The organism is Micromonospora tarensis (assembly GCF_016803395.1).
GTDB lineage: Bacteria > Actinomycetota > Actinomycetes > Mycobacteriales > Micromonosporaceae > Micromonospora > Micromonospora tarensis.
This window is the reverse complement of sequence record NZ_JAEVHL010000031.1, coordinates 1-40595: the sequence shown is the minus strand read 5'-3', so window position 1 is coordinate 40595 and position 40595 is coordinate 1. Positions and strand designations below refer to the sequence as shown.

39 protein-coding genes and 7 pseudogenes are annotated in these 40595 nt (G+C 71.8%); 21 read left to right on the top strand and 25 right to left on the bottom strand.

What is annotated here, in order from left to right; genetic code table 11:
* On the bottom strand, positions 1-1335 hold a 1335-nt coding region (locus tag JM949_RS09895), incomplete at its 3' end, for a M16 family metallopeptidase (RefSeq protein WP_203148110.1).
* On the bottom strand, positions 1332-2621 hold the full coding sequence (locus JM949_RS09890) for a M16 family metallopeptidase (RefSeq protein WP_203148109.1): 1290 nt from the start codon (positions 2619-2621) through the stop codon (positions 1332-1334). The genes JM949_RS09895 and JM949_RS09890, both read right to left, overlap by 4 nt.
* Before the next feature lie 101 nt (positions 2622-2722).
* Between JM949_RS09890 and JM949_RS09885 the strand changes: the two genes are divergently transcribed.
* Entirely contained in the window at positions 2723-3472 is a 750-nt protein-coding gene (locus tag JM949_RS09885) for a phosphodiesterase (RefSeq protein ID WP_203148108.1), read from the top strand.
* On the opposite strand, the gene JM949_RS09880 is transcribed toward JM949_RS09885, so the two are convergent.
* Positions 3439-3654: a hypothetical protein gene (locus JM949_RS09880; RefSeq protein WP_203148107.1), complete on the bottom strand. Its 216-nt coding sequence runs from the start codon at positions 3652-3654 to the stop codon at positions 3439-3441. The genes JM949_RS09885 and JM949_RS09880 overlap by 34 nt on opposite strands.
* 282 nt (positions 3655-3936) lie before the next feature.
* Here JM949_RS09880 and JM949_RS09875 point away from each other — a divergent pair, with 282 nt between their 5' ends.
* The 3 genes from JM949_RS09875 (at position 3937) to JM949_RS09865 (ending at position 5769) form a co-directional block, all read left to right on the top strand.
* A complete protein-coding gene (locus tag JM949_RS09875) occupies positions 3937-5022 on the top strand; it encodes a 3-deoxy-7-phosphoheptulonate synthase (protein WP_203148106.1) in 1086 nt (361 codons plus the stop codon).
* Between the two features lie 299 nt (positions 5023-5321).
* Entirely contained in the window at positions 5322-5555 is a 234-nt protein-coding gene (locus JM949_RS09870; protein ID WP_238432882.1) for a hypothetical protein, read from the top strand.
* A gap of 22 nt (positions 5556-5577) precedes the next feature.
* A complete protein-coding gene (locus JM949_RS09865) occupies positions 5578-5769 on the top strand; it encodes a hypothetical protein (protein ID WP_203148104.1) in 192 nt (63 codons plus the stop codon).
* Positions 5770-5824: 55 nt separating this feature from the next.
* On the opposite strand, the gene JM949_RS09860 is transcribed toward JM949_RS09865, so the two are convergent.
* Genes JM949_RS09860 through JM949_RS09850 form a run of 3 tightly spaced genes read right to left on the bottom strand, consistent with a single transcriptional unit; the run spans position 5825 to position 7083 of the window.
* Positions 5825-6364: a DUF1360 domain-containing protein gene (locus JM949_RS09860; RefSeq protein WP_203148103.1), complete on the bottom strand. Its 540-nt coding sequence runs from the start codon at positions 6362-6364 to the stop codon at positions 5825-5827.
* 48 nt (positions 6365-6412) lie between these two features.
* The gene (locus tag JM949_RS09855; RefSeq protein ID WP_203148102.1) at positions 6413-6745 is read right to left on the bottom strand and encodes a hypothetical protein; all 333 of its coding nucleotides are present in this window, start codon (positions 6743-6745) and stop codon (positions 6413-6415) included.
* Positions 6745-7083 (bottom strand): DUF6158 family protein, encoded by a 339-nt coding sequence (locus JM949_RS09850; protein WP_203148113.1) that lies wholly within the window; start codon positions 7081-7083, stop codon positions 6745-6747. Before JM949_RS09850 ends, JM949_RS09855 begins: the two co-directional genes overlap by 1 nt.
* A gap of 130 nt (positions 7084-7213) precedes the next feature.
* Between JM949_RS09850 and JM949_RS09845 the strand changes: the two genes are divergently transcribed.
* Positions 7214-7636 (top strand): hypothetical protein, encoded by a 423-nt coding sequence (locus tag JM949_RS09845; RefSeq protein WP_203148101.1) that lies wholly within the window; start codon positions 7214-7216, stop codon positions 7634-7636.
* Positions 7637-7661: 25 nt separating this feature from the next.
* The gene (locus tag JM949_RS09840) at positions 7662-7991 is read left to right on the top strand and encodes a DUF3817 domain-containing protein (RefSeq protein WP_203148100.1); all 330 of its coding nucleotides are present in this window, start codon (positions 7662-7664) and stop codon (positions 7989-7991) included.
* Positions 7992-8036: 45 nt separating this feature from the next.
* Here JM949_RS09840 and JM949_RS09835 read toward each other — a convergent pair whose 3' ends face one another.
* Positions 8037-8558 carry a DUF6232 family protein gene (locus JM949_RS09835; protein WP_203148099.1) on the bottom strand — a complete coding sequence of 174 codons (522 nt, stop codon included), beginning with the start codon at positions 8556-8558 and terminating at the stop codon, positions 8037-8039.
* A gap of 499 nt (positions 8559-9057) precedes the next feature.
* On the opposite strand from JM949_RS09835, the gene JM949_RS09830 reads away from it, so the two are divergent.
* Positions 9058-10035 carry a C40 family peptidase gene (locus JM949_RS09830; RefSeq protein WP_203148098.1) on the top strand — a complete coding sequence of 326 codons (978 nt, stop codon included), beginning with the start codon at positions 9058-9060 and terminating at the stop codon, positions 10033-10035.
* 70 nt (positions 10036-10105) lie between these two features.
* Here the strand turns inward: JM949_RS09830 and JM949_RS09825 are convergent, their stop codons facing one another.
* The 4 genes and pseudogenes from JM949_RS09825 to JM949_RS09810 form a co-directional block, all read right to left on the bottom strand.
* Positions 10106-11095 (bottom strand): sigma-70 family RNA polymerase sigma factor, encoded by a 990-nt coding sequence (locus JM949_RS09825; protein ID WP_203148097.1) that lies wholly within the window; start codon positions 11093-11095, stop codon positions 10106-10108.
* Positions 11096-11471: 376 nt separating this feature from the next.
* Positions 11472-12412: pseudogene (locus JM949_RS09820) on the bottom strand (N-acetylmuramic acid 6-phosphate etherase).
* A complete protein-coding gene (locus JM949_RS09815; protein WP_030333314.1) occupies positions 12409-13323 on the bottom strand; it encodes a MurR/RpiR family transcriptional regulator in 915 nt (304 codons plus the stop codon). Before JM949_RS09815 ends, JM949_RS09820 begins: the two are co-directional and overlap by 4 nt.
* A gap of 74 nt (positions 13324-13397) precedes the next feature.
* On the bottom strand, positions 13398-14411 hold the full coding sequence (locus JM949_RS09810) for an NAD-dependent epimerase/dehydratase family protein (RefSeq protein ID WP_203148096.1): 1014 nt from the start codon (positions 14409-14411) through the stop codon (positions 13398-13400).
* 157 nt (positions 14412-14568) lie between these two features.
* Between JM949_RS09810 and JM949_RS09805 the strand changes: the two are divergent.
* A pseudogene (locus JM949_RS09805) lies at positions 14569-15260 on the top strand (SDR family NAD(P)-dependent oxidoreductase).
* A gap of 2 nt (positions 15261-15262) precedes the next feature.
* On the opposite strand, the gene JM949_RS09800 reads toward JM949_RS09805, so the two are convergent.
* On the bottom strand, positions 15263-15952 hold the full coding sequence (locus tag JM949_RS09800) for a dTMP kinase (protein WP_309232089.1): 690 nt from the start codon (positions 15950-15952) through the stop codon (positions 15263-15265).
* A gap of 182 nt (positions 15953-16134) precedes the next feature.
* On the opposite strand from JM949_RS09800, the gene JM949_RS09795 reads away from it, so the two are divergent.
* The 5 genes and pseudogenes from JM949_RS09795 to JM949_RS09775 all read left to right on the top strand — a co-directional run bounded on the left by JM949_RS09795 (position 16135) and on the right by JM949_RS09775 (position 18208).
* Positions 16135-16719, top strand: coding sequence for a nucleotidyltransferase (locus JM949_RS09795; protein ID WP_203148095.1), 585 nt, complete (start codon positions 16135-16137; stop codon positions 16717-16719).
* Positions 16716-16991, top strand: coding sequence for a hypothetical protein (locus JM949_RS09790; RefSeq protein ID WP_203148094.1), 276 nt, complete (start codon positions 16716-16718; stop codon positions 16989-16991). The genes JM949_RS09795 and JM949_RS09790 overlap by 4 nt, the downstream gene beginning before the upstream one ends.
* A gap of 10 nt (positions 16992-17001) precedes the next feature.
* A pseudogene (locus JM949_RS09785) lies at positions 17002-17777 on the top strand (metallophosphoesterase family protein).
* Entirely contained in the window at positions 17768-17911 is a 144-nt protein-coding gene (locus JM949_RS09780) for a GPGG-motif small membrane protein (protein WP_007464364.1), read from the top strand. The pseudogene JM949_RS09785 and the gene JM949_RS09780 overlap by 10 nt, the downstream one beginning before the upstream one ends.
* Positions 17912-18055: 144 nt before the next feature.
* The gene (locus JM949_RS09775; protein WP_238432873.1) at positions 18056-18208 is read left to right on the top strand and encodes a hypothetical protein; all 153 of its coding nucleotides are present in this window, start codon (positions 18056-18058) and stop codon (positions 18206-18208) included.
* Between the two features lie 84 nt (positions 18209-18292).
* Here the strand turns inward: JM949_RS09775 and JM949_RS09770 are convergent, their stop codons facing one another.
* A complete protein-coding gene (locus tag JM949_RS09770; RefSeq protein ID WP_203148093.1) occupies positions 18293-19066 on the bottom strand; it encodes a M23 family metallopeptidase in 774 nt (257 codons plus the stop codon).
* A 251-nt stretch (positions 19067-19317) separates the two neighbouring features.
* On the opposite strand from JM949_RS09770, the gene JM949_RS09765 reads away from it, so the two are divergent.
* From JM949_RS09765 to JM949_RS09745, 5 genes and pseudogenes are all read left to right on the top strand, one after another.
* A complete protein-coding gene (locus JM949_RS09765; protein WP_203148092.1) occupies positions 19318-20664 on the top strand; it encodes an ABC transporter substrate-binding protein in 1347 nt (448 codons plus the stop codon).
* 70 nt (positions 20665-20734) lie between these two features.
* On the top strand, positions 20735-21781 hold the full coding sequence (locus JM949_RS09760; RefSeq protein WP_203148091.1) for a carbohydrate ABC transporter permease: 1047 nt from the start codon (positions 20735-20737) through the stop codon (positions 21779-21781).
* 1 nt (position 21782) lies between these two features.
* Complete coding sequence (locus JM949_RS09755) at positions 21783-22751, top strand: carbohydrate ABC transporter permease (RefSeq protein ID WP_203148090.1); 969 nt, start codon at positions 21783-21785, stop codon at positions 22749-22751.
* A 71-nt stretch (positions 22752-22822) separates the two neighbouring features.
* Positions 22823-23868 (top strand): annotated as a pseudogene (locus tag JM949_RS09750) (LacI family DNA-binding transcriptional regulator).
* Between the two features lie 33 nt (positions 23869-23901).
* Positions 23902-25575, top strand: a complete 1674-nt coding sequence (locus tag JM949_RS09745) for a glycoside hydrolase family 13 protein (protein WP_203148111.1) — start codon at positions 23902-23904, stop codon at positions 25573-25575.
* Between the two features lie 273 nt (positions 25576-25848).
* Here the strand turns inward: JM949_RS09745 and JM949_RS09740 are convergent, their stop codons facing one another.
* The 3 genes and pseudogenes from JM949_RS09740 to xylA all read right to left on the bottom strand — a co-directional run bounded on the left by JM949_RS09740 (position 25849) and on the right by xylA (position 30000).
* Entirely contained in the window at positions 25849-27282 is a 1434-nt protein-coding gene (locus JM949_RS09740; protein ID WP_203148089.1) for an MFS transporter, read from the bottom strand.
* A gap of 93 nt (positions 27283-27375) precedes the next feature.
* Entirely contained in the window at positions 27376-28803 is a 1428-nt protein-coding gene (gene xylB / locus JM949_RS09735; protein ID WP_203148088.1) for a xylulokinase, read from the bottom strand.
* Positions 28804-28813: 10 nt separating this feature from the next.
* A pseudogene (xylA, locus tag JM949_RS09730) lies at positions 28814-30000 on the bottom strand (xylose isomerase).
* A 78-nt stretch (positions 30001-30078) separates the two neighbouring features.
* Here xylA and JM949_RS09725 point away from each other — a divergent pair.
* A complete protein-coding gene (locus tag JM949_RS09725) occupies positions 30079-31317 on the top strand; it encodes an ROK family transcriptional regulator (protein ID WP_203148087.1) in 1239 nt (412 codons plus the stop codon).
* A 103-nt stretch (positions 31318-31420) separates the two neighbouring features.
* Here the strand turns inward: JM949_RS09725 and JM949_RS36750 are convergent, their stop codons facing one another.
* The gene (locus tag JM949_RS36750) at positions 31421-31834 is read right to left on the bottom strand and encodes a hypothetical protein (RefSeq protein WP_238432871.1); all 414 of its coding nucleotides are present in this window, start codon (positions 31832-31834) and stop codon (positions 31421-31423) included.
* Between JM949_RS36750 and JM949_RS36745 the strand changes: the two genes are divergently transcribed.
* Positions 31827-32243: a PP2C family protein-serine/threonine phosphatase gene (locus tag JM949_RS36745; protein WP_238432870.1), complete on the top strand. Its 417-nt coding sequence runs from the start codon at positions 31827-31829 to the stop codon at positions 32241-32243. The genes JM949_RS36750 and JM949_RS36745 overlap by 8 nt on opposite strands.
* 317 nt (positions 32244-32560) lie before the next feature.
* On the opposite strand, the gene JM949_RS09715 is transcribed toward JM949_RS36745, so the two are convergent.
* Entirely contained in the window at positions 32561-32935 is a 375-nt protein-coding gene (locus JM949_RS09715) for a MarR family winged helix-turn-helix transcriptional regulator (protein ID WP_238432869.1), read from the bottom strand.
* A gap of 58 nt (positions 32936-32993) precedes the next feature.
* Between JM949_RS09715 and JM949_RS09710 the strand changes: the two genes are divergently transcribed.
* Entirely contained in the window at positions 32994-34124 is a 1131-nt protein-coding gene (locus tag JM949_RS09710; RefSeq protein WP_203148086.1) for a PP2C family protein-serine/threonine phosphatase, read from the top strand.
* 7 nt (positions 34125-34131) lie between these two features.
* Here the strand turns inward: JM949_RS09710 and JM949_RS09705 are convergent.
* From JM949_RS09705 to JM949_RS09675, 7 genes and pseudogenes are all read right to left on the bottom strand, one after another.
* Positions 34132-35612: pseudogene (locus tag JM949_RS09705) on the bottom strand (sugar transferase).
* A 212-nt stretch (positions 35613-35824) separates the two neighbouring features.
* Entirely contained in the window at positions 35825-37582 is a 1758-nt protein-coding gene (locus tag JM949_RS09700) for a substrate-binding domain-containing protein (protein ID WP_203148085.1), read from the bottom strand.
* 157 nt (positions 37583-37739) lie between these two features.
* Positions 37740-38777 carry a lactonase family protein gene (locus JM949_RS09695; RefSeq protein WP_203148084.1) on the bottom strand — a complete coding sequence of 346 codons (1038 nt, stop codon included), beginning with the start codon at positions 38775-38777 and terminating at the stop codon, positions 37740-37742.
* Positions 38778-38864: 87 nt separating this feature from the next.
* On the bottom strand, positions 38865-39467 hold the full coding sequence (locus JM949_RS09690) for a GTP-binding protein (RefSeq protein ID WP_203148083.1): 603 nt from the start codon (positions 39465-39467) through the stop codon (positions 38865-38867).
* A complete protein-coding gene (locus JM949_RS09685; RefSeq protein ID WP_203148082.1) occupies positions 39448-39837 on the bottom strand; it encodes a DUF742 domain-containing protein in 390 nt (129 codons plus the stop codon). The genes JM949_RS09690 and JM949_RS09685 overlap by 20 nt, the downstream gene beginning before the upstream one ends.
* Positions 39827-40249, bottom strand: coding sequence for a roadblock/LC7 domain-containing protein (locus tag JM949_RS09680; RefSeq protein WP_203148081.1), 423 nt, complete (start codon positions 40247-40249; stop codon positions 39827-39829). Before JM949_RS09680 ends, JM949_RS09685 begins: the two co-directional genes overlap by 11 nt.
* Positions 40249-40595, bottom strand: a pseudogene (locus JM949_RS09675) (nitrate- and nitrite sensing domain-containing protein); the annotation flags it as partial. The gene JM949_RS09680 and the pseudogene JM949_RS09675, both read right to left, overlap by 1 nt.

Sequence of the window (40595 nt, the reverse complement as noted above, 5' to 3'; positions counted from 1 at the left end):
GGGGAGGAGGGTTCCCAGGGCGGTGGCGGTCAGGGCGTCGCGGATGGTGGCGGCGTCGCCCTCGACGACCAGGGTCAAGGAATCCGGGTGCAGGTGGGTGGCCGCCGCCGCGGAGACCTGGTCCACGTCGGCGGCGAGCAGCGACTCCCGCAGGCGTGCGTGGTAGTCGTCCGGCAGGTCGTGCACCACGAGCGTGGTCAGCGCGGAGGCGATCGCCCGAGGGCTCTGCAACTCCACCGAGAGCTGCCCGGCGCGCCAGGAACGGGCCACCTCCAGCTCATCCTCGGTCACCCCGGTTGTCTGGGTACGGGTGATCTCACTCACCGCCTCGACCAGGGCCGGCGCGGTGACCGCCGTCTGCACGCCGGAGCTGACCGCGAACCGCCCGAACCGCCGGGACGACGCGAACTCCCCCCGAATGCCGTAGGTGTAGCCGTGCACCTCGCGGAGCAGGTGGTTGAGCCGGGAGGTGAACGCGCCACCGAGCACCGTGCCGGCGAGGGTCATCGGCACGTGGTCGGGGTGCGCCCGATGCGGCGACGGGTGCCCCAGCCGCAGCGTGGACTGCACCGACCCGGGCCGGTCCACCAGGATGATCCGCCGTCCGGTGTGCGGCGGCACCTCGATCGGGCCACCCCGCTCGACCGGGCCCCCACCGGTGCCGGCGAACGCCGCGGCGGCGAGCGCGTCCAGGTCGATCCGGTCCAGGTCACCGGCGACGACCAGGGTGCCGGGGCGGAGGAACCACTCGGAGTGGAAGACCGTCACGTCCTCCACGTCCAACCCGGCGACCGACTCCGGGTCGCCGTACATCGGTCGTCCCCAGCGGTTCTCCGCGCCGAACAGGTCGGCGCGCAGCGCGGCGTCGGCGCGCGGACCCGGGTTGGCCCAGTCCATCCGCAGCGCGGTCGCCTCGTCGTCGCGGACCCGACGGACGTCGGCAGGATCAAGCCTGGGCGTGCGGACCGCCTCGGCGAGCAGCTCCACCGCCGCGCTGAGCCGGTCCACCGGGACCACCACACTGGCCTGGAACGAGTCCCAGTCCAGGCCGGTCGACAACGCGGTGCCGAGCCCCTCGACGGCGAGCGCGTACGCGGCGGCGTCCCGCTGCGCCGTCCCCTCCTCCAACGCCTTGGCCAGCACGCCGGACAGGCCCTCCTTGCCGAGCGGCTCCTGGCCGGCGCCGACGTCGAGCAGGAGCAACGCCACGGCGAGGTTCTGCCCGGGCAGATGCGCGGCGACGACCTGACCACCGGCCACGGTGCGGCGGACCACCGGCGGGAACCGGTACGGGCGGGCGGCACCCGGGCCGGGACGGTCGGCGATCAGCGTCATGAGGTCTCCTCGGGCAGGTAGGTCAGGATCACCCGGTCGGTGGCGAGCACGTCGGCGGCGGCCTCGGCGATCTGCTCGGCGGTGACCGCGAGCAGGGCCGGCAACTGGTCGGCGACCCGGGCCGGGTCACCGAACTGGGTGGCGTACCTGCCGAGCAGGTCGGCCCGTCCGTCGACGGTGGACAGTTGACGCCACCAGCCGGTGCTGAGCAACGCCTTGGCCCGGTCCAGCTCGGCGGCGGTGACCGGCACGGTGGCCAGCTCGTCGACGACCTCGGCCAGCCCTTCGGCCAGCCGCTCAGCGCTCACCCCGGGGCGGGCGGTGATGGTGGCGATCAGCGGTGCCGGGGCGTGCGCGAGGTCCACCCCGTACGCCCCGACCAGGTCCGGCTGGGCGATCCGCTCACCGTCGGCGAGGCGCTGGTAGAGCCGGCTGCCCCGGCCGCTGCCGAGGATGGTGGCGAGCACGGTGATCACGTTGTACCCCGGGCTGCCGAACGGGTGGGTGCGGTGGGCGATGTACACCCGGGGCGCCGGCACGTCGGCGCTCACCGCCTCGATGGCCGTCTGCCCGCTCGGCGACACGCTGCGGCCGTCCGGCGCCGGCGGGATGTCGTCGCGGGCGGGCAGCGCGCCGAAGTACTTGTCGGCGAGCGCGAACACGTCCGAGGCGGTGGCGTCACCGACCACGGTGAGCACCGCGTTGTTGGGCGCGTAGTAGGTCTGGTGGAACGCCTGGAAGGTGGCGAGGTCGGCGGCGTTCAGGTCGGCCATCGAGCCGATCGTCGCGTGGTGGTAGGGGTGACCCGGCGGGTAGAGCAGCGGCAACAGGCGCAGCCAGGCGTCGCCGTACGGCACGTTCTCGTAGCGCTGCCGGCGTTCGTTCTTGACCACCTCCCGCTGGTTGTCCAGCGTCTCCTGGGTGAGGGCGGGGACCAGGCCGCCCATCCGGTCGGCCTCCAGCCAGAGCGCCAGCTCCAGGTGCTCGGCCGGCACCGTCTCGAAATAGTTGGTCCGATCCGGGTTCGTGGTCGCGTTGAGCGAACCGCCGGAGCCCTGGATCAGCTTCATGTGCTCGGTCTTCGCCACGTTCACCGAACCTTCGAACATCAGGTGCTCGAAGAGGTGGGCGAAGCCGGTCTGCCCGGCTGGCTCGTGCCGGGAGCCGACGTCGTACCAGAGGTTGACGGCCACGGCGGGCGCGGTGCGGTCCTCGCTCACCACCACGCGCAGGCCGTTGTCCAGTCGGGACGTCTCGATGGGCCAGGGGTAACCGCTGTCGGGCATGCCCCGACGCTATCCGATCTCCCGGGCGGAAAGGTGACGTGTGGTCGGCCGGCGAGCCGACCCGCCGGCATCGGAAGCGCCGCTCGGGGTATCGCAGTGCGATGACCATCACCCCGCCACCGTCCCGATCCGCCGGTCGGGCCGCCGCCGCCGTCGAACGCGCCAGCACCGCACTCGGCCGGCTGCGCCGTGGCCGCCTGCTGCATCCGGCCGGTCGCTCGTTCGCCGGCGAGACCATGATCTGGGGTACGCCGGGACCGCCCACCGGGGTCGCGCTGCTGGACGACCCGGGCCGCTACCGGAGCACCGTCCGGCTCTCCAAGGGGACGCCCACGCCGGGCAGCTGGCCGGACGTGCTGGGCCTCGCGCTGCGCCTGCAACCCGACGGCGGTCGCCCGTTCGACCTGCTGGTCAGCTCCAGCGGCGCGGCCCCGGTGCTGCGGAACCTGCCGCTGCCCCGGCGCCGCTTCACCGGCACGTACAGCACGATCGTGTGCTACCGGGTCGGCCGCCGCCGGCTCTGGCTGGCCGCGCTGGCCGACCCCGACGCGGTCGACCTCGGTCGCAGCCTGGACACGGTGGCCGCCGCGACCCGGGCGGACACGCCACGACTGGTGCTCGCTGTCGCGTCCGCCGTCGGGCCGTGGCGGCCGGTCGGGCAGGTCAGCCTCGGTGCCCAGCTCAGCGCCGAGGTGGACGCCGCGCTCGCGTTCGACCCGGTGCGCAACCTGCCGACCGAGTTACGGATGGCGGGTCCGGTGGCCGGGCTTCGCGACCTGACCTACCGGGGCTCGCGCCGGGCCCGCGGGGCGACCGCTCAGTCCGGCGGCTCGACCGCGACCACGGTCTGATCGGAGGTACGACGTTCCAGCACGGTGTCCGGGGCCGCGTTCTGGTCCGCCGTCCGCATGTCCGACTCGGCGAGGATGGCCGCGGCCTGCGCCTGTGGGTCGTCACTGCCCACCGCCGCCTCCTCGGGCAGCAGGTGGGCGCGGGACTCCACCCGGTCCTGATCGCTCTGCTCAATCGTCATGGCCGCACTGATACCCCGACCGCGCCTCCGGCACGCGATGTTCACCCCGCATCTTGGGACGACTGGCCGGGCTTTCGCCCCGGTCGGGTAGGCTGGCCCGGTGACGCGTTCCTATCGATGGTTTAGGCAGCCGGCTCGCACGCCGGTGACTTCACCATGAACTGACGTCACCACGAATCGAGCCGGCTGGGCAGGAGCTGTCGTTCCTGCCCTTTTGCGTACGAGCAGCCGGCTCGTCCCGGGCACCGGCCCCGGGCACGGTCGGCGGAAGGATCACCCACCGTGACGACCCCGGAGACCGATCGGGTCAGCGATCAGCGGATCGACCGTGTCGTGCCGCTGACCACGCCCGCCCTGCTGCACCACGAGTTGCCCCTCGACGCCCCGCTCGCGTCGGCCGTACTGACCGGCCGCCGCGCGGTGGGTCGGGTGCTGGACCGCGAGGACGACCGGCTGCTGGTGGTGGTCGGCCCCTGCTCGGTGCATGATCCGGCCGCCGCGCTCGACTACGCGCAGCGGCTGCGCACGGCGGCCGACCGGCTCGCCGACGACCTGCTGATCGTCATGCGGGTCTACTTCGAGAAGCCCCGGTCCACGGTCGGCTGGAAGGGCCTGATCAACGACCCGGGCCTGGACGGCAGTGGGGACGTCAACACCGGCCTGCGGCTGGCCCGGGCGCTGCTGCTGGACGTGCTGCGCCTCGGCCTGCCGGTGGGTTGCGAGTTCCTCGACCCGATCACTCCGCAGTACATCGCGGACACGGTGGCCTGGGGCGCGATCGGTGCCCGCACCGTGGAGAGCCAGGTGCACCGCCAGCTCGCCTCCGGCCTGTCGATGCCGATCGGCATGAAGAACCGCCCGGACGGCAGCATCGGCACGGCGGTGGACGCGATCCGCGCGGCCGGGGTGCCGCACGTCTTCCCCGGCATCGACTTCTCCGGCACCCCGGCGATCATGCACACCCGCGGGAACACGGACGGGCACCTGGTGCTGCGCGGTGGGGGCGGCCGGCCCAACTACGACGCGGAGTCGGTCGCCGGTGCGCTCGACCTGCTGCGCGCGGCCGGGTTGCCGGAGCGGCTGGTCATCGACGCCAGCCACGCCAACAGCGGCAAGGACCACCGCAACCAGCCGCTGGTCGCCGCGGACGTGGCCGCCCAGTTGGCCGCCGGCCAGCGGGGCATCACCGGCATCATGCTGGAGTCGTTCCTGCTGCCCGGCCGGCAGGAGCTCGACCCGACCCGGGAGTTGGAGTACGGCCGGTCGGTCACGGACGCCTGCCTGGGTTGGGACGACACGGCCGAGGTGCTCGACCACCTGGCCTCGGCCGTGCGGGCCCGCCGGGCCACCCTGCGGACGATGGCGTGAGAACGTGACCGCCGTCACTCCGGTGCGTGGAACACGAGTGGGGGTCGGCTCGTTGACTGGGGTGTCGGTGTGTCCAGTGTCCCCGGGCCTCACCTAAACAGCCTCCGCGGAATACCGTTCGGCTGGAGCCGCGCAGTGCCACTCGCCGAGAGGCGACCTGCACACCGACACCAGCGCCGCCCCCGGCTCACCAGGCCGGGGGCGGCGCTGTCTGTGCACCCGGCCCCCGCGGCGTGGGCGGCGGCCGCTGTTGACCGGCGGCGACTCGTGTGGCGTTTGACCGATTCCGGCCGGGGTAGCTGATCGGCGTGACCGACGACGCATCCGTGGCCGGGGAGCCGGACACCCGGGACCTCGACGATTTCCTTGACGACATCTACCGGGCGCAGGAGCGGATCAGCCAGGCAGAGATCTACCGCCGGGCGGTGGCCGCCGAGCTTCCGCCGGACCTGCTCGCCCGCGTCGACGCGATGCCCGAGGGTGAGTACGCGGTGGACGAGGCCAGCGACCTGCTGGGCGGCTCGGTGGGGTGAGTGACCGCAGAAGGGACCCGAGATGAACCACGACGACCACGACGAGAAGGTGCCGGCGCTGGGACAGCCGCCGAAGGGCCGGGACACCACGCCCGAGCCGGACTTCGCCAACGAACACGACCGCACCGCTGTGGACCGGGACATCATCACCGGCGAGGACGATGACGAACGGGAGCCGGAGTCGCCGCACGGTTGGTCCGGCATGCAGCGCTGACGGGTAAAACGGAAGGGGCCGGCGGGAAACGCCGGCCCCTTCCGTTTCTGTTCGGTCAGTCGTCGTCGTGCTTGCCCTCGGCGGCCTGCTGCGCCGTCGCGTACGCCATCTGGAGGAAATCGGACGCGGCGACCGCCGTCAGCGCGGTGGCCACCAGCCGGGTCAACCGGGGGGCGAGCACCAGGCCGCCGGTCAGCCCGGTGGCCACCCAGACCGCCAGGCAGAACGGGCAGCTCAGCAGTTCGCCGATGGCGTGCCGGGTCGGGCTGCCCGAGTCGCGGACCTGCTCCATCACCTCGCCGCTGCCGATCGGGTGGTCGTAGCGGGTGAACGGGGCCCGCAGCGGGCTGGTCACCGCGTCCTTCGACAGCAGCCGGCTCAGTTTGTGGGTGGCGATGGAGAGCAGCACCACGTCGGATGGCGCGGGACGCTCCGGCACCGGCCGACCGGTCGCCTTGACCAGACCGGCGAGCGCGCCGGCCACTCCCGCGTAGGCGCCCATCGCCACCAGGTAGCCGCCGAGCGGCCGGTGTTCGTGCGGCGCGTACGCCCGGCGCAGCCGCGCCACCTTCTGTCGCAGGCCGGTGTCGGTCACCCGGTCTCCTCCCAGGTCATGATGTCTACGGTGGGGTTGGTGGCGGCGTCAGCCGGCCTGGAGGTTGTCCGCGACCTCGCGGACCAGGTTGACCAGCGCCTCGTCGGCGAGCTGGTCCGGGTCCGCGCCATCGGACCCGTCGGCGAGGTCGAGCTGGATCCGGGCGCCGCCGGAGTCCGCCGGGTCCACCTTGATCTCCGCGGACCAGTCGGCGTCGCCGCTCCAGCGGGCGCGCAGCTCCTCGCCGTTGATCTCGGCGGCGGGGCTGCCGTCGCCGCGCAGCGGCTCCGGCAGCCAGGCCGAGGCTCGGTCGGGGTCGGTAGCGGTGTTGAAGACCACCTCGGGTGGCGCGGACATGCCGCGCACCGCGCGGGCCGGCATCACGCGTCCCGCAGGCGGCTCGGGTCGACCTCTCGACCCGGGTGGCGGGCCAGGTACTCGGTCTCCAACTCCGCCGTGCGCCGCAGGTGGTTGGCGAGCGCGGAATCCGCCGCGTGCCGCAGGGTGTCCAGGCGGGTGCGGTGCAGGCTGTGCATCTCGCGGATCAGATCCTCGTCGGTCAGTTCCGTCGGGTCGATGCCGGGCAGGTCACCGTCGAGGCCGGCGGCGGCCGGGTCGGCGGGCTCGTCGCCGCTCCACTCGGGCACCCGCTGCTCCGGGCTCATCTCCGTGCTGCCGCTGGACGCGAAGTCGTCCTCGCGTACCGATCCGGTCATGATCGCCCCCATTGATCTCGTTTGGGCTGGCGTCTAGATGAATGCCCAGGCGTGCTGACGCCAAACCATCTCGACCAGAGACACCTACGACACGGTGTCGGAGAGCGGCGGTGGCCCCGGTACCCTCGATGCCATGAGGCGGCTCTGGACCCCGGCGTGGATCGCGCGTCACGTGGCCATGGTCGTGCTGGTCGTGGGCTTCCTCGGGCTGGGCTGGTGGCAGATCAGCCGGGCCACCGCCGGCAACAGCCTGAGCTGGGGGTACGCGGTCGAGTGGCCGATCTTCGCGGGCTTCGTGGTCTACGTCTGGTGGCGCGAGGTGAAGTTCGCCCGCCGCCGGACGGCGGAGGCCGACGCGCCGTCGCCGGAGCCGACAGTCGAGCCGGTGCCGCCGGTCGGCGCCGGGTCCCGACCGGCCGTCCGCCGACCGGTGCGGGTGTCCCGGGTGCCGGCCACCGGCGACGTCGTCGAGGACACCGACCTGGCCGCCTACAACCGCTACCTGTCATGGTTGAACGCCAATCCGGGCGCCCGGCCCGGTGACTATCCCGGCTGAGCCGGGTTCGGAAGGACGGACGAAGGTGGGCGCTGCCCTTACCCGCTACCGCGTGATCGCCTGGATCGTGGGCGTGGTGCTGATCCTGCTGGTCGTGATCGGCATGCCGCTGAAGTACGCGTTCGACAACCCGGTCGTGGTGGAGACGGTGGGCCCGGCGCACGGCTTCCTCTACATGATCTACCTGGTGGCCGCGTTCGACCTGAGCCGCCGTGCCGACTGGCCGCTGAAGCGGATGCTGCTGGTGATGCTGGCCGGCACCGTGCCGTTCGTCTCCTTCTACGCCGAGCGCCGGGTCAGCGCCTGGCTGGCCGCGCCGCGGCAGGAGCGCGCTCCGGAACCGGTCGCTCGCTGAACCCCGGCCGACCGACGCCACCTGACGCCGCCCACCGTCGGGGGGTCAGCGGTTGGGTCGCCACGGGTCGGTCGAGGCGAGCGGGTCGACCCAGCCCCCGTAGCGGTTGACCTCCCGGGCCCGCAGCAGCGCCCGGGTGACCTGGCCGAACTGCCGCTCGTCGTCGGCACTGAACAGCAGCGCCTCCGTTCCCCGGTACCACCCCCACAGCTCGTACGGTGGTGGACGCCAGCGATCGCCCACCAGGGCGAGCGCGGCCGGCAGCAGGAACACCGCGCCGAGGATGAGGTACGCCCCGGCGGTGAGGTGTTGCAGGCCACCGGTGAAGCCGAGGAGCAGCGCGACCCCGCCGAGCATGCTGGCGGTGATGACGACGGCTCGGACGGCGATCCGGTCGTGCGGGCCCCGGGTGGTACGCAGATGGGTCAGCTCGGCGACCCGGTAGCTGATCGAGCCGACGGTGAACCGGTCGACGGTCACGATGATGCCGGGCCGTGCGTACAGCAGGGTCGTTCGGGCACCCGGCACTGTTCGCGGCCGTCGCGTCTTTGCGCCTTCACGATCCACGGTTCCTCCCGCGGGGGACGGTCGGCCGAGCGATCACGCCGGTGGCTGGCATCGCTATCAGTCGACGGGATTCCCGGCTCCGTCCTCATTGTGTTGTGGCACTCCCAGTCGACCTGGGCATTTGCCGACTCTCGACAGCTCCCCCGCCCGAGAGACATCGCCGAGAAACAGCATCCATTTCAGGTTTTATCGGTTATGGCACCCAGTCATCCGGCGGCATACGCCCGGAACGACGAAAGTCGCATATCCGTCAGAACGGAGGTCATAACCGCAAACCGGCAGCACCGCAGGCGTCATCCGCCACGATGACGCCACCGAACCCAGCGGCACGCCGGGCAACTCTGCCAACTTTCGCCGCTGCTTCAACTGCGAGCGACATCCGTCCCGGGTTAGGTTGGGCAGGCCGGTCCGGCCCAGCGCCGTCCGCCCGGATGGCCCCGGCCGGTGTCGCCGAGGGCGTCAGCAGCCCCGACGGCCGTGGGAGAGGGGCTTTCCGCTCTTGTCATCCCTGAGAAACCTGCTGCGCACCATGGCGCTGGCCGGCATGTCGGCGGCGCTGATCGTCCCGGCGGCGGTGGCTCACGCCGAGCCGTCCCCCGCCGAGCTGACCAGTCGGATCGAGACGTCCTCGGCTGAGCTGGAGCGGGTCGTCGAGTCGTACAACAAGCTCCGTGAGGAGATCAAGACCAACGAGGCCGCGGTGGGCCGATTACAGACCCGCATCGGCCCACTGGAAGAGCAGGTCGAGCAGAGCCGGGCCGACGTGGCCGAGTTGGCCGCCACCGCGTACAAGAGCGGCGGTCTGCGCACCGCGGACGCCCTGCTGCGTCCGGGCGGCTCGTCCGCGCTGCTGGACCGGCTCGGCACGCTGGAACAGTTGACCCGTCAGCGGCAGGAGCGCATCTCCGGCTTCACCGCCGACCAGCAGCGACTGCTCGACGAGAAGACCCGCCTGGACGCCACCCTGGCCCGGCAGGCCGCGCAGGCCCGGCAGCTCGCCGCCGGCAAGAAGCAGATCGAGCAGGACCTGGCCAAGCTGTACGAGCTACGCCGGCAGGCGTACGGTGCCGCCACCGAGCGACCCGAGCCGAAGGCCAGTGCGGCCGAGGCCAAGAACGTGCCGGCGGTGGCCGGAGCTGCCGGCACGGCGGTGCGCTACGCGTTCGGCGCGCTGGGCAAGCCGTACCAGTGGGCGAGCGACGGGCCGAACAGCTACGACTGTTCCGGGCTGACCTCGGCGGCGTGGCGGGCAGCCGGCAAGTCGCTGCCGCACAACACGCGGATGCAGTGGAGTGCGGTCGCCCACATCGGGCGGGGCGACCTGAGCCCCGGGGATCTGGTCTTCTACAGCGGGCTCGGGCACGTCGCCCTCTACGTGGGCAACGGTCAGGTGATCGACGCACCCAGCGCCGGTCGCAACGTGCTCAAGCGCGGCATGAACATGATGCCCATCCAGGGCTACGGTCGGGTCCGCTAGCCGCGACCAATGACGCGAACGCCGGCGTCCCCTCATCGGACGCCGGCCGTTCGCCGTCATTACTACCAGGTCAGGCTGCCTGTAGACCCTCTGCCCGGGCCAGCTCGCGCAGCCGGCCGAGAGCCTGGATCTCCAGCTGCCGGATCCGCTCGCGGGACAGCGAGAACCGGGACGCGACCTCGGTGAGCGAGTGCTCCCGACCGTCCTCCAGCCCGTAGCGGGCCCGCATGATGCCGGCGGACCGGTCGTCGAGGTGGTTGAGCAGCCCTTCGATGCGCTGCCGCTCCAGGCCGCTGAGGACGATGTCCTCCGGCGACGGTGCGTCGCTGTCGGCGACCAGGTCGCCCAGGTTCGTGTCGCCGTCGTCGCCCACCGGGGTGTCCAGCGAAACGGTGTCCTGCGACCAGCGGCGCAGCTCGTTCACCCGCTCGACGGTGACGCCCAGGGCGGCGGCGATCTGCTCCGGCTCCGGGTCGCTGCCCAGCTCACGGGTCAACTGCCGGGCCACGTTGCGCATCCGGTTGACGTCCTCCACCAGGTGCACCGGCAGTCGCACGGTGCGCTCCTGCTGGGCGATCGCCCGGCTGATCGCCTGACGGATCCACCAGGTGGCGTAGGTGGAGAACTTGTAACCACGCTCGTAGTCGAACTTCTCGACCGCCCGGACCAGGCCGGTGTTGCCCTCCTGGATCAGATCCAGCATGGGCATGCCCGAGCGTACGTAGCGTCGGGCGATCGAGACGACCAGTCGCAGGTTGGCGCGGATGAAGAGGTCCTTCGCCCGCTCCCCCTCGACGACCAGCCACTCCAGGTCAGCCCGGTCGACACCGGCGGGGACGGCTTCCTCACCGAGCAGGTGCTCAGCGTAGAGGCCGGCCTCGATCGCCTTGGAGAGATCGACCTCCTTGGCGGCGTCCAGCAGTGGCGTCCGGGAGATCTCGTGCAGGTAGACGCCGACCAGGTCGCGCTCCTCGGCAACCTCGTCGGTTCGCATGCCGATGTTCTTGTCCACGTTGCCCACGGTCCCCTCGCTCGCGCCGGTTGCCCGGTTCCTTGCCATTCCCCACGTCCGTCAGCCCCTGGTAACTTCTGCTGTGCCCACCGGTGCTGACACCTACACAACAGATGAGACGTGTCGGGGATTCCATGTCGTGAGTCGAAAGTGTCACGAATGCCTGAGTAGTAGCTGAGAGCACGATCCATGTTTGCTGTCAGCACCCCGTCGGGTGGCTCGCCACTGGGCACCACGTACGGGTTACCGCACCATGGCAACACCGCCCGCCGTGGGGGCACAGCGACCCGGGTCACCACCCGGCTGCGATCCTGGTCACTGCCAGATACGCACCGGGGAACCGGTCGGTTCATCCACTGGGTGTTATTACCCCCCGGCCGAACGAACAATCCGGAGGGCCGTTCGCTTCCCGCCCGGTCGGGGGCTAGGAGGCGAGCAGGGCGAGGGCGCCGCGGACCTGATCGGCCGAGCGGGCCAGCGCGGCCCGGGCGGCGTCGATCTCGGCGCCCGAGACCAGGGAGACCAGGGCCGTTTTCAGGTCGCCGTCGGCCTCGGTGAGGGCCCGCTGGGAGATCTCCTCCGAACAGCCCGTGGCCTCGATCAGAATCGAGATCATTCGGCCGCGGAGTTTGGCGTTGGTGGCCACCATATCGATCATGAGGTTCGAGTAGACCCGACCCAGTCGCACCATGACGGCGGTCGAGAACGTGTTGAGCACCAACTTCTGCGCGGTGCCCGCCTTCATCCGGGTCGACCCGGTGACCACCTCGGGTCCGGTGTCCACCCCGATGAACACGTCGACCGACCGGGCGGCCTCCGCCTCCGGATTGGCGCAGAGCAGCACTGTCGAAGCGTCCGTGGCGCGGGCTGCGGCAAGCGCCCCGAGGACGTACGGCGTGCGCCCGCTGGCGGCCAGACCCACCACCAGGTCCCCGGCACGTACACAACTGGCCGCCTCGACCGCGCCGCCCCGGTCGTCGTCCTCGGCGTCCTCCACGGCCCGCCACATGGCGTCCGGGCCGCCGGCGAGGTGGGCGCAGAACCAGTGCCGGGGCGAGTTGAAGGTGGGGGCCAGCTCGGCCGCGTCGAGCACGCCCAGCCGACCGGAGGTGCCCGCGCCGAAGTAGTGCACCCGGTGACCACCGCGTAGCGCGGCGACCGCCAGGTCGACGGTCGTGGCGATCTCGTCGAGCACCGCGGCGACTGCGCCGGCACCCGCCGGTCCGCCTCGTTGATCACGGTGAGCACGTCCCGGGTCGACATCAAATCGAGGTCGACGCTGAGCGGGTTTCGCCGTTCGGTGGGGGCGCCGACCCGGACCGTCGGGCGGGCGGGCGGTGCGGGCAGGTCCGCACCGGCCGTCATGCCCGCCTCCGGTTGGCACCCACCCGGTGCGACTGGACCGCCTCGGCGGTCGCCTCGAGGGCCTTGCGAGCCCGGGCCCGGTTGCGGGCGGCCACCCCGACGAAGAGGCAGTCGACCACGGTGAGCTGGGCCAGCCGGCTGGCCGTCGCGCCGGAGCGGTAGGTGGTCTCCCGGGCTGCCGTGGTCAGCACGAAGTCCGCCACGTCGGCGATGGGCGACCGGGGGAAGTTGGTGAGTGCCACTGTCGCGGCGCCGCGGGTACGGGCCTGTTCCAGCACCTCGATCACGTCGGAGGTGGTGCCGGTGTGCGAGATGCCGATCGCCACGTCGCCCCGACCGAGGAGGGCGGCCGAGGTCAGCGCGGTGTGCACGTCGGGGAAGTAGAAGGCGATCCGGCCGATGCGGTGCAGCTTCTGCTGGAAGTCCGAGGCGACGAACCCGCTGGCGCCGGCGCCGTAGATGTCGATCCGTCCGGCGCCGCTGATCGCCTCGACCACCTGCTCGCACACGGCGGGGTCGAGCTGTTCGGCGGTCTCCTCGACCGCGCGGGCATCGTTGAACGCGATGGTGGCGATGATCTGGGCGAGGTCGGCGCCGGGCGGGATGTCACCGCCGACCACCCGGGCGTCCGGCGGCTCGATCCGGCGGGCGGCCTCGGCGGCGAGCCGGATGCGCAGCTGGGGGTAACCGTCCATGCCCACCGAACGGCAGAACCGGATGACGGTCGCCTCCGATGTCTCGGCTGCGGTGGCGAGGTCGGTGATGGTCCGCCGGGCGGCGGCGGCCGGATCGGACACGACCAGCCGGGCAACCCGCTGCTCGGCGGGCGACAGCGACGGCAGGAGCCCACTGATGTGGACGATCAGCCCACCGGGCTCATGACTCGCAGAAATCTTCGGACTCTTCGCCACGGGTGAAACTTACTTTCACCAAGCGTGAGCGTCAACTATGACTGCCCTGGGTGGGAAAAGTGTCTGTGCCGGGATCACCGGTCCCGCACAGCGTGCCACTTCCGCAGGATCTCCGCCTCATCCGCCGGGTCGAGTCCACCCTGCCGGACGGCCGCCGGGTGCGCTGCCATCCAGGACGCGGTCGCCCGAACGGTGTCGGGTAACGGACGGATGACCAGCCCGGCCGCCAGCGCCTCGGAAGCGTCTCGGTCCATCAGGCCAGCGGACTCCGGCAAGCTCACCCAGAGCGGCAGCGCCCGCTCCCCCGACCACTCGCGCACCTCGTGGGACAGCAGGAAATCCTGGTCGACCCAGGTGAGGCGCGGATCGACGCCCAGCCCGGCGGCCACCCCGGCCATCATCTCGGCACGGGACATCGCCGGCCCGGTGCCGTCGTACGTGCCGCTGAGACGGGTGTCGGCGGCGTGCAGCAACCAGCCGGCCAGATCCTCGACGTCCACGAACTGCACCCGGTCGGTCGGCTTCCCTGGCGCCAGCACCTCCCCGCCGGCCGACAGCCGCCGCACCCAGTACGGGAAACGGTCGCTCGGGTCCTCCGCGCCGACGATCAGGCCCGCCCGGCAGAGGAACGATCGATCCACGCCCATCCGTTCCCGTACCAGCCGCTCGATGCTGACCTTGCACCCGCCGTACCAGCGGTGCTCCGGACCGACCGGGCCGTCCACGTCCGACGGAGCCGGCGCCAACAACGGCGTGTTCGCGGTGGACCGACCCGGGGTGGCGTGCTCGGCGTACACCGAGATGGTGGACACGAACGACCAGTGGCCGACGTGGTCGGCGAGCGCGGCGAGCGCGTACCGGGCGTGGCTGATCTGGCGGGTCACGTCGACCACCGCCTCGAAGCCCGCGCCGGCGAGTGACCCGAGCGCCGCCGGGTCGTCCCGGTCCACCCTGACGAACCGGGCCCCGGCCGGCACGACGCCGGACACTCCCCGGGCCGCACAGGTCACGTCGTGGCCCTGCGCGACGGCGAGCCGGGCCAGCGCCCGGCCGAGGAACTGGGTACCACCGAGAATGAGGATCCGCATCCGCCGATCCTGCGCCGCCAACCCCCGAACCAACCAGCAACTCTGCCCAGGGCAGAGCACGATCACGAAGCTGTTACCCGACCCGCCGACCTCGGCGGCGACAACTTCATGATCGCCGGGAGCGCGCGGGAGGCGCGGGGTTCGCTAGCGTGGGGGCATGGTGCAGCGGAGCGTTTTGGTGACCGGGGGCTCCGGCGGGCTCGGCGGGGCGGTGGTCACCGCGTTCGTCGAGGCGGGCTGGCGGGTGGTCGTACCGGAGCGGAACCCCCGACCCGGGTCGGAGCCGGCGGCGGGCGGCCTGGTCCGGGTGGTCGCGGACCTGGGTGAGCCGGCGGGCGCGGCGCAGGCGGTCGAGGTCGCGCCGGTGAGCCGGCGGCACCGCTGCGAGCGGTGGTCAACCTGGTCGGTGGGTACGCCAGCGGCGGGCTGGTGCACGAGACGCCGGTCGAGGAGTTCGAGCGGATGTTCACCGTCAACCTGCGGCCGACCTACCTGGTCACCCAGGCGGCACTGCCGCACCTGGTGGCGGCCGGCGGCGGCGCGGTGGTCTGCGTCTCGTCCCGCGCGGCGCTCGCCCCGTTCCCCGGCGCGGCCGGCTACGTGACGGCCAAGGCCGCCGTGCTGGCCTTCGCCAACGCGGTAGCCGTGGAGTACCGGTCCCGCCACGTGCGCTGCAACACCGTGCTGCCCAGCGTCATCGACACCCCGGCGAACCGGGCGGCCCAGCCCAACGCCGACCACTCCCGCTGGGTGACACCGGAGGAGATCGCACCGGTGGTCCGGTTCCTCGCGTCGGCGGACTCCGCGCCGACCAGCGGCGCGACCGTTCCGGTCTACGGGCGGGCCTGAGCCTAGGAGCGGGTCTGGGTCACCAACGGGCCGACGTCGTCGCCCGGCGGCGTGGACGGCGGCGGCAGCCAGGTCTCCAGGTACGACTGGATCTGCTCGGTCACCTCCTCGGTCGGGCGACCCGCGTCCACCAGCACGAAGCTCGGGTATTCGGGAAGGGTCCGGTAGGCGGTGTCCGCCGCGGTCAGCCAGCCCATCGTCTCGTGGTCGGTGCCACGTTCCTCGATCCGCCGGTACGCCTCGGCGGGGTCGACGGAGAGCAGGAAGGTCACCTGCGGCGTCGGGAACAGCCGGTAACCGGCCCGCGCGAGCCGCTCCCAGCGTTGCCCGCCGTGCGCCCGGATGCTCGCGTACTGGCAGGCCGAGTAGCGGTCCATCACCGCTGTCCGACCGGTGAGCAGGCAGCTGAGCAGCGCGATGGCGATGGCGAGCCAGCGCAGCACCGACTCCACCGCCAGCACGCCGTCGCGCCCGACGAGCCGTTGCGCGTCCGGCCGGCCCAGTCGGCGGGCGAGCCGGCCCAGCCAGCGCCGCCCGCTGGCGTTGCGGCGGTAGGTGGCGGGACGCCCGGCGGCGTTCAGCGCGTCGGCCAACCGGTGTGCCTGAGTGGTCTTGCCCGAACCGTCGATGCCGATCAGGGCGACGGTGCGCAGCCGGGCCCTCCGTCGACGCATCCCCGAAGATCTGGCCACCTTCCACAGGTTATCCGACCCGCGCACCTGCCCCGTGTGGTTTGGGTGCTTCATCCCGGTTGGCACCCGACCGCTACGCCAGCAGGTGTGGCCGACCGGAATGCCGGGTACCGGAGTTCGAAACCCCACCGCCGGACCGAAACGCAACCGCCGGACCACCGACACGACGACGGGAGAACCAGATGGCTGAGCGCGGAGACGAGAGTCTTGTGCACACCCTCAAGAAGGTCGCCGCCGTGCTCAAGCAGTCCGAGATCCCGTTCGCCCTGGGCGGCAGCTTCGCCGTCTACGCCCACGGGGGCCACTCCAGCGAGCACGACGTCGACTTCCTGATCCGGGAGGCCGACGTGGAGCAGGCGCTCCAGGCCCTGGTGGCCGCCGGCTTCGTCGCCGAGCGTCCACCCGAGGACTGGCTGGTGAAGGTCTTCGACGACGGCCGAATGGTGGATCTGATCCACCGCCCGATCGAGACCCCGGTGACCGAGGAGACGTTCGCCGACACCGTCATCCGGCCGGTGGACGCGATCCACATGCCGGTCCTGTCCGCCACCCAGCTGATGGTGCACAAGCTGCTCAGCTTCTCCCAGCACTACTGCGACTTCGCCCGCGGCCTGCCGCTGGCCCGGTCGCTGCGGGAGCAGATCGACTGGGAACGGGTACGCAAGGAGACGCAGCACTCGCCGTACGCCGAGGCGTTCCTGGTGCTGCTGGACCGGCTGGAGGTGGTGTCGGCCGCCGGCACCCAGCCAGGAGAGGGGACATCGTGAGCCACGATCGCGACATCGGCGCCGGGCCACCGGACGAGTACGTCGAGGCCGAGATCCAGCGGCTGCTGGCCGAGGACCCCGCCGTGGCCGAACAGGGCATCACCGTGGTCCGCCGGGAACGCGCCCTCGTGCTCTACGGCGAGGTGGAGAGCCCGCACCGACGGGAGGAGATCCTGCGTCGGGTCTCCGAGCGCTTCCCGGACGTACCGATCACCAACGACATCGGGGTGATCCGCGCCCAGGCGCCCACGGAGATCGAGCAACTGCCCTGAGGGAGGTTTCATGGTGATCCGGATCGCCGCCGTGGGCGACGTGCATCTGGACCAGGACGTGGTCGGCCGGTTCCGACCGGCGTTGGAGGAGCTGCCGGAGTGCGCCGACGTGCTGCTGCTGGCCGGGGACCTGACCCGGCACGGCACCGAGGCCGAGGCGCGCTGCGTGGCGGAGGAGTTCGGCGGGTTGGCGGTACCGGTGGTGACCGTGCTGGGCAACCACGACCACCAGTGTGACCAGGTGCCGCAGGTGGTCAAGGTGCTGGAGGACGCGGGCATCACCGTGCTGGAGGGCAACGGCGTCGTCCTGGACTGCGCCGGCGGCCGGCTCGGCATCGCCGGCGTCAAGGGCTTCGGCGGCGGGTTCGCCGGGCGGTGCGCGAGTGACTTCGGCGAACCGGAGATGAAGGCCTTCGTGCGCACCACCACCGACAGCGCGGACCGGCTGGGCGACGCGCTGCGCTCGCTGGACTGCGACATGCTTGTCGCGCTCACCCACTACGCGCCGGTGCCGGACACGCTGGCCGGCGAACCCTTGGAGATCTATCCGTTCCTCGGGTCGTACCAGCTGGGGCAGGCGATCGACTCGGCGCCACGGCGCTGGCCCTGCACGGGCACGCGCACGCCGGCTCCGAGCGCGGCACGACCCCCGGCGGGGTGCGGGTACGCAACGTCGCGCACCCGGTGATCAAGCAGGCGTACAGCGTCTTCCACGTCGGCGATCAACTCGACACGGACCAGGTTTCCCCGATCGGCCAGTCGGGTATTCAGCGGCCATGGAGCTGATTCTCTGGATTCTCGCAGTCGTACTCGTTGTCGCCGGCATCCTCGCGCTGTTCCGCCGGCAGATCCTGTGGGGCATCGTCCTCATCGTCGTCGGGCTGTTGGTCGGCCCGGGTGGCGTCAGCATCTTCAATTGACGTTCGCATCCTGTAATCACACCGGGACCCGCCGGGGTCGCCGCGACCGGAGCTTCGTCCTCCCGACAGAAGCATCGGCCGCAGCGGCCCCGGCGCTTTCTTGTGCCCGGGTTTGACTCGCAGGCGGACGGAAATATCTCGACAATGAAGACATCTCGGGAGGCGCCGGCGACGTCGGGCCGCCGGGCGTGGTGGGCCCTCGCCGGCTTCGCGGCGGCGGTGTTCGTGGCGGCCGCCATCGGCGCTCTGGGCGTGCAGGGCTGGTGTGGCGCCGGGTCGGCTTCTCCGCCGCGTTGAACCTGGCGATCTGGCGGCTGAACACCTGACCGGCGATGGCCCCCGGCAGGCGCACGCCTACCGGGGACCTCCGTGCACCTCCGCTCAGCAGCGGGGGATGCCCGGGATGTAGCCGTCGTACCCGGTGTAGACGTAGGCGTCGGAGATGAACCGGCCACTGCCGATCCGGTCCCAGATCGAGCTGGTGCCGTACGTGCCGGTGACCGTGGTGCCACTGGTCTGGCAGGCGATGGTCACCCGAGTGCCGTCCGCGACGGTGCCCACCGAGGCGTACCCGGTGCCGGGGCCCGAACGAACGGTCAGCGGCGTGCCGCTGGTGTCGACAGTGGCGTTGCCGGCGCCCGAGGAGCACCCGTTGTCGCTGGTGTAGCTCTTGGTGCCCCAGTACAGGCCGAGGGTGCCGTTGAACCTGACCTGGATGTCGTTGCCGTTCAGGCGCTGCTCGTAGTGCAGGTGCGGGCCGGTGGATCCGCCGGTGCTGCCCACCCAGCCGAGCACCTTGCCGTACCCGACCGTCTGCCCGACGGAGACGTTGAAGCCGTTGAGGTGCGCGTAGTAGGTGCTGTAACCGCCGCCATGGTTGATCCGGACATATTTCCCGTAGCTGGTGCCGCCGAGGTCGGTCACCCGGTCGACGGTGCCCGGCGCGCTGGCGACCACCGGGTCGCCGAGGTCGTCGGTGCGGTTGAAGTCGACGGCGTTCGCCGGGCTGTGGTCCGAGCGGGTCTGCCCGGACCAGGACTGGCCGCACGGGAACGGCACCTTGAAGGTCGGCGCGGCCAGGGCCGGACTCGCCGGCACCAGCGCTCCCCCGACGAGCAGACCCGTCACCAGCAGGCTCATCCACCGCTTACGCATACAGCTCCTCCTATGTCGAAAACCTTCGATGAGGTGGCTACAGCCTGACAGATATCGTCAATCTTCGAAAGAGTCCCAAGCGTGGCCGGGGAGCGCGCCCACCAGGCAACTCCGAGGTTTCCGGATTGTTACTCGCTCGTGTCTGACAGGGGGTGGACCGGACCGGATGCAAGCGCTTACATGTGTGCACGCCCAATCGGACCGGCGACGGGTCACCAGCGGAGACCGCGCCGGCTAGGAAGGAGGACGGCATGGCGGTCTTTACCAGACCACGCCAGGCCTTCGTGATCGCCGGTGTACTCGGGCTGGCGTTCAGCGCCACCGCCTGCGGCACCGGCAATGACAAGAAGAGCGACAAAGCGGGATCCGCGGAGTGTGCCGCGTACGAGAAGTACCAGGGCCACGACGGCAAGAAGGTTTCCATCTACGCGTCCATCCGTGACGCCGAGGCCGACCTGCTGGAGAAGTCCTGGTCGCAGTTCACCGACTGCACCGGCATCGAGATCGCCTACGAGGGCAGCGGCGAGTTCGAGGCGCAGCTCCCCGTCCGCGTCGACGGCGGCAACGCGCCGGACATCGCCTTCGTGCCCCAGCCGGGCCTGGTGAAGCGCTTCGCGGACGCCGGCAAGCTGAAGTCGCTCAGCGCCGACACCAAGGCGCTCGCCGAGCAGAACATGCCGGCCGACTGGCTGAAGTACGGCACCGTCAACGGGACGCTCTACGGCGTGCCGCTCGGCGCCAACGTGAAGTCCTTCGTCTGGTACTCGCCGAAGACGTTCAAGGAGAAGGGCTGGGAGGTTCCGACCACCTGGGACCAGCTCATCGCCCTGAGCGACAAGATCGCCGCCAGCGGCATGAAGCCGTGGTGCGTCGGCGTCGAGTCCGGTGACGCCACCGGCTGGCCGGCCACCGACTGGATCGAGGACGTGATCCTGCGGACCCAGGGCCCCGAGGTCTACGACCAGTGGACCACCCACAGCATCCCGTTCAACGACCCGAAGATCGTCGACGCGGTCGACCGCGCCGGCAGCATCCTCAAGAACGAGAAGTACGTCAACGGCGGCTTCGGCGGCGTCAAGAGCATCACCACCACCGCCTTCCAGGAGGCGGGCCTGCCGGTGACCACCGGCAAGTGCGCGATGCACCGCCAGGCGTCGTTCTACGCCAACCAGTTCCCGCAGGGCACCAAGGTGGCCGAGGACGGCGACGCGTTCGCCTTCTACTTCCCGGCCATCGACCCGGCCAAGGGCAAGCCGGTGCTGGGCGCGGGCGAGTTCGTCGTCGCCTACGCCGACCGTCCCGAGGTCCAGGCGGTGCAGACCTACCTCGCCTCCGCCGAGTACGTGAACAGCCGCGCGAAGCTCGGCAACTGGGTCACGGCGAACAACAAGCTGGACATCGCCAACGTGGCCAGCCCGATCGACAAGCTCTCCGTCCAGATCCTCCAGGACAAGACCGGCACCTTCCGGTTCGACGGATCCGACCTGATGCCGGCCGCCGTCGGCGCGGGGACGTTCTGGAAGGGCATGGTCGACTGGCTGAACGGCAAGCAGACCGCCCCGGTGCTCCAGGGCATCGAGAGCAGCTGGCCTAAGTGATCCCGGCGGTGGCCCGGTCCGCGATCGCGGGCCGGGCCACCGGCCGATCTGGACCCGAGAGGGAGGGTTGATGGAGTTCGACTTCGCCGATGAGCAGCCGAAGCTCCTCATGCTGATGTACGGGCTGGTCGCTTTCGTACTGGTGGTGGGCGGCCTGCTTCTGCTGCTCGACGTGGTACCGGCCTGGTTCGCCCGGCGACGGGAGGCGCAACTCGTCGCCGCCTCGACGGGTGGAGCTCCACTTCCCCGCCGACCCAGGCAACGGGAGGGGCTCTTCGCACTGTTCTTCCTGTTGCCGACCCTGTTGCTGCTCACCGTCGGTCTGATCGTGCCGGCCATTCGCACCCTGCTGCTCTCCCTGATGAACGGGAGCAGCACCGAATGGGTCGGGCTGCGCAACTACGGCTTCCTGTTCTCCGACGACGCGATGCTCCGGGTCCTGATCAACACCCTGGTCTGGGTGCTGCTGGTCCCGTTGGTGGCGACCGGCTTCGGCCTGATCTACGCCGTCCTGGTGGACAAGGCCCGGTTCGAGGCGGTGGCGAAGTCACTGATCTTCCTGCCGATGGCCATCTCCTTCGTCGGCGCCAGCATCATCTGGAAGTTCGTCTACGCCTACCGGGGTGAGGGCGACCAGATCGGTCTGCTCAACCAGATCGTCGTCAGCCTGGGCGGCGAGCCGAAGCAGTGGCTTCTCGAGTCACCGCTGAACACGCTGCTGCTGATCGTCATCATGGTCTGGATCCAGGCCGGTTTCGCCATGGTGGTGCTCTCCGCCGCGATCAAGGCGATCCCCGGTGACATCGTGGAGGCCGCCCGGCTCGACGGGGTCAGCCCGTGGCAGATGTTCTGGCAGATCACCATGCCGAGCATCCGACCGGCGCTGATCGTCGTGATGGTGACCCTCACCATCGCCACGCTCAAGGTCTTCGACATCGTCCGGACCTCTACCAACGGCAACTACGACACCAGCGTGATCGCCAGTGAGATGTACAACCAGGCGTTCCGGTACGGCCAGAACGGGCAGGGATCCGCGCTCGCGGTCCTCCTCTTCATCCTGGTCATCCCGGTCGTGATCTACCAGATCCGCAACCTCCGTCAACAGCGGGAGGGCTGAGATGACGACCGCAACGCCCACCGTGGCGGCAGGCACGCAGAAGACCGACGGCACCCCGTCCACCACCGCCGGCCGGGTCCGCAAGCGGCTGAACAGCCGCACCGCGACGCTCGTCTCGATCGTCATCGCGGTGGTCTGGACCATCCCCACCTTCGGCCTGCTCGTCTCCTCGCTCCGGCCGGAGGACGAGATCAAGACCACCGGCTGGTGGACGGCCTTCACCAACCCGCAGTTCACGTTCGAGAACTACGAGCAGGTGCTGTTCGGGCGGTCGGCGTCCTCCGGGCAGCTCGCCGGGTCGTTCATCAACTCCCTGGCGATCACCATCCCGTCGGTGCTCTTTCCGCTCGCCTTCGCCTGCCTGGCCGCGTACGCGCTGGCCTGGATCAACTTCCGGGGCCGGGACTGGGTCTACATCGCGATCTTCGCGTTGCAGATCGTGCCGTTGCAGATGGCCCTGGTGCCGCTGCTGAAGTTCTTCTCCACCGGCGTCACCCTCGGCGGCGTCACAGTGATGCCGGCCTGGGACCTGGTCGACGAACAAAAGTTCGCCCAGGTGTGGTTCGCGCACACCTGCTTCGCGCTGCCGTTCGCCGTCTTCCTGCTGCACAACTTCATCTCGCAACTGCCGGGCGATCTGATGGAGGCGGCCCGGGTCGACGGAGCCACCCACCCGAAGATCTTCCGCACCATCGTGCTGCCGCTGATCACGCCGGCGCTGGCGGCGTTCGCCATCTTCCAGTTCCTCTGGGTCTGGAACGACCTGCTGGTCGCACTGATCTTCGCCGGCGGAACCGACGAGACAGCTCCACTCACCGTCCGGCTCGCCGAGATGGCCGGCACCCGGGGCAACGAGTGGCAGCGGCTCACCGCCGGCGCGTTCGTCTCGATCGTCGTACCGCTCATCGTTTTCCTGTCCCTACAGCGCTTCTTCGTGCGAGGCCTGCTCGCCGGCAGCGTCAAGGGCTGACCCGAGCGCCCGCCGCCGCCCGGCCCCTCGGGCGGCGGCGGGCGCACCGGGGCACCGAGCGGGGGAAAACCGTGACGAGGATCGATGATGTCGCCCGGCTGGCCGGAGTGTCCACGCCACCGTCTCGCGGGCACTGCGTGGACTGCCGACCGTCTCGGCCGCCACCCGACGTCGGGTGCTCGCCGCCGCCGAGCAGCTCGAATACGAGGTCTCGCCGAGCGCGTCCCGGCTCGCCGGTGGCCGGACCGGCACGGTCGCCGTGGTGGTCCCCCGGATCACCCGCTGGTTCTTCAGCACCGTCGTCGAGGCGGTCGAGGAGTACCTCCACCAGTCCGGCTACGACCTGCTGCTCTACAACCTGGGCGGCCGAGAGCAGATCCGTCAGCGCGTCCTGCGTACGGCCAACCTGCACAAACGGGTGGACGCCATGATGCTGGTCGCCACCCCGCTGCGGCGGGCCGACCTGACCGCGCTGGCCACCCTGGACCTACCCGGGGTGACCATCAGCTCGGGCAGCAGAGTGCCCAACTGGCCGTGCGTGCGGATCGACGACGTGGCGGCGGCGCGGGTCGCCACCCGGCACCTGATCGACCTCGGCCATCACCGGATCGCGCACATCTCCGGCGACCCGGACGACGAGTTGGCCTTCACCACCCACCTCGACCGACGGCGGGGTTACCAGGCGGCGCTGCGCTCCGCCGGCCTGCGACCCGACCCCAGCCTGGACGTCGAGTCCAGCTTCACCATCGACGGCGGCAACCAGGCCACCACGGAGCTGCTGGCCCGTGGTGAACCGCCGACCGCGATCGTCGCCGCCTGCGACGAGATGGCGATGGGCGCGATGACCGCGCTGCGCGATGTCGGGCTGCGGGTGCCGCAGGACGTCAGCGTGATCGGCATCGACAACCACGATCTGGCTGGCGTGCTCGGGCTCAGCACCATCGCCCAGCCCGCCGCCGAGCAGGGACGGCTCGCCGCCCAACTGCTGCTCGACCCGCTCGGGGCCCGCCCGCCGGGGCCCGTCATCAGACAACCGGGCACCGGCCACGACACCCCGGTGATCCTGCCCACTCGGTTGGTGGTGCGGGAGTCGACCGCACCACCCCGGGCAGACTGAAAACCTAACCACAGCGCGACACGGGAGAAGACCCTGAACACCGATCCGACGCAGCAGACGCCCTCCGGTCACCCGGTCACCGGCTGGTGGACCGAGGCGACCATCTACCAGATCTACCCCCGCTCGTTCGCTGACTCGGACGGCGACGGGATCGGTGACCTGCCCGGCATCACCGCCCGCCTCGACCACCTGGTCGAGCTGGGTGTGGACGCGGTCTGGCTGTCCCCCTTCTACCCGTCTCCGCAGGCCGACGCCGGCTACGACGTGGCCGACTACCGCGACATCGACCCGCTGTTCGGCACCCTCGCCGACGCGGACAAGCTGATCGCCGAGGCCCGCTCCCGCAACCTGCGGGTGATCGTCGACCTGGTGCCGAACCACACCTCCTCGGCGCACCGCTGGTTCCAGGCGGCGCTGCCCGCCGCTCCCGGCAGCCCGGAACGGTCCCGCTACATCTTCCGGGACGGCCGTGGCCCGGCCGGCGACGAGCCGCCGAACGATTGGCAGAGCGTCTTCGGTGGTCCCGCCTGGACCCGGACGGTCGACCCCGACGGGCGACCCGGCCAGTGGTACCTGCACCTGTTCGACACCGGGCAGCCGGACCTCAACTGGGACAACCCGGAGGTGCACGCCGAGTTCCTGGACGTGCTGCGGTTCTGGCTGGACCGTGGCGTGGACGGCTTCCGGGTGGACGTGGCACACGGTCTGATCAAGCAGGCCGACCTGGCCGACTGGCAGGAGCCGCAGGAGATCCTCTCCGGCAACGAGGTCGACAAGCCCCGCCCGCCGATGTGGGACCAGGAGGGCGTGCACGAGATCTACCGGCAGTGGCGGCAGGTGCTCGACAGCTACCCCGGCGAGCGGGTGCTGGTCGCCGAGGCGTGGGTCGAGCCGGCCGAGCGACTGGCCCGGTACGTCCGCCGGGACGAGATGCACCAGGCGTTCAACTTCGAGTACCTGCTCGCCGCGTGGACCGCGGCGGCGCAGTACGCCGTGATCACTCGCTCGTTGCAGGCCACCGACTCGGTCGGCGCTCCGACCACCTGGGTGCTGTCCAACCACGACGTGGTGCGGCACGCCTCCCGGCTCGGCCTGCCGGTGGGCGGCGGCCGACCCAACGGCATCGGCATCGGCGATCCGCAGCCGGACGCCGCCCTCGGTCTGCGCCGGGCTCGGGCGGCCACCCTGCTGATGCTCGCCCTGCCCGGTTCCGCCTACCTCTACCAGGGCGAGGAGCTGGGCCTGCCCGAGCACACCACGCTGCCCGACGAGGCCCGGCAGGACCCGACCTGGGCGCGCAGCGGGCACACCCAGCGCGGTCGGGACGGCTGCCGGGTGCCGATCCCGTGGGAGGCCGACGCCCCGTCCTACGGCTTCGGGCCGACCGACGCGAGCTGGCTGCCGCAACCCGCGCTCTGGGCGGAGTACGCGCTGGACCGCCAGCGCGGCGTGCCCGGCTCGACGTACGAGCTGTACCGCAGCGCACTGCGGTTGCGGCGGTCGCACGGGCTGGGTCGCGGCACCCTGGAGTGGCTCTCCTCCGGCGACGAGGTGCTGGCCTTCCGCAACGGTGAGCTGACCGTGCTGACGAACTTCGGCGCCGCCCCGGTGCCGGTGCCGGCCGGTGCCGAGGTGCTGGCCGCCAGCGCGGCCCTGGACGACGACGGCGCGGTCCCGACCGACGTGACGGTCTGGCTGCGCGGCTGATCCCCCACGACGACCCGTTCCGAGGAGCGACCCTCCCGGGGCGGGTCGGTCGGGCACACTGTGGACCTGATGCCGTAACGAGTCACTCGCACCGCGCGGCACCGCCGTCCCACTCGCGCCGCCGCCGTCCCACTCGCGCCGCCGCGCCGCACTCGCGGCGCCGCGCCTCAAGATCGTGCTTCTTCCAGGATGTAGTGGCGTCGGCCGTGACGGGAGGCCACTACATTCCGGTAGTAGTGCGATCTTCGGGCGTGCGGCGGGCACGGCCGGTGGTCAGAGCCGGTCGGCGCGGGCGTGCAGCAGGTCGTGCACGTCGTCGATGTCCGCCGGTGAGGTACGCGAGGCCAACCAGTACATGACACCGGTCGGGACGAAGAAGAGCTGGAACGCGGCCAACCCGACGGCGAAGTTCAACGGCGGCGGGAATGCCGCCCGTAACGCCTGGAACGCCACCCCGACCAGCCCGTTGCCCGCCGCCCGGCCCACCCCGTTGACCAGGTTGCCCAGGCTGTAGACAGTGCCCCGGTGCTCCGGCGGGTTGACGTCGGCGATCAGCGCGAACCAGTTCGGCGAGTTGGCCGAGGTCAGCGCGAGCGCCACGATCGCGGTGAGCAGGCTCAGCCCCACCGACGGTTCGGTGAACACACTGGCCAGCACCGCACCGACCACCGCGCCACCGCCCGCGCCGTCCGGCACGTCGATGGTCACCGGCACGAAGAACAACACCAGGTAGAACGGCAGCGCGGCGAGGATGCCGACCGAGGCGACCAGGGCCCGCCCCCGCGGCGTACGCCGTTGCACAGCGTCACCGACCAGCCCGCCCACGATGGACAGCACCCCGCCCAGCTGGAACAGGGTGGCGAAGACGCTGCCCACCACCACCGCGGTCGCCGCCGAGTAGCCCTGGGCCTCGGCCCGCTCGGCGAAGAGCACCGGCAGCCAGACCAGCGAGCCGAAGGCGGCCTGTGCGGTCAGCCCCTGCAGGATCAGCCACCGGTTGGTCCGTCGGGCCAGGATGCGCGGCAGGTCGGCGCGGCTGATCCGATAGTCGTAGTCGGCGCCGGCGTCCAGCCTGCCGGCCAGTTCCGGCTCGCTCTGGCCACGCCGGATGTCGTAGGTGAACAGGTAGGCCACCGTGGCGACCAGGCCGACGCCGGTCAGCACCAGGAACGGCCGCCGCCAGTCCGTCGCGCCGAGCAGCCCGCCGACGAGCGTGCCGGCCAGGGTGCCGACCCCCTGGGAGAGCCCCCAGAAGCTCATCACCAGCCCGCGCCGGGTCGGTGAGATCAGGTCGGTGACCACCGAGAAGCCCACCGAGCCGACCGCGCCGAGCCCGACCGCCGCTACCAACTGCGCGGCCAGGAACGTCAGGTAGCTGCCCGCGAGCGCGCTACCGCCGGTGCCCGCCGCCCAGAGCAGCGTGCCCACCATGAGCAGCGGCTTGCGGTTGGTCCGGTCGCCGACGTACGCCCAGCCGACTGCGGCCACCGCGCTGACCAGGAAGCTGACCGCGGTGACCACGCCGAGCAGCCGCCCGGACACGTCGAACGCGTCGGAGATCGGACCGTACAACGGCGGGACCAGCCCGATCGCCACGTTGTCCAGCGAGGCGAGCACCACGAACACCACGACGCTGTACAACCGGTGCGTCGGTCCACCGCCCCGACCGTGCGGGCGCTGGCCGGGCCCGCCACTGGTCACCGTCATGACCGGCAGCCAACCAGACTCCGCTGAGCAGGTCGTCACGCGGGTGGGTGCCGGTCACCACCGACCGGCACCCACCCGTGTCGATCCCGACGCTCAGCGCCGGTCGAGGACCAGTCCGCGCGCCGCGGCGTACTGGTCGCGCACGGCGGGGACCCGCTCTGCCGCGTACTCCTCGGTGCCCTCGACCGCCCAGACCGGCGGCGCGGCACCACCCAGCGCGACCCAGGCGGCCTGCCGGGCGGCACCGTCGGCGACGTACTCCCCGGCCGGCGGCACGACGACCGGGCAGCCGAAGACCTGCGGAGCGATCCGACGCACCGCGGCCGAGCGGGCTCCGCCACCGACCAGAATGACCCGGCGGGCGGTGGCGCCCTGCGCGGTCAGCGCGTCCAGGCCGTCGGCGAGGGCGCAGAGCATGCCCTCCACGGCTGCCCGGGCGAAGTGCGCGGGGGTCGAGGTGCGCAGTGTCAACCCGTGCACCGCGCCGGTGGCGAGCGGCCGGTTCGGCGTCCGCTCGCCCTCCAGGTAGGGCACCATGACCAGCCCGTCCGCCCCGGCCGGCGCGGAGAGCGCCAGCTCGGCCAGCTCGTCCAGGCTGACCCCGAGCATCGCGGCGGCGGCGTCCAGCACGCGGGCCGCGTTCAGCGTGCAGACCAGTGGCAGGAAACGACCGGACGCGTCGGCGAAGCCGGCGACGGCGCCGCTGTCGTCGGCGGCCGGTACGTCGGCGACGCTGCACACGGTGCCGGAGGTGCCGATCGAGACGACCACGTCACCCGGGCCGGCACCGACGCCGAGCGCGGCGGCGGCGTTGTCCCCGGTGCCCGCGCCGAGCAGCGCACCGCCCGGCCCGCCCAGGCCGTCGGCAAGCTTTCCCGCCGACTCCGCCGGACCGAGCACCTCGGGCACCACCAGCCGCCGACCGAAGCCCCGCTCCAGCAGGTCCAGTCGGTAGTCGCCGGTCGCCGGCGACCAGTAGCCGGTGCCGCTGGCGTCGCCCCGGTCGGTGCGCAGCGCGCCCAGCCCCGGCGCGCCGGCCAGCCGCCAGGTCAGCCAGTCGTGCGGCAGGCAGACGGCGGCCACCCGGGCCGCCAGTTCCGGCTCGTGCCGGGCCAGCCACCGCAGCTTGGTGATGGTGAAGCTGGCCACCGGCACGCTGCCGGCGGCCTCGGCCCAGAACTGACGCCCGGCCGTGCCGCCGCCGGCCTCCTCCACGAGATCGGCGGCGGCGTCGGCGGATCGGGTGTCGTTCCACAGCAGGGCCGGGCGGACCACCCGACCGTCCTCGTCGAGACACACCATGCCGTGCTGCTGGCCGGCGACGGAGATCGCCGCCACGTCGGCCAACCCACCGGCCTGGTCGGCGGCGCTGCGCAGCGCCTGCCACCAGGCTTCCGGGTCGACCTCCGTGCCGTCCGGGTGCGGTGCCCGGCCCTGCCGGAGCAGGGCGCCGGTCTCCGCGTCGCGGATCACCACCTTGCAGGACTGGGTGGACGAGTCAACGCCTGCGACCAACGGCATGGCGGCGGCCTCAGCGAGCGCCGAGCAGGTGCTCGACGGCGAGCTGGTTGAGCCGGACGAAGGCGAAGCCCCGGGCGCCACGGCGTCCACGTCGACGTCCTCGAACGCGGACCGGTCGGCCAGGAACTCCTGGTAGCCCTCGCCGTCGGCGAGGGTCGGCGTGCTCAGCTCGCCGACCTTGCTGGCGGCCAGCGCCTCGACCACCTCGGAGTCGGCACGGAACGCCGCGGCGCGCTCCTTGAGCAGCAGGTAGGTGCTCATGTTGGCCGCCGCCGACGCCCACACCCCGTCCATGTCCTCGGTGCGCGACGGCTTGTAGTCGAAGTGCCGGGGGCCGTCGTAGGTCGGCCCGCCGTTCGGACCGCCGTTCTCCAGGAGGTCCACCAGGGCGAACGCGTTCATCAGGTCACCGTGGCCGAAGACCAGGTCCTGGTCGTACTTGATGCCACGCTGACCGTTGAGGTCCAGGTGGAACAGCTTGCCCTGCCAGAGCGCCTGGGCGATGCCGTGCGCGTAGTTGAGCCCGGCCATCTGCTCGTGCCCGACCTCCGGGTTGAGGCCGACCAGCTCCGGGTGCTCCAACTGGGAGATGAAGCCGAGCGCGTGCCCGATGGTGGGCAGCAGGATGTCGCCGCGCGGCTCGTTGGGCTTGGGCTCCAGCGCGAACCGCAGGTTGTAGCCCTTGTCGATGGAGTACTGGGTGAGCAGGTTGACGGCCTCGCGGTAGCGGTCCAGGGCGGCCTGGACGTCCTTGGCGAGGTCGTACTCGGAGCCCTCCCGGCCACCCCACATGACGAAGGTGCTGGCGCCCAGCTCGGCGGCGAGGTCGACCTGGCGCAGCACCTTGCGCAGCGCGAAGCGGCGGACGTCGCGGTCGTTGCTGGTGAAGCCGCCGTCCTTGAAGATGGGGTGGGTGAAGAGGTTGGTGGTCACCATCGGCACCACCAGGCCGGTTTCGTCGAGGGCCTTGCGGAACCGGGCGATGTGCTGGTCCCGGGTGGCGGCGTCGGCGCCGAACGGGATCAGGTCGTCGTCGTGGAAGGTGATGCCGTACGCGCCCAGTTCGGCGAGCCGGTGCACCGCCTCGACCGCGTCGAGTTCGGGACGGGTGGCGTCACCGAACGGGTCGCGGGCCTGCCAGCCCACGGTCCAGAGCCCGAAGGAGAACTTGTCGGCGGGGGTGGGACGGGGTGCCATGAGCGACCTCCGGGGTGGTGTTGTCCGCTATTTGTTCAGCGATTGAATTATTTGCCCACACTATGGCACTGTCAAGGGGTGAGCCTCACCCACGCCCCGGCCGGCGCAGTCCGTCAGGGCAGCCTGCGCGAGCTCAACCTCGCCCTGGTCCTCGGCCGGATCGCCAGCGCCGACCGACCTCCCTCCCGGGCCGACCTGGCGACCGCGACCGGCCTGACCAGGGCCACCGTGTCCGCGGTGGTCGAGGACCTGCTCGCCGGCCGGTTGGTAGGTGAATCCGACCCCGCGCCCCGCTCGGGCGCCGGCCGCCCGGCCCGCGGGTTGGTGCTGGCCGATCAGGGGCCGGCCGGACTCGGCCTGGAGGTGAACGTCGACTACCTGACGGTCTGCGTGGTGGACCTCGCCGGCCAGGTGCGGCACCGCACCGTGCGCCGGGTCGACCTGCGCCCGGTTGACCCCGCCGACGCCCTGGCCCAACTGGTCGAGCTGGCCGGGGCGGCCCGTGACGACGCCGCCCGGCACGGCCTCACCCTGGTCGGGGCCGCGCTCGCGGTGCCCGGCCTGGTGGACGACGCCGGGGTGGTCCGACTCGCGCCGAACCTCGGCTGGCACGACGTGCCCGTTCCGGCGCTGCTCGCCGAGCACCCGCCGCTGATCGAGCAGGTGCCCGGCGTGCCGGCGCTGGTGGTGGACAACGAGGCCAACCTCGCCGCGCTCGGCGAGCTGCACTCCCGGCCACCCGGGCCGTCCAGCTTCCTGCACATCTCCGGAGAGGTGGGCATCGGCGCCGGCATCGTTCTGGACGGGGCGCTGTTCCGCGGCGTCCGTGGGTGGAGCGGCGAGATCGGTCACCTGCCGGTCCACCCCGAGGGCCGTCCGTGCCGCTGCGGCGGGCAGGGCTGCCTGGAGCAGTACGCCGGCCAGGAGGCGATCGTGTCCGCTGCCGGGCTGGCCCGGGCGGAGCTTCCCGCGGACACCGCGACGGCCCGACTGGCCGAGCTGGCCAGGGCCGGCGACGCCGACGCGCTTCGGGCGCTGCACGACGCCGGGACGGCGCTCGGCGTGGCGGTGGCCGGCGTCGTCAACCTGCTCGACCTGGACACCGTCGTGCTCGGTGGCGGCTACGCGGCGCTGGCACCCTGGCTGTGCCCCCCGGTGCTGGCCGAGATCAGCGGTCGGGTGCTCACCGCCGCCTGGTCCCCGGTCACGGTCCGGCCGTCGACACTCGGCGCGGAGGCCGCCGCGGTCGGCGCCGCCGGCTCGGTGGTCCGCCGGATCGTCGCCCAGCCCGCCGGCTGGCTGGCCCGCACGGGCTGATCGCGGCCCCCGCGTCGTGGCCGGCTGTCACCCGGCATCGGCATCCTCGCCCCCGGGCAACGATCCCTGGCGAGGAGCCGAGAAGCAGCAGGCGCACACGTCGTCAGACGCGGGCCGGCGTCCGGCGGTGACCACGGCCCGGCAACCCGACGGCACTCCGCTGCCGGCCGACCCGCGGTTGGCCCGCGAACTGCTCGACGGGCTCGCCGAGGCCGTGCTGACGACCGATGAGACCGGCCGCGTCACAGTGGTCAACGCCATGGCGGCGGAGCTGTTTCCAGAGATCGACGCCGGCACCGAGCTGGCCGGGTGCCCGGTGACGGCCCTGGCCCGGGCGGTCGCCACCGGTGCTGACCACTTCGACGCCGAGCAGCACGGCCGGCGACTGAGCGGTGCCCGACGGCAACTCGCCGGCCGCCGCCACGCCTGGTACGTCCACGACGTCACCGAGGAGCAGGCCCGCGCCGATGCCCTGCTCGCCGAGCGCTCCCGCGGCGCGACGAAGCCAGTTGACCACCCTGCTGCTCGGTTCACTCGGCACTGGCCCGGCCGGGCTGGACGTGCGGATCGCCGGCGGTGGGCACCCCGCGGCACTGCTGGTCACCGCCGCCGGCACGGTCACCGGAATCCCGGTCGGCGGCATGCCGGTGGGGGCGCTGGCGGCCGCCCGGTTCGCCGAGACCCGGGTGCACCTCGATCCGGGCGATCTGCTGCTCGCCGTACACCGATGGGGTGACCGGGGCGCGCGGCCGCGCGACGCGGCGGCGTTCGGCGAGGCCCGGCTGCGCGCCGTGCTCGTGGCGGCGGCCGGGCAGCCACCGGCGGCGCTCATCGACCGGGTCCTGCGGGCTGTCGACGACTGGCTGGACGGGCAGGCGCACGACGACATCGCCATGCTGGCAGTGGGTGTCCCGCCGCCGGTGTGACCGACGCCTTCCGGCCCGGTCAGGCGGTGCGCGCCACCGGCGGGTCACCGGCCGGCCACTCGCGGGTGGGGCCGACCGACCGTTCCGGACCGGCCGACCGTTCGACGCCGACCGACCGTTCCGGCCCGGTCCACAGCGCGCGAGTCTGCTGGCTGGGGTCGACTGGCCGCCCACCGGGTCGGTCCGGGCCATCCGGCCGGTCGCCTCCAGCGGCTCGCCCGCGGCAGCCGCGTTCCGCGCCTGCTCGCGGCGGGCGATCTCGTCGAACTCCCGCATCCCGAGCAGCAGCGCCTCGCGGCCCTGGGCGCTCATCGCGCTCAGCACGGCGGAGATCTGAGCCTGCCGGTCGGCCCGCAGCTCGGCGAGGAGCGACGGGCCTCCGGGGTGAGGTGCAGCGCGATCTCCCGCCGGTCGAAGCGACCCGGCTCGCGCTCAAGCATGCCGGCGGCGACCAACCGGTCGCAGAGGCGACTGGCGGAGCTGAGCAGCATGTCGAGTCGGGTGGCCAGCCGCCGCAGGTTGATCCCGTCGAACTGCTCCACCACCATCACCGCGCGAAGCTGAGCTCCGGAGACCCGGTTGGCGGTCCCCTCCCGGGCGGATTCCCAGATGCCCAGCAGGGCAGCGGCCGCCGCGTCGAGGGCGGCAGCCATACTCGTCTCGGGGTCCGGTGGACGGTTCAGTTCGGCCATGGTGGCCCGAGACTACTCCGAACCCGCTGGTGGTCGAGCTTTCCGTGAGGGAGTGAGGATGAGCGAACCGGTCAGTCGGGCACGACGTGCCCTGAACGAGGCATCAGCCGACCGGCTCGTCGCTGGAATCACCGACGTGCTCGCCCCGTCGTACGGAATCACCGACGTGGAGCTCTATCAGGTCGACTACCGACTCGCTGAGCTGTTGCCCCTCGGCGAGGCCGACCCGATCACCAGCCCCGGCCACCCCGCCTGGCGGGCCTTCGACCACCAGGCGCCGATACTGACCGACGGCACCGCCTGGATCCCGGTCACCATGCGGGGCGAGCGTCGAGGGGTGCTGTACCTGTCACCCGTCCCGGACGACCCGCAGCTCCTCGCCGCGCTGGCCGACGTCGCCACCGCGCTCGCCCACGAGCTGGCGGCGGTCTCCGCCGGCACCGACGTCTACCGGACGGCGCGCCGCGCCCAGCGCCTCACCCTCGCCGCCGAGATGCAGTGGGACCTGCTTCCCGGCCGCAGCCGGATCCGACCCTCGTTCAGCCTCGCCGGGCAGTTGGAGCCGGCGTACGCGGTGCGCGGTGACAGCTTCGACTGGTCCGACGACGGGCAGCGGCTCTGGTTGTCCACCATCAACGGCACCGGCGAGGGTGTCGCGGCGTCCCTGCTCACCTCGTTGGGCACCCAGGCGCTGCGCAACGCCCGCCGGGCCGGGCTGAGCCTGGCCGACCAGGCTGCCCTCGCCGATCAGGCCATCTACGACCTGCACCGGGGCGAGCAGCACCTCTCCGCGTTGCTGATGGAGCTGGACCTGCGTTCCGGGATGATGACAGTGGTGGACGCGGGCTCACCCCGGCTGGTCCTGCTGCGCGACGGGGAGGTCACCCAGCAGCCGCTCGAGGCGCAGTTCCCGCTCGGGATGTTCGAGGCGACCGACTACCACGCGCAGCAGTTCCCGCTGCAGGTCGGCGACCGGATCTTCGTCGTCAGCGACGGGGTGGTGGAGGCCACCGGGCAGCACGTGCGCTACGGCGAGACGGCGCTGGACCGGTTCCTGCGACGGACCGGCCCGATGGCGCCGCTGGACGCCGTCCGGTCGCTGATCGGCGATCTGCGCGCGTTCGTGGCCGGTGACCTGGCCGACGACGCGGTGGTCGTCTGCCTGGACTGGACCGGCCCGCACTCCTGACCGGCGGTCAGTACGCTCCGCGCCCGTTCAGCACCGCCCCGAAGGTCTTCCAGAGGATGGTGAGGTCGGCGGCGAGGGACCAGTTCTCCACGTAGTAGAGATCGAGTCGGATGCCGTCCTCCCAGCTCAGGTCGGAGCGGCCACTGACCTGCCACAGGCCGGTCATGCCCGGCTTGACCAGCAGTCGCCGGGCCACGTCGCCGTCGTAGCGGGCCACCTCGGAGGGCAGCGGCGGGCGCGGCCCGACCAGGCTCATCTGACCCAACAGTACGTTCACCAGCTGCGGCAGCTCGTCGAGTGACCACTTGCGGAGCAGCCGACCGACCCGGGTGACCCGGGGGTCCTGGCGCATCTTGAACATCAGGCCGTCGGTCTCGTTGCGCGCGGTCAACTCGGCGAGCAGCGCGTCCGCGTTCACCACCATGGTGCGGAACTTGAACACGCCGAACTCCTGCCCACCCCGGCCGACCCGGACCTGCCGGAACAGCACCGGGCCCCGGCTGTCCAGCTTGATGGCCAGGGCGATGAGCCCGATCAGCGGCAGCAGCACAGCCAGCGCCAGCGACGAGACGGACCGGTCGACCAGACCCTTCACGAGCTTGCGCGCGCCCCGGAACTCCGGCGCCTCGACGTGGATCAGCGGCAGGCCGGCCACCGGGCGGGTGTGGATCCTCGGGCCGGCGACATCGGTCAGCGCGGGTGCCACCACCAGGTCGACGCCGGTCCCCTCCAACTGCCAGCCGAGGCGTCGCAGCCGGGCCGCGGTCAGCTCGCCGGAGGCGGTCACCGCGACGGTGTCCGCGCCGATCGCGGTGGCGGCCTCGGGATGCCCCGGAACGACCCCACCACCGGCACGTCACCCAGCCGCTGCGCCACCGGCGCGAGCAGCGCGTCCGGAATGCACGCGCCCACCACCTGGTAGCCGGCGTACGGCTCGCGGCGCAGCGTGTGCACCAGCTCCAACACGTGGGCGGTGTCGCCGACCACCAGCACCCGGCGGGACCAGCCGGCGCCCACCGAGCGGGCCCGGTGCAGGCGCTTGCGGGCGGCGAACCGCGCCACCTCCAGCCCGACTGTGCCGACCGCGAAGGAGATGCCCAGGAAACCCCGGGAGACGCCGACGTCGGCGATGTAGCCGACGATGGCGATCGCACCGGCCAGCCGCAGGCTCGCGGAGCTGACCCGCCGGTACTCGTCCGCCCCGTAGCCGATCACCCGGTCGTCGTAACAACCGAGCGCCTTGAGCGAGATCAGCCAGGCCAGCACCAGGCCGGGGGCGACCAGCACGTACGGGATGTCCGAGCCGGTCGGCTCGTCGTCGCCGAAGCGGAGGACGTACCCGACGAGCAGCGCCGAGATGAGGATGGTGGTGTCCAGCACCACCAGAACCCGGACGTAGGACCGTTCGTCGGCGCGTGCCACCAGCCCGCCGCGACGGCCGTCCGGCTCCGCCGACGTGGCGGGGGTCAACAGTGTCGCCGCGCTCACCGGCCCTCCCCCTCTGTCTCAGGATGGCCCCGGCCGACGGGTCGGACCGGAAGCGGACGACCATGCCGGAACAGTCGACATCCTGCCTCGATAACTATGACTGCCGATTGCTTCCGACGTATTGCCGTCACTTTTCGTCAACCCCGTGGCCGAAAAGGGGCCCGCCACACCGGATCGGCGTACGGCAGGCCCCCTGACGTCTGAGCGTCGGATCAGCGCGGTGCTGGCGGACGGCGCGCGATGGCGCTGAGGAAGATGCTGCCGATCTCGCTCGGGTCCTTGGTGACGAAGACGTCGCCACCGGTCACCTTCGTGATCGACTCCAGCTCGGCCTTGCTGACCCCCTCGCCGATACCGATCATGATGACCTGGACCGGTCGCTCCGGGTCGGCGAGCTGCTTGAGCTTGGCCAGCAACTGCTGCTGGTTGATGCCGTTGTCGTCCTCGTTCTTGCCGTCGGTGAACAGCACGATCGAGTTCACCCGGCCGGGCTGCCAGTCTTCCTGCACCGCCTGGTACGCGGCGAGCATCGTGTCGTACAGGCCGGTGTCACCGCTGGACGGCTTGACCCCGGCGAGCGCGCCCTCCAACTGGGCCCGCTGGGCGGAGAGCGGCCCGATGGGGACCAACTGGCGATAGTCCCGGTTGCCGACCAGCTTGGTGGAGAAGGTCCACAGCCCGATCGACCAGGAGTCGTCGAAGAGACCGAGGCCGCGCCGCGCGGCGTCCACGGTGACCTCCTCCCGGCTGCGGTTGTTGGCGCTCGGCACCTCGTCCTTCATCGAGCCGGAGACGTCGATGACGGCCAGCATCCGACCGGACTGGGTGGCGATCGACCAGCTGGAGACGACCCGCTGGATGGCGGCCGGATCCAGACCGCCCGCCGCGGTACCGCCGTTCGCCGGTGCGGTCGGCGCGCCGCCGGACGGGCTCGGCGCACCCTGCGGGGCCTTGAAGCCCTCACCCCAGTTGCCGTCCGGCGCGCGCAGCGACTGGGCGGCCAGCCGGTCCCGGAAGGCGGGGCTGGTGAGCAGCTCGAACAGCACCCGGGCCGCCGACGCCTTGCTCGGTTCGATGCCGGGCAGCACCGCGTACGGGTAGTCCAGCGGCATCGGTGCCGGCTCCATGTAGAGCGCGGCGAGCGGCACCGGCGGCTTCTTGCTGTTGTAGGCGATCACGTCCTCTTCGGACAGCGCCGCCGCGCCGAGACCACTGGCGATGGAGGTCGAGTCGTTGGCCGTCGGGAAGCGGGCCAGCAGGTCGTTGCGGAGCGAGGAGCGCCCGGTGGCCAGCGCCCGCAGCGCGCCGACGGTGTTGCGCTGGGCGTCGCCGCCGGCCCCGTTGGCGGCGGCCGTCAGCGAGAGCAGGCCGGACAGGCCCGCCGCGTCGCGGGTCGGCTCGACGATCCCGGTGCGCAGCGGCGTGCTGGTGTTGTTGACCTGCTTGAGCAGGTCGGTCCAGTTGAACTTCTTCTCCGGCCAGCCGAGCCGGTTGGCGATCGGCTCGGGCATCGCGACGACGATCGGGCTGCGGGCGATGGACGCGCCGTTGGTCGGGGCGAACGCCGTCGCGTCCTTCTTCAGCCGCAACAGCCAGGTCGACGAGTCCGGCACCCAGACGTCCGGGCTGACGGCGGTGCCACTGGCCTGCCCCACGCCGGCCAGGACAGCTCCGTGCTTGGCCGCCACCACGGCGGCCACGTCGACCGGGTCGGACGCGGAGACGTCGACCCGGATGCAGGTTGGACCCACCGCCGCGCCGTCCTTGACCCACTGGGACGCGGCGGCGTCCACCGCGGGCGCTAGCTCCGAGGCGACCGCCACGGCGAGCCGGATCTCCCCGGAACAGCTGGGCTGGATCAACTCCCGATAGCCGAACCACGCGCCCGTCGTCACGACGAGCACCCCCGCCGTTGCGGCGGCGGCTGCTAGGTGGAGTTTCGAACGCATGCGATGGCGGCCTGCAGACACGGTGACCATCTTGCGTACAAGATGCCGTCTCTGCCACATCCGTTCGGACTAAAGTTACGGAGGAGAAACAGTTGACCACCTTTTCGCGACGGAGAGTGACGCAGCAGCCCCGTGGCGTGGCCAAACCGGTGCAGTCCTCACGTCTCGACTCCGACGTTCAGGGCAGCACACAGGTCGGGCTCGGCACCGGCACCGGCTCGCCGACCGCCTCCGGAACGCCGGTGTCGGCGTCGCGGCGGAAGACCCGCACCATGTCCGCCCGCTCATCGGCGACGTAGAGGTGCTCCCCGACCAGCGCGAAGTGCCGGGGCCACTCGCCGCCGGTATCCACTTCGGTCACCAGCTCGGGTAGCTCACCGGCCAGGGCGAAGACCGCCACCGTGCCCACCCCGCGATTGGCGACGTAGAGGAACCGCCCGTCCGGGGCGACAGTGACCTCCGACGGCTGGACGTGACCGGAGCGCTCGCTCGCCTCGACCCGACCGCGCTGGTGCAACGCGCCGTCGTCGGTCACCTCGTACGCGGTCACCGACGCGTCCAACTCCCCGACCAGGTAGCAGCGCTGTCCGTCCGGATGCCGGGCCAGGTGCCGGGGCCCACTGCCGGGCGTCGTGCGGATCCGGGGAGCCCGGGGCACCAGTCGTCCGCTCGCGTCGTCCAGGTCGTACCGGTAGACCGAGTCGGTGCCGAGGTCCACCGCGAGGATCGGCCCCCGGCCGGTGCCCGGCGAGACCATGTGCGCGTGCGCGCTGTCCTGGCGCTCCGGGTCGGGGCCGTGCCCCTCGTGCACCACCAGGTCGGTGCGCTCGCCGGGCACGCCCTGCGGGTCGAGCGGGAAGACGGCGATGCTGCCACTGCCGTAGTTCGCGGCCAGCAGGTGGTCGCCGCCGGGCCGCACCGCCAGGTGGCAGGGCTCGGCCCCGCCGGTGGACCAGCTGCCGAGCGGGTCCAGCGCGCCGTCCGCCCCGACCCGCCAGGCGCTGATCTCGCCGTCCGTCAACTCGTTGACCGCGTAGAGCACCGGCCGGGTGGGATGCCGCGCCAGGAAGGACGGCGACGGGGTGACCGCCACCGTGCCGAGCGGGGTGAGCGCCCCGGTGCCCGGGTCGCGACGCGCCGCGACGATGCCGCTGCCCCGACCACCACTCTGCGCGGTGTAGCCCCCGATGTGGACGACCTCACCCTGACCACTCACGTCGCACTCCTCCGCCGGCGTCCTCCGTTGATCCAACCAGAGGCTGCCCGCGTTGCCCGCCGGTTAACCGGCTTTCCGGCCCCGATCTCAGGCCGCTGGCACCGGCTCGCCGCGCTGCCGGGCGACATGCTCGACCAGAGAGATCAACACCATCTTGCAGGACTGCCGGTCCCGGGCGTCGCAGAGCACCATCGGCACGTCCGGGTCGAGGTCGAGTGCTCGGCGTACGGTCTCCAGGTTGAAGCGGCGGGAGTCGTCGAAGCAGTTCACGCCGACCACGAACGGGATGCCCCGCTGCTCGAAGTAGTCGATGGAGGGGAAGCAGTCGGCCAACCGACGGGTGTCGGCCAGCACCACCGCGCCGAGCGCGCCGAAGGCCAGCTCGTCCCAGAGGAACCAGAACCGGTCCTGACCCGGGGTGCCGAACAGGTAGACCTGCAGGTCGTCGTTGATGGTGATCCGACCGAAATCCATCGCCACCGTGGTGGTGGACTTGCCCTCCACCCCGGAGGTGTCGTCGGTGCCCACCCCGGCACCGGTCAACACCTCCTCGGTCTGCAACGGACGGACCTCGCTCAGGGCACTCACCAGCGTGGTCTTGCCAGCCCCGAAGCCCCCCGCGATGAGGATCTTCAGTGCCAGCGGAATGGTGGTGCTGGTGCCCACCTGGTCACAGCGCACGGAGTCCACTGACCACCGCCTTGAGGATGTCGTCGTCGGGAAGGATGCCGGCGGCCGGCGGCTCGTGCACCGCGACCAGGCCCTCGGTGAGGAGGTCGCCGAGGAGGACCCGGACCACACCGACAGCGAGGTCCAGCTCGGCTGCCAACTCGGCCACCGACACCGGCCGGCGGGCCAACATGACCAACCGTCGGTGCTCCGGCAGCAGGTGCGGGTGGCTCGCCGCGTCAACGTCCGATCCGGCCAACACGAACGCAACCAGGTCGAAACCGTCGACGGCGGAGCGTACCCGGCCTCCGGTGAGGGTGTACGGGCGCATTACCGGGCCGGCGTCGCCGTCCAGCCACTCGTGCTGCGGGCCGGGCGGCTCAGCCCGCATCACCGGCTCCGGCCGACGACCGGGCCGGCGCGGCGAGGCTCTCCCCCACCCGGATGACAAGCATCGCCATCTCGTACGCGACCAGCCCGATGTCCGCGTCGGCGTCGCTCACCACCGCCAGGCAGGCACCCTGCCCGGCGGCGGTGACGAAGAGGTACGCCGACTCCATCTCCACCACGGTCTGCCGGACCGGGCCGCCGTCGACGTGCCGGCTGGCCCCACGGGCCAGGCTGGAGAAGCCGGCGGCGAGTGCGCAGAGGTGCTCGGCGTCGGCGCGCTCCAACTCGGTCGTGCAGCCGAGCAGCAGACCGTCGGCGGACAGCACCACCGCCTCCCGGGCCGCCGGCACGCGTTGCACCAGCTCGTCGAGCAACCAGTCGAGGCCGGCGCTCTGCTTCGTCGAATTCCGCACTAGGCGTCCCTCTCAGTCGCGGTCGGGGTTTCGGGGGGCGGTGGCGGGCCGGCGGGTGCCGTGGGGGTGATGACGGTGGCGCGTCCGCGCGCGGTGCCGGCCTGTAGCGCTGCCATCACCCGGCGGACCTCCTCCGGAGAGCGGGGTGACGGCGTGTCGGTGACCGTCGACCGGGGCTGAGCGGCGGGGGTACGGCGGCGTACCCGCTGCGGCAGGCCGTCCAGCTCGTCGGCTGCCTCGTTCGAGGTCGTCGACCCGGCGTCGCCGGCGGTTGCCGGCGGCCTGACCGACGCTTCGGCGGGCGCGGCCGGGCCGGCCGGCAGGGCCGTCGCCGAACGGGTACGAG

Bases quoted from the DNA above. Each gene is read 5' to 3' on its own strand.
- JM949_RS09890 (WP_203148109.1), bottom strand. From the start codon at position 2,621: ATGCCCGACAGCGGTTACCCCTGGCCCATCGAGACGTCCCGACTGGAC.
- JM949_RS09885 (WP_203148108.1), top strand. From the start codon at position 2,723: ATGACCATCACCCCGCCACCGTCCCGATCCGCCGGTCGGGCCGCCGCC.
- JM949_RS09880 (WP_203148107.1), bottom strand. From the start codon at position 3,654: ATGACGATTGAGCAGAGCGATCAGGACCGGGTGGAGTCCCGCGCCCAC.
- JM949_RS09865 (WP_203148104.1), top strand. From the start codon at position 5,578: ATGAACCACGACGACCACGACGAGAAGGTGCCGGCGCTGGGACAGCCG.
- JM949_RS09855 (WP_203148102.1), bottom strand. From the start codon at position 6,745: ATGCCGGCCCGCGCGGTGCGCGGCATGTCCGCGCCACCCGAGGTGGTC.
- JM949_RS09845 (WP_203148101.1), top strand. From the start codon at position 7,214: ATGAGGCGGCTCTGGACCCCGGCGTGGATCGCGCGTCACGTGGCCATG.
- JM949_RS09825 (WP_203148097.1), bottom strand. From the start codon at position 11,095: ATGGCAAGGAACCGGGCAACCGGCGCGAGCGAGGGGACCGTGGGCAAC.
- JM949_RS09810 (WP_203148096.1), bottom strand. From the start codon at position 14,411: ATGCGGATCCTCATTCTCGGTGGTACCCAGTTCCTCGGCCGGGCGCTG.
- JM949_RS09795 (WP_203148095.1), top strand. From the start codon at position 16,135: ATGGCTGAGCGCGGAGACGAGAGTCTTGTGCACACCCTCAAGAAGGTC.
- JM949_RS09780 (WP_007464364.1), top strand. From the start codon at position 17,768: ATGGAGCTGATTCTCTGGATTCTCGCAGTCGTACTCGTTGTCGCCGGC.
- JM949_RS09775 (WP_238432873.1), top strand. From the start codon at position 18,056: ATGAAGACATCTCGGGAGGCGCCGGCGACGTCGGGCCGCCGGGCGTGG.
- JM949_RS09770 (WP_203148093.1), bottom strand. From the start codon at position 19,066: ATGCGTAAGCGGTGGATGAGCCTGCTGGTGACGGGTCTGCTCGTCGGG.
- JM949_RS09765 (WP_203148092.1), top strand. From the start codon at position 19,318: ATGGCGGTCTTTACCAGACCACGCCAGGCCTTCGTGATCGCCGGTGTA.
- JM949_RS09760 (WP_203148091.1), top strand. From the start codon at position 20,735: ATGGAGTTCGACTTCGCCGATGAGCAGCCGAAGCTCCTCATGCTGATG.
- JM949_RS09755 (WP_203148090.1), top strand. From the start codon at position 21,783: ATGACGACCGCAACGCCCACCGTGGCGGCAGGCACGCAGAAGACCGAC.
- JM949_RS09740 (WP_203148089.1), bottom strand. From the start codon at position 27,282: ATGACGGTGACCAGTGGCGGGCCCGGCCAGCGCCCGCACGGTCGGGGC.
- xylB (WP_203148088.1), bottom strand. From the start codon at position 28,803: ATGCCGTTGGTCGCAGGCGTTGACTCGTCCACCCAGTCCTGCAAGGTG.
- JM949_RS09715 (WP_238432869.1), bottom strand. From the start codon at position 32,935: ATGGCCGAACTGAACCGTCCACCGGACCCCGAGACGAGTATGGCTGCC.
- JM949_RS09710 (WP_203148086.1), top strand. From the start codon at position 32,994: ATGAGCGAACCGGTCAGTCGGGCACGACGTGCCCTGAACGAGGCATCA.
- JM949_RS09685 (WP_203148082.1), bottom strand. From the start codon at position 39,837: ATGCGGGCTGAGCCGCCCGGCCCGCAGCACGAGTGGCTGGACGGCGAC.